The organism is Mediterraneibacter sp. NSJ-151 (assembly GCF_022487435.1).
In the GTDB taxonomy this organism is placed as follows: Bacteria; Bacillota; Clostridia; order Lachnospirales; family Lachnospiraceae; genus Schaedlerella; species Schaedlerella hominis.
Map to the genome: position 1 here is coordinate 173,015 of NZ_JAKVPP010000006.1, position 57,671 is coordinate 230,685.

The window sequence follows — 57,671 nt, forward strand, 5'->3', positions numbered from 1 at the left end:
TCTGGATAAATATAACAACATCTTCATGATGGCAGACTCAGGAGCCCGTGGTTCTGATAAACAGATCAAACAGCTTGCAGGTATGCGTGGATTGATGGCTGATACAACAGGTCGTACAATCGAGTTGCCTATCAAATCAAACTTCCGTGAAGGTCTGGACGTATTGGAGTACTTCATGTCAGCACATGGAGCTCGAAAAGGTATGTCAGATACAGCTCTTCGTACAGCCGATTCAGGTTACCTTACAAGACGTCTTGTTGACGTATCACAGGAATTGATTATTCATGACAGCGACTGTGTAGAAGGAACAGGAAAAGAAATTCCAGGAATGTATGTAAAAGCATTTATGGATGGTAATGAAGAAATCGAAAGCTTGCAGGAACGTATCACAGGACGTTTCTCTTGCGAAGATATCAAAGATAAAGATGGCAATGTCATCGTTAAGAAGAATCATATGATTACACCACTTCGTGCTGAAAAAGTTATGAAGAAGGGTGTAGACAGAAATGGAAAACCACTTGAAGAAGTGAAGATCCGTACAATCCTTACATGTAAGTGTAAGAATGGTGTTTGTACGAAGTGTTACGGTGCAAACATGGCAACAGGAGAAGCAGTTCAGGTAGGTGAGGCAGTTGGTATTATCGCTGCTCAGTCAATCGGAGAGCCAGGTACACAGCTTACTATGCGTACATTCCATAGTGGTGGTGTAGCCGGAGACGATATCACACAGGGTCTTCCTCGTGTCGAGGAGCTTTTTGAGGCAAGAAAACCTAAGGGTCTTGCTATCATCACAGAATTTGCAGGTGTTGCAAACATTAGTGATACAAAGAAAAAACGTGAAGTTATTGTAACAAATGATGAGACAGGTGAATCAAAAGCATACTTGATTCCTTACGGTTCTCGTATAAAAGTACAGGATGGACAGGTACTTGAAGCCGGTGACGAACTGACAGAAGGTAGCGTAAATCCACATGATATCCTGAAGATTAAAGGTTTACGTGCCGCTCAGGATTATCTCCTTCGCGAAGTACAGCGAGTATATCGTCTGCAGGGTGTAGAAATCAATGATAAGCATATCGAGGTTATTGTACGTCAGATGTTGAAGAAGATTCGCATCGAGGAAAATGGAGATACTTCATTCCTTCCGGGAAGTATGGTAAATGTGCTTGAATTTGAGGATGTAAACGAGAAGATGATAGCAGAAGGAAAAGAAGCTGCAACAGGAGAACAGATTATGCTTGGTATTACAAAAGCATCTCTTGCAACAGATTCATTTATGTCAGCAGCATCATTCCAGGAGACAACAAAAGTTTTAACAGAAGCTGCTATCAAAGGAAAAGTTGACCACCTTGTAGGTCTGAAGGAAAATGTTATCATTGGTAAACATATTCCGGCAGGTACAGGTATGGAAAAATATCGTGAAGTACATTTGAATACAGATATAAAAGTGGATGAAGACATTGACTTTGATGAGGATTTGGATTTTGAAGACGAGCTTCCGGTAGAGGACAATGCTGTTGAAGAAGTAACAGAAGCAGAAGCTGATGTGACAACAGAAGAAGATTCTGAAGAATAAGATTTCGTAATTTATGAATCATAAAAGAGGTTTTGTGAAAGTTGAGAAGACGGACACAGAACCTCTTTTTTGCGAAAAATTGTATGATTTGTAGAATTTGCATAAAAGAAGAAAGTTATATTTCTATTCATTATTCATCGGATATTTGCATAATATGAATTATAATTATGCTAAAAATTCATTAGATATGCATAAAAAAATTTAGGCGTAGAACGAAAAAGTGTAAAAAATGCGTATTACAGGAAATAACTTTGTAGAAAGTGTACAAATTGTGTAAGCATTTGCAAGATTAAAAAGAAATACTTGCAATAAAAAGTGTAAAAAGGTATAATTATAAAAGCTGAAAAATTTACGGTATTGTGGATTTTTCACGACGACGTACAGAATATATATAGGAAAAAGGGTATGTCGATAGGGATTATTTATTTTTCAGGGAGGATGAAACAATGGAAAACATGATGTTTCTTGTTCCGGTAGCAGCAGTACTTGCACTGTTGTTTGCAGCTTACCTTGCAGCAAAAGTAAGCAAGGAAGATGTCGGAACAGACAGAATGAAAGAGATTGCAGACGCAATCGCTGAAGGCGCTCGTGCCTTCTTGATGGCTGAGTACAAGATCCTGGTTATCTTCGTAGCCGTATTATTTGTATTAATCGGATTTGGAATCAGCTGGGTAACAGCAGTATGCTTCGTTGTCGGAGCACTGTTCTCAACAATCGCTGGATACTGTGGTATGACTGTTGCTACAAAAGCTAACGTAAGAACAGCTAATGCAGCAAGAACAAGTGGAATGAACAAGGCACTTTCAATCGCTTTCTCTGGTGGAGCTGTTATGGGTATGTGCGTAGCAGGTCTTGGAGCACTTGGTGTAAGTATTGTTTATATTGTAACAAAAAATGTTGATGTATTGTCAGGATTCAGTTTAGGAGCTTCTTCAATTGCTCTGTTTGCTCGTGTAGGTGGTGGTATCTATACAAAAGCAGCAGACGTTGGTGCTGACCTTGTAGGTAAAGTTGAAGCTGGTATCCCAGAAGATGACCCACGTAACCCAGCAGTTATCGCTGATAACGTAGGTGACAACGTAGGTGACGTTGCAGGTATGGGTGCTGACTTGTTTGAGTCTTATGTAGGATCACTTGTTTCTGCACTGACTCTCGGAGCAGTAACAGCAACTGTTTCTGGTGTATTATTCCCACTTGCAATTGCAGCTTGTGGTCTGATCGCTTCTATTCTCGGAACATTCTTCGTTAAAGGTGGAGAGAATGCGAATCCACAGAAAGCACTTACAAAAGGTGATTATGCTTCAGCTATCATCGTTGTAATCGCTTCTGTTGTATTAAGTAAAGTATTATTTGATGGTTTTGAAGCAGCAATCGCTGTTATTGCAGGTCTGATTGTTGGTGTTATTATCGGTAACGTTACAGAGTATTATACATCTGCAGATTACAATCCGGTTAAAAAGATTGGTGAGCAGTCTGAAACAGGTGCAGCTACAACAATCATTAGTGGTCTTGCAGTAGGTATGCAGTCAACAGCTATTCCACTGCTTTTAATCTGTGTAGCAATTTTCATTTCATACAAAGTAGACGGATTATATGGTATTGCACTTGCAGCAGTAGGTATGCTTTCAACTACAGGTATCACAGTTGCAGTTGATGCTTATGGTCCAATCGCAGATAATGCAGGTGGTATCGCAGAGATGTCAGGACTGGATGATTCTGTTCGTGAGATTACAGATAAACTTGATTCAGTTGGTAACACAACAGCAGCTATGGGTAAAGGATTCGCTATCGGATCTGCAGCTCTTACAGCTTTAGCTTTGTTCGTATCTTATGCACAGGCAGTACAGCTTGATTCAATCGACTTACTTAGCTATAAAGTAATCATCGGTATCTTTATCGGTGGTATGCTGACATTCCTTTTCTCAGCATTTACTATGGAGTCTGTATCTAAGGCTGCATACAAGATGATCGAGGAAGTTAGACGTCAGTTCCGTGAGAAACCAGGTATCATGAAGGGTGAAGATAAACCAGATTATACATCATGTGTATCTATCTCTACATCAGCAGCTCTTCACGAAATGCTTCTTCCAGGATTGATGGCAGTTATCGTTCCATTGTTAGTTGGTATCGTTCTTGGTGTTGAGTCCCTTGGAGGACTTCTTGCAGGAGCTCTTGTAACAGGTGTTCTGATGGCTATCTTTATGTCAAATGCCGGTGGTGCATGGGACAATGCTAAGAAATACATCGAAGAAGGACATCATGGCGGAAAAGGTAGTGAGGCTCACAAAGCAGCAGTCGTTGGTGATACAGTAGGTGATCCATTCAAAGATACATCAGGTCCATCTATTAACATCCTGATCAAACTTATGACAGTAGTATCACTTGTATTTGCACCACTCTTCCTTTCAATCGGCGGACTTCTGTAATATTAAATACAAGAGTAATATAAAATAAGAAAGGCTGTATATCTGTTTTGGATATGCAGTCTTTTTTTCACATTGATTGGAAAATCAAAATAAAAAAGTGGATAAAAAAAGAAATCCGAATGCATTATGTGAATAACATCCGGATTTCTTTTTGCTGTTAGAGATACAAGATTCTATCTTGTAAAAAGTAAATGTTTTGTTGCTTTTTTAATCAGCAACAGTTTATAGAAAAGAGATATTAAATCTCTTCGCCATTGTTGTATTTGCGAAGTACATTCTGAATTCTTTCGTTTGGACTCAGAATATTGCTTAAAGAACCATCATGGTTTAATGTGTCGATGATCAAAGCAATATATTTGCTCATGTCACAGTTAATATAATAAGGTTTTGACAATAACTCAGGTGTCTGATAAATCAGGTTTGTTGTCAAGATACCATGGATGATTCCTTTTTCATATGCTTCATCGAATTTAGCCAGTCCATTTGTGAAAAGACCAAATGTTGCAGCAGCATAGATGCGGTTAGCTTTTCTACGTTTCAGTTCAGTAGCAACTTCGATGATACTGTCTCCGGAAGAAATCATGTCATCAATGATGATTACATCTTTTCCTTCTACAGAAGAACCAAGGAATTCGTGGGCAACGATAGGATTACGTCCGTCTACGATTTTGGTATAATCTCTTCTCTTGTAGAACATACCCATATCAAGACCAAGTACGTTGGCAAGATAAACGGCACGATTTGTACCACCTTCATCCGGGCTGATTGCCATCATGTGTTCGCTGTCGATTTTAAGATCTTTTACTGTGCGCAGAAGACCTTTGATAAACTGGTATGTTGGTGAAACTGTTTCAAATCCGCTAAGTGGGATTGCATTCTGTACACGTGGATCATGTGCATCAAATGTAATGATGTTGTCAACGCCCATACGTACAAGCTCCTGAAGTGCAAGAGCACAGTCAAGAGACTCACGTCCTGTTCTTTTGTGCTGACGGCTTTCGTATAAGAAAGGCATGATTACGTTGATACGACGACCCTTTCCACCAACAGCAGCGATAACACGTTTCAGGTTCTGATAATGATCATCAGGAGACATGTGGTTAATGTTTCCTGTCAATGAATAAGTTAAGCTGTAATTACATACATCTACCATTAGATAAAGGTCTTTACCACGTACAGATTCGTTGATAATACCTTTTGCTTCTCCGGAACCAAAACGAGGTACTTTGGCATCGATGATAAATGAATCTTTTTCATATCCTGTAAATGCAACATCATCTTTGTACTGATGAGCACTTTCTTTTCTCCATTTTACGAGGTAGTCATTGACTTTGTTGCCAAGAGCTTCACATCCTGTAACAGGAATGATTCCTAAGGCTCCTACTGGAATATTTTCTAAATTGAGTTCACTTCTGTGCAGCATTATTTGCCCTCCCTATTAGCACGTATTTTTTTAATTATTCTAATATCATCGCCGAATAATCTCAGCAAGATATAGTTACTGGTGATTCGTGAAAAAGAACGTTCTGTGTAAAGGTCTGCCAACGAATCCAGTGAAAGGTTCGTTGAGACAACGGTCGATTTCATATTTAAAAGTCTTTCATTAATGCAGGTAAAGAACTGAGAAGCCGTAAATGCATTGGCAAGCTCGGTTCCTAAATCATCTACGATCAGTAAATCGCAATCGTAAACATATTGTTGCATTTGCTTTGATTCATAATCATTATGATCAAATGTTCCCTGAGCCAGAATGTTGAATAAATTTGGCGCCGAATAATAGAGAACAGAGTATCCGGCATCGATTAAATCTCTGGCGATGCAATTGGAAAGAAAAGTCTTTCCGACACCGACATCTCCGTAAAGAAAAATATTGTCGGATGTATGTCCAAAATTTTGAACAAAATTTTTACAAGTCTGATAAGCGTGCTCCATAATAGCACGAGATGTTTTCCCTGTTTTTGGATCCACCTGTCGGTCAGAATAATAATCAAGACAAAATGTATCAAAATTCTCGGATTCCAGAATGCCCTTCAAGTTAGATTGTTCATAAAGCAGTTTTGTGATAGCACGTTTAAAGCAACGGCACTTTACATTTCCAATATAACCGGTATCCTTACAGTCAGGACATTCATATACCGGTTCAAGGTAATCAGCAGGAAAACCGGCAGAGGTAAGCAGCTGTTGTTTGCTGCTTCGCAGAATGTTAAGCTCCTCTTTTAAAGAATCTAAAGCACTCTCATCACCATCGAGCAAGCGTCTGCCGTATTGGACTGACATAATTGAAATTGATTCATCCAGTGATTTGAATTCCGGTAATTTCTTATATACATCTTCATAATGTTGCGTGAGAATGTCATGGCTTTTAAGCTGCTTTTGCTCATATTCACGCATGATTGTCTGGTATTGTGAATTCGTTAGTCCCACGATACTACTCCTTCTAATTACTGTTTAATAATTGTTCTTCTAATGAATCCATATCATAAGCACGTCGCTCAAAATTATTCAGGTTTTTTGTGATTGGCTTAGATTTTGATACGTTTCTTCGTGCCTGTTTTTCTTTTTGGAACACGGTATCCAATGCAGTAATGTCATTTAAGTGGTGTACATTGTTCTGCTGCCAATGTTCTAAAATTGTATCTGTATATTCAAAACTTGGCTGATGCGTAGCGGAAATTGTACGTCGGCAGGCCTCTTGAACAATATCAAGAGAAAATCCCATCTCATCAGTCCATTTTTTAATATAGACAAGCTCAGAGTCGGCTGGCCCACGGTTTTTGATGCCGAATGCATTTAATACAGTATAGCAGTTTTTGTTATAATTAGCAGAATTACGCCGTGCCTGTTCTACACTTGTAATACCTTCATCAGCCCACGATAAAGCAACCTTTTGGATGTAATGGATACTTTTATGTCCGCTTTCTACACAAGATTCAATCAGGTACTCGATCAGTCTGGCTGACATACCTAAATCTTTATAGAAATATGTAATTGCTTCGACATCTGTATGAGATAAAGTTTTTCCAAGATACTGTTCTGCGATGAATAAAAGTGATCTTAACTCTTTCTTTTCCATCGAAGAATCAGAAGCGTGTTTATTTTTGTGCGACACAGTATCTTTAGGTGCTGTTGCAGGCTCTTGTTTAGGTACTTTAGCTTTCACAGGAGTCTCATCACTATCAGCTGTGATGGAAACTTCCTTGGATGCAGTTGCAATCGAAGAAATGCTTTCTTTACTGATATTGTTTGACGGAGATTGTCCTGCCTGCAGGAGTTCAATTCCGGAAACGCTATGTTCACAATCGTACTCGATACTTAGCAGTTCGTTACTTTCCCAATAACGGAAGGCACGCAAAATATCATTCTCCGTATTATTCAAACAATCCGCAATGCCGGAAATGGTAAGGCTCATAGAAGAATCCTCCATATGCCTCAGCAAAAAAAGATAAACTTTTACAAACTCACCATTTGCAGTAGCCATATAATTGTCAATAAAATAATTAGAGACAAGAGTGGCATTGCTTTGAAAATGATTGGATAATTTTATTGTATTCATCATTTTAATAAATCTTCTCCGATATTTACAACATCTCCGGCTCCCATTGTGATCAAGAGATCACCCGCAGAGCAGTGCTCTTTTAAGAAATCTTCAATCTCTGCAAAACTTGGGAAGTAGTAAGCGTCTGTACCAAGCTTTTTCACTTCTTCTGCAAGAGCCTTGGAAGAAACACCAAGTGTGTCTGTCTCACGCGCAGCATAAATATCAGCAAGTACCAGATGGTCTGCGTGGGAAAGTGCTTCTGCAAATTCATTGAAAAATGCTTTTGTGCGTGTGTAAGTATGAGGCTGGAATACACACCACAGTTCGTTGTGAGGGTAATGCGTTGCAGCCTTTAAAGTTGCTTTAATCTCCGTTGGATGATGTGCATAGTCATCAACAATTGTAATGCCGTCCAGAGTGCCCTTATATTCAAAACGACGGTCTGTTCCGGAGAACGAGAGCAGTCCTTTTTCAATAACAGGCATTGAAATGTTCAGAAGCTTTGCAGTTGCGATCGCAGCTAAAGCATTTGAAACATTATGGTCTCCGGTTACAGAAAGCTGGATATGGTCTGTGACATGTCCTTTCTCTACAAGGTCGAATGCAACACAGCCTTTTTCGTTGTAGCTGACATTCTGAAAACTATAATCTGCATCAGCGGAAGAACCATAAGTAATCACATTACAAGATAATCCGGCAAAAATTTCTTCATAATTCTGAATATCATGGTTGATGATTAAAGTTCCATCTTCCGGCAAAAGAGCTGCAAACTGATGGAAAGAATGACGAATATCTTCCAGGTCCTTGAAGAAGTCCAAATGATCTTCTTCAATGTTCAGAATAATCCCGATTGTCGGGAAGAAATGAAGAAAACTATTCGTGTACTCACAGGCTTCTGTGATAAATGTTTCGGATTTTCCTACACGGATATTCCCTCCGATAGCCTGGAGAATACCGCCTACAGAAATCGTAGGATCAACATCTCCTTCCAGTAAAATGTGAGAAATCATAGATGTCGTTGTAGTTTTGCCGTGTGTACCTGATACAGCAATAGATGTATCATAGTTTTTCATTAACTGGCCAAGTAATTCTGCACGAGTCAGCATAGGAATCTTGCGGGCAACAGCTTCCATTAATTCTGGGTTAGCTTTGTTGATCGCAGCAGTGTAAACAACACACTGAATACCATCGATAATATTCTCCGCCTTCTGACCGTAGAAAATGTGCGCACCATGTTCTTCGAGCTGGCGGGTAAGCGGAGACTCTTTTGAATCAGAACCAGTAACAGTAAATCCTTCTTCCAGTAAAATCTCTGCGAGACCGCTCATACTGATACCGCCAATTCCGATGAAATGGATGTGAATTGGTTTTTCAAAATCGATCTTATACATAAATTAGGTACCTTCTTTTACTTTTTTTCAAAAAGAGTCATAAAAAGACTCTATCCATTATATTATACTATATATGGAGAAAATTTAAAGAAGTTCTTTTTAGTAAAAATAAATAAAAAGAGTTAAATTTCCTTTATGAATTTGTAAAAAATGTGCACATGAAATGAAAAGTATGATATAATAAGTGCATCTAACTAGAAATGAGGTGACTACATGATTAAAAAGGAAATGATTGCCATGCTCCTTGCGGGTGGACAAGGCAGTCGATTGGGGGTTCTTACAGCGAAAGTAGCAAAACCAGCAGTTGCTTTTGGCGGCAAGTACCGAATTATTGATTTCCCGTTAAGTAACTGTATTAATTCGGGTGTAGACACAGTGGGTGTGTTGACACAGTATCAGCCATTACGCTTGAATACACATATTGGTATTGGTATTCCTTGGGATTTGGATCGAAATGTAGGAGGGGTATCAATTTTACCGCCGTATGAAAAGAGTACAAACAGTGAGTGGTACACTGGTACTGCAAACGCGATATATCAGAACCTGGAGTACATGGAGTCTTATAATCCGGACTATGTATTGATTCTTTCAGGTGATCATATATACAAGATGGACTATGAGGTTATGTTGGATTATCACAAGGCGAATAAGGCAGATGTGACAATTGCAGCAATGCCGGTTCCGATGGAAGAGGCAAGCCGTTTCGGTATTGTAGTGACAGATGATGACGGAAGAATCAAAGAATTTGAAGAAAAGCCGGAGCATCCAAGCAGCAATCTTGCATCTATGGGTATTTACATATTCAGTTGGCCGGTGTTAAGAGATGCTTTGGTCAAATTATCAGAGCAGCCGAATTGTGATTTTGGTAAACATATCATTCCATATTGTCATGAAAAAGGAGACAGGCTTTTTGCTTATGAATATAATGGATACTGGAAAGATGTCGGTACATTAAGTTCATATTGGGAAGCAAATATGGAGTTGATCGATATTATTCCTGAATTTAATCTTTACGAAGAATTCTGGAAGATTTATACAAATAGTTCTAACATTCCGCCGCAGTATATTTCAAATGAAGCTGTTGTGGATCGTTGTATTATTAGTAATGGAACAGAGGTATATGGCGAGGTACATAATTCTGTGCTGGGAGCCGGAGTAACAATCGGAAAAGGCAGCGTGGTTCGTGACTCTATTATTATGAGAGATGTTATGATTGGTGAGAATTGTGTGATCGAGAAAGCCATTATAGCTGAAGATACTGAAATCGGTAATAATGTAGTCATTGGCGTTGGAAGTGAAGTTCCAAACAAAGTAAAACCAAATATTTATAGTGGCGGGCTTGCCACGATCGGAGAAAAATCAAAGATTCCGTCAAATGTTCAGATCGGAAAGAATACCGCCGTTAGTGGTGTGACATCCATAGAAGATTACAGTGATGGAGTGCTTGCAAGTGGAGAGACATTAATAAAGGCAGGTGAGCGAGTATGAGAGCAGTAGGAATTATTCTGGCAGGTGGAAACAGCAGAAAGATGCAGGAGCTGACAGAAAAACGTGCAGTGGCTGCTATGCCGATCGCGACCAGTTATCGTGCGATTGATTTTGCATTGAGTAATATGACAAATTCAAAAATACAGAAAGTTGCCGTATTGACACAGTATAATGCAAGATCATTGAATGAACATTTGAATTCATCAAAATGGTGGAATTTCGGAAGGAAACAAGGTGGATTGTATGTGTTTACGCCGACGATTACATCGGATAATGGATATTGGTATCGTGGAACAGCAGATGCAATTTATCAGAATCTTGATTTCCTGAAAAAATGTCATGAACCATATGTTGTGATTACATCAGGAGATGCAGTGTACAAATTGGACTATAACAAAGTGTTGGAATATCATATTGCAAAGAAAGCTGATATCACAGTAGTTGTCAAAGAACTAGATGACAATGAAGATGCAACACGTTATGGTACAGTACGGATGAATGAATCTGCAAGAATCGAAGAATTTGAAGAGAAGCCGATGATTGCTCATTCACAGACAGTTTCTACAGGAATTTATGTGATGAGAAGAAGACAGCTTATCGACTTGATCGAACGTTGTGCAGAAGAAGAACGTCATGATTTTGTAAATGATATTTTGATTCGTTACAAAAATCTGAAAAAGATTTATGGATATAAAATTAGCAGCTACTGGAGCAATATTTCAACAGTGGATGCATACTACAAGACAAATATGGACTTCTTAAAACCGGAAGTCAGAGACTATTTCTTTAAACAGTTACCGGAGATATATTCTAAGGTAAGTGATTTGCCTCCGGCAAAGTATAATCCTGGAGCAGTAGTTAAAAATAGCCTTGTAGGAAGTGGTAGTATCATCAACGGTACGATTGAGAATTCAGTTATTTTTAAGAAAGTTTATGTTGGAAATAATTGTGTGATCAAGAATTCAATTATATTAAATGATGTATATCTTGGAGATAATACTTATATTGAAAATTGTATTGTTGAAAGCAGAGATACAATACGTGCAAATACCAGACATATAGGTGAGAATGGTGTCAAGGTAGTTGTTGAGAAAAATGAAAGATATGCCTTATAAAGAAAAGTGTTAATAGAATCATGCAGACGAGAAAGGAGACTAGAATATGCAGATCACAGATGTGCGCGTTCGTAAAGTCGCAAAAGAGGGAAAATTAAAGGCAGTTGTATCCATTACATTTGATGATGAATTTGTTGTACATGACATCAAGGTAATTGAAGGCGAAAAAGGTTTATTTATTGCGATGCCAAGCAAAAAAGCAATGGATGGGGAATATCGTGATATAGCACATCCAATTAACTCAGGTACTCGTGACAGAATTCAGAGTACAATTTTAGAAAAATACAAACAGGCTTTGGAAGAAGAACCAGAGGCAACAGTAGAAATCTAACCTTGTTGAACAAATAAAGACGACATGCAGCACATAGTAAGAATGCGTTGCATGTCGTTTTCGTTTGTGGAGTAATCTGAAAGAAATGCAGAACTAAAGATTTACAGCATAACAGGTTTCGGGCAAAAGAAACTCCAATTGTTTATGAGTACGAGGATGTTTTAAAGTAAGCCGGCAGGCAAATAATTGTAATCCATGAAAATCGGATGAAGGGTCTTCTGCGGTTCCGTATTTGCGGTCACCGACAATGGGGCAACCAAGATGTGACATCTGCACGCGGATCTGATGGTGTCGGCCTGTTTTAAGCGTGATTTCAGCAAGTGTAAAAGCATCTTTTTGTTGTAATACCTTATAATGTAATTCTGCTTTTTTTGCTCCAGGAGTGTCAGGCTCACAAACGGAAGAAGTGTTTGTGCGTCCGTCTTTTACAAGATAATCTATGCAGTCGCCTTCGTTTGAAGGGAGGCAGCCGGAAAGCCAGGTGCGATAATATTTCCCAAATCCTTCTGACTGAAGCTGGTGATTTAATTCTTTTGCTGCAAAAGGTGTTTTCGCAAAGACAAGCAGTCCAGTGACAGGCTGGTCTAAACGATGAATAACGGCAAGGTAAGGAGGCTGTTTGCTCTTTGTGTTGTGAGCAATGTGATTTTTTAAGATGCTTACCATATCCGGTGAACCGATACGTTTACTTTGTGTCGCGATTCCGGCAGGTTTAATACATACGATTAATTCGGAATCTTCATATATAATTTCTGGCTTCATAATATCTATCCCCTGTTCTTGACTTTTGGCAATATTCTGTCTAAACTGATTATCATATAAAAGAATCATCAGGTCAAGAGAGAGTATAATCCTTTTGAGAAGGAGTAGATGGAAAAATGAAAAATCAAGATTGGGAAAGGTTTGGGGAAGATATAAAAAGAAGTGTGCAGGATGCCGTGGATTCAGGAGATTTCAGTAGATTGAACCAGACAATAACGAATACGGTAAATGGAGCTGCAGATGCATTTGCGGACACAATGCGTAATGTGGGTGATCGGGTAAATCAGAATCGCAGACCACGTTACGGAGAAACTTTTTATGGAATGCCTCAATACGAAAAAAAGACACAACAAAAAAGAGCGAACAGTCAGAATGGGCAAGTAAATAATAGATATTCAACAGGAGGTTTCGTGACTCCGACAAAGCCTATGCTATATAGAAGTACCAGTGCAGCAAAAGTTGGTGCGATTGTGATGAGTGTATGCGGATACATGATGTCGGGATTTAATTTCCTTGTCTGTATTTCAGCGGTTATAGCACTGGTGGTGGGAGTATCTAATAAGGCAGGAGTACTTGCGGTAGCAATCATATTTGGGATACTTGGGATAGCGACGACATTGATCGGCGTGGCAGGTACGAAAAAAATAGGCGGAATCAAACGTTTCCGACAGTACTTACAGACAATGGGTGGAAAAGAATATTGTGATATACGTAAATTGGCAGAGTATGTTGGGAAAAATGAAAAATATGTTTTGAAAGATATAAAGAATATGATACGGAGAGGCTGGTTTATTCAAGGACACTTGGATACCCAGGAAAAATGTCTTATTTCAAGTCATGATGCGTATCGTCAATATACTGATATGATGGAACAGCAACAAGAACAAAAGGATACGTTAGAAAGACAGCAAAAAGCGGCGGAGGAAGAGCGTAAAAAGAAAGAAGAAAAAGGACTTACGCCGGAAGTACAGGAGATTGTTGAGGCGGGAGAAGAGTATATACGCAAAATTCATGAAAGTAATGATGCGATTCCGGGAGAAGAAATTTCAGCAAAGATTTCCAGAATGGAGATGCTGGTTGATAAAATATTTGACCGTGTAGAGGAGAATCCGGAAACAGTAGGAGATTTACATCGTTTGATGAATTATTATCTTCCAACAACGGTGAAGCTTTTAGAAGCATATGAAGAACTGGACAGACAGCCAATTCAAGGAGATAATATTTTATCTTCAAAAGATGAAATCGAAAAAACGCTGGATACATTGAATATTGCGTTTGAAAAACTGTTGGATGCAATGTTTCAGGATACGGCGTGGGATGTTGCCAGTGACATTTCTGTGTTGAAGACGATGCTTGCACAGGAAGGACTGACAGAGGACGGACTTAAAAAATAAAAAAATGGTTGCGAAAAGAAAAGAGGAAATGTTATGGAAAATAATTTTAAAGATTTTGATACAACGCCTACATTGACATTAGATCCATTTCAAACAGCAGAAGAGAAACAAGAACCGGCTGTGGTAGAAGAAAAGAAAGAAGAAGTTATAGCGGAAGAAAATGTTTTGTCAGAAGAAGAAAGGCAGATGGCGGAGAAATTTGCAGAGCAGATTGATCTTACAAATTCTAATATGATTCTGCAGTATGGAGCAGGCACACAAAAGAAGATGGCGGATTTTTCGGAAAGTGCACTGGAAAATGTGAGAACAAAGGATCTTGGCGAAGTGGGTAATTTGTTGAGCGGTGTAGTAAAGGAACTGAAATCTTTTGATGAAGAGGAAGAAAAAGGCTTTCTGGGAATATTTAAGAAAAGCTCAAACAAAATCACAGCAATGAAAACAAAGTATGCCAAGGCAGAGACGAATGTAAATCAAATATGTAAAGTGCTGGAATCACATCAGGTTCAGCTTATGAAAGATGTTGCACTTCTGGATAAGATGTATGAATTGAATCTTACTTATTATAAAGAATTAACTATGTACATTGTAGCCGGAAAGAAAAAATTAAATGAAGTCAGAAACGGAGAACTTCAGGATTTGTTGCAGAAAGCACAGACAACAGGACTTGCAGAAGATGCACAGGCAGCGAAAGATTTAGATTCTATGTGTAATCGCTTTGAAAAGAAATTACATGATCTTGAGCTGACTCGCCAGATTTCGATGCAGACAGCACCACAGATCAGACTGGTACAGGGAAATGATACGTTGATGGTAGAAAAAATCCAGTCTACGATTGTGAACACAATTCCGTTATGGAAGAGTCAGATGGTACTTGGGCTGGGCGTAGAACATTCTGCACAGGCGGCTGCAGCACAGCGTGAAGTGACAAATATGACAAATGAACTGTTGAAGAAAAATGCAGAAAAATTAAAGATGGCAACGATAGATACAGTGAAAGAGTCAGAAAGAGGAATCGTTGATATCGAGACATTAAAACAGACAAACGAATCCTTGATCTCTACATTAGATGAGGTGATGCATATTCAGCAGGAAGGCCGTGAAAAACGAAAAGCAGCGGAGCAGGAGATGCAGAAACTGGAGTTGGATTTGAAACAAAAATTGTTGCAGATCCAGAAGTGATAAGCGGCGGAAATGCAGTTACTGTTCACTCCCGTGTCAATCACTACGCTGATTGACACGGAGGATGCACGTTTTACCTTGAACGGCATCTCGCCCATCGCCAAAGGCGATTTAAAATGGCGAGATGCGTTTGCCTATCTTGACATTTTTGGGTAATTCGGGTAAAATTGCAACGATATGTGATATGAGCGTTGAACAGGGTTAGTATATGTTGGAAACGGCACAGAGAGGGAATCATTTGCTGGGAGATTTCTGCGGAGATAATATAGAACCTGCCTGGGAGCTTCTGTATGAAAGTACAGCGTGAGTCAGCGTTAATGACAGATAAAGAGAATCACAACAGTGGTTAATTAGGGTGGTACCGCCGAGAACTTCGGTCCCTTTTCGTTTGGAAGGGAATGGAAGTTCCCGGCGTTTTTTATTTCCGAAGGCAGGTGCATTTTTAGAAATGAAAAATGTATTCCGATAAAAATAAAATAAAAAGAAAGGGAAGCAGCAATGGCAAAAGAAAAGAAATTAGTACAGTCAATTACAGCAAGAGATGAGGATTTTGCACAGTGGTACACAGATGTTGTACGCGAAGCAAAGTTATGTGATTATTCAGGAGTAAAAGGATGTCTGAATTATCTTCCGAATGGCTATGCAATATGGGAAAATATCCAGGCAAATCTTGATAAGAGATTTAAAGAAACAGGAGTGCAGAATGTATATCTTCCTGTTTTGATTCCAGAGTCATTACTTCAGAAAGAGAAAGATCATATTGAAGGTTTCGCACCGGAAGTTGCATGGGTAACAAAAGGTGGCGAAGAGCCTCTTCAGGAGAGATTCTGTATCAGACCTACATCAGAAACATTATTCTGTGATGTATGGAGCAAGACAGTGCAGTCTTATCGTGATCTTCCAAAGGTTTGGAATCAGTGGTGCTCTGTATTGCGTTGGGAAAAGACAACAAGACCATTCCTTCGTTCAAGAGAATTTTTATGGCAGGAAGGTCATACGATCCATGCAACATATGAAGAAGCAGAAGAACGTACATTAATGATGCGTGATGTATACAAAGATTTTGTAGAAAATGATCTTGCTATTCCACTTGTTACAGGAAAGAAAACACCAAGCGAGAAATTTGCAGGAGCAGAAGATACTTATACAATTGAAGCACTGATGCATGACGGAAAAGCTCTGCAGTCAGGTACAAGCCATTTCTTTGGAAATGCATTTGCAGATGCTTATGGAATCAGTTACTCAGATAAAGAGAACAAGCTTCACAGTGTATATGAGACATCATGGGGACTGTCTACACGTATTATTGGAGCAATCATTATGGTACATGGTGATGACAGTGGTCTGGTACTTCCACCACACATCGCACCGGTTCAGACAAGAGTAGTTCCGATTGCCCAGCATAAAGAAGGTGTCTTAGACAAAGCAAATGAATTACTTGCAGCATTAAAGGCAGCAGGATATCGTGCAGAGATTGATGATTCAGAGAAGAGCCCTGGATGGAAGTTCAGTGAGCAGGAGATGCTTGGAATCCCTACACGTATTGAAATCGGACCAAAAGATATCGAAAACGGACAGGTTGTCATTGTACGTCGTGATACAAGAGAAAAGATTGTGGTTGCTTTAGATGAAATCGAAACAAGATTGTCAGAAATTCTTGAGGACATTCAGAAAGCACTTTTTGAGAAAGCAAAAGCATTTAGAGATTCACATATTCACACAGCAACAAACATGGATGAGATGAAAGACATCGCTGAAAACCAGATTGGATTTATCCGTGCAATGTGGTGTGGAGATGATGCTTGTGAAGAAGCAATCAAAGACCAGACAGGCGGGGTGACATCAAGATGTATTCCAGAAGAACAGGAAGAAATTTCTAATGTATGTGTATGTTGCGGAAAACCTGCTAAACATATGGTATATTGGGGAAAAGCATATTAAGATTTACTGCATCCTCCGTGTCAATCACCTTGTTGGTTGGCACGGAGGATGTACATTTTAAAATAATGCTGAAAACCCCTTGACTTTTCGCTGAAAACATACTAAACTAACAAGCGTGCACACGAGCATACTATGTTTTTGTGCGCTAAATTACAAAAGATAATATGAATTTATTATCTGCAACCCCTCATTCTCATAAGAGATGAGGCAACGAAATCATAGGAGGTGAAAAAGAATGCCAACATTTAACCAGTTAGTTAGAAAAGGACGTCAGACTTCTGAAAAGAAATCTACAGCACCAGCTCTTCAGAAAGGATACAACTCACTGAAGAAACGTGCAACTGATGTATCTGCACCACAGAAAAGAGGTGTTTGTACAGCAGTTAAGACAGCTACACCTAAAAAACCTAACTCAGCTCTTAGAAAGATCGCCAGAGTTCGTCTTTCTAACGGAATCGAAGTAACAAGCTATATCCCAGGAGAAGGACACAACCTTCAGGAACATAGTGTTGTTCTTATCCGTGGAGGAAGAGTTAAGGACCTGCCAGGTACAAGATACCACATCGTTCGTGGAACACTTGATACAGCAGGAGTTGCTAAGAGAAGACAGGCTCGTTCTAAATACGGCGCTAAGAGACCAAAAGACGCTAAATAATAGAACGCCTTAGCAAAGATTGTAACTAAACAGTTAAATCGTATCACAAACAGAACTATGATTAATCGTAGGTTGCGGATTTTATAGAGTCCGGCGGCCACGAGCACATGCAATGCGATTTCCATAGAGAGACACATGTGAGTACCGATGAATTAATCCCGGCGTAATGCCGAAAATCATGATTAAGGAGGGAAGGACCGTGCCACGTAAAGGACATACTCAGAAAAGAGATGTATTAGCGGATCCAATATACAACAATAAAGTTGTTACCAAACTTATCAACAACATCATGCTTGATGGTAAGAAAGGTGTAGCACAGAAGATTGTATACGGAGCATTTGAGAGAGTTGAAGAGAAGGCTGAGAAGCCAGCAATCGAAGTATTCGAAGAGGCAATGAACAACATCATGCCAGTACTTGAGGTAAAAGCAAGACGTATCGGTGGAGCTACTTACCAGGTACCTATCGAAGTTAGAGCTGACAGAAGACAGGCTCTTGCACTTCGCTGGATCACATTGTATTCACGTCAGAGAGGCGAGAAGACAATGGAAGAAAGACTTGCAAATGAAATCCTGGATGCAGCTAATAACACAGGAGCATCTGTGAAGAAGAAAGAAGATATGCATAAAATGGCAGAGGCTAATAAAGCATTTGCTCATTATAGATTCTAATAGGAGGCTACAATGGCTGGAAGAGAATATCCATTAGAGAGAACTAGAAACATTGGTATCATGGCTCATATCGATGCCGGTAAGACTACACTGACAGAGCGTATTCTTTACTATACTGGTGTTAACTATAAAATTGGTGATACTCATGAAGGTACTGCTACTATGGACTGGATGGAACAGGAGCAGGAAAGAGGTATCACAATTACTTCAGCCGCTACAACATGTCATTGGACATTGGAAGATCACACAAAGCCAAAGGCTGGTGCTCTGGAACATCGTATCAATATCATTGATACTCCGGGACACGTTGACTTCACTGTAGAGGTTGAACGTTCACTTCGTGTACTTGATGGTGCTGTAGGTGTTTTCTGTGCTAAAGGTGGTGTAGAGCCACAGTCAGAAAACGTATGGCGTCAGGCAGACACATACAATGTACCAAGAATGGCGTTCATCAATAAGATGGACATTCTTGGAGCTGATTTCTACAATGCTGTAGAACAGATTAAAACAAGACTTGGTAAAAATGCAATTTGTCTTCAGTTGCCAATTGGTAAAGAAGATGAATTCAAAGGAATCATTGATTTGATGGAAATGGAAGCTTATATCTACAATGATGAGAAGGGCGAAGATATTTCTATTACAGAGATTCCAGAAGAAATGAAAGATGAAGCAGAACTGTACCACACAGAGTTGGTAGAGAAAATCTGCGAGCTTGATGATGATCTTATGATGATGTATCTGGAAGGTGAAGAACCATCTATTGATGATCTGAAAAAAGTTCTTCGTAAAGCTACATGCGAGTGTACAGCAGTTCCAGTATGCTGCGGTACAGCATATAGAAACAAAGGTGTTCAGAAACTTCTGGATGCTATTATCGAATATATGCCAGCTCCAACAGACATTCCTCCAATCGAGGGTGTTGATGAGGATGGTAACGAAGTTGTAAGACATTCTTCAGATGAAGAACCATTCTCAGCTTTGGCATTCAAGATTATGACAGACCCATTCGTAGGTAAGCTTGCTTATTTCCGTGTGTATTCCGGATCTATGAACTCAGGTTCATACGTATTGAATGCAACAAAGAATAAGAAGGAACGTGTTGGACGTATCCTTCAGATGCATGCTAATAAGAGACAGGAACTTGACAAAGTATATGCAGGTGATATCGCAGCTGCTATCGGATTTAAATTCACTACAACAGGTGATACAATCTGTGACGAGCAGCATCCTGTAATTCTTGAGTCTATGGAATTCCCAGAGCCTGTTATCGAGCTTGCTATCGAGCCTAAGACAAAAGCTTCCCAGGGTAAACTTGGTGAATCTCTTGCTAAACTGGCTGAAGAAGATCCTACTTTCCGTGCTCATACAGATCAGGAAACAGGACAGACAATCATCGCTGGTATGGGTGAGCTCCACTTAGAGATTATCGTTGATCGTCTTCTTCGTGAGTTCAAGGTAGAAGCTAACGTAGGTGCACCACAGGTTGCTTACAAAGAGTCTATCACAAAAGCTTCAGATATCGACAGCAAGTATGCTAAACAGTCTGGTGGACGTGGACAGTACGGACACTGTAAAGTTAAATTCGAGCCAATGGATGTCAACGGTGAGGAGACATACAAGTTTGAGTCTACAGTAGTTGGTGGATCAATTCCTAAGGAATACATCCCAGCTGTAGGTGAAGGTATCGAAGAAGCTATGAAATCTGGTATCTTGGGAGGATTCCCGGTAGTTGGAGTTCATGCTACAGTATATGATGGTTCATACCATGAGGTCGATTCAAGTGAAATGGCATTCCACATTGCAGGATCTCTTGCATTCAAGGATGCTATGAAACAGGGAGCACCAGTTCTTCTGGAACCTATCATGAAGGTTGAAGTAACAATGCCAGAAGAATACATGGGAGATGTTATCGGTGATATGAACTCTCGTCGTGGACGTATCGAAGGTATGGATGATCTTGGCGGCGGTAAGATCGTTCGTGGATATGTTCCATTGTCAGAAATGTTTGGATACTCTACAGACCTTCGTTCTAAAACACAGGGACGTGGTAACTACTCAATGTTCTTCGAGAGCTATGAGCCAGTACCAAAGTCTGTACAGGAAAAAGTATTATCAAACAAAAACGCATAAATTGTTATAAAAACGCTTGAAAATCGGCCGGCTTTGAAATATAATCAAAGTTAGCCGAGTATAAAAGCGGATATAATAAGTAAATGCCTGAATTCAGGTTATATTTTCAAGGAGGACATTCAAAATGGCTAAAGCTAAATTTGAAAGAAACAAACCACATTGTAATATTGGTACAATCGGTCACGTTGACCACGGTAAAACAACTCTGACAGCTGCTATCACAAAAGTTCTGTCTGAAAGAGTTGAAGGTAACGCAGCTGTTGATTTCGAGAACATCGATAAAGCTCCAGAAGAAAGAGAGCGTGGTATCACAATTTCTACAGCTCACGTTGAGTATGAGACAGCAAAACGTCACTATGCACACGTTGACTGCCCAGGACATGCTGACTACGTTAAAAACATGATCACTGGTGCTGCTCAGATGGATGGAGCTATCCTTGTAGTAGCTGCTACAGATGGTGTTATGGCTCAGACAAAAGAGCATATCCTTCTTTCTCGTCAGGTTAACGTACCATACATCGTTGTTTTCTTGAACAAATGTGATATGGTTGATGACGAAGAGCTTATCGAATTAGTAGAGATGGAAGTTAACGAAGTACTTGAAGAGTATGAATTCACAGATTGCCCAATCATCAAAGGTTCAGCTCTGAAAGCTCTTGAAGATCCAATGGGACCATGGGGAGACAAGATCATGGAACTTATGGATACTGTAGATGAGTACATTCCAGATCCAGAGCGTGATACAGACAAACCATTCCTTATGCCAATAGAGGACGTATTCTCTATCACAGGACGTGGTACAGTTGCTACAGGTAGAGTAGAGCGTGGTACACTTCACGTTTCTGATGAAGTAGAAATCATCGGTATCCACGAGGACGTTAAGAAAACTGTTGTAACAGGTATCGAGATGTTCCGTAAACTTCTTGATGAGGCTCAGGCTGGAGATAACATTGGAGCACTTCTTCGTGGTATTCAGAGAACAGAAATCGAAAGAGGACAGGTTCTTATCAAACCAGGTACAGTAACATGCCACAAGAAATTTACATGCCAGGTTTACGTATTAACAAAAGATGAAGGTGGACGTCATACTCCATTCTTCAACAACTATCGTCCACAGTTCTACTTCAGAACAACAGACGTAACAGGTGTTTGCGAGCTTCCAGAAGGAATCGAAATGTGCATGCCTGGAGATAACGTAGAGATGACAGTTGAACTGATTCATCCAGTAGCTATGGAAGAAGGACTTCGTTTCGCTATCCGTGAAGGTGGACGTACAGTAGGTTCTGGTACAGTAGCTAAAATTATTGAGTAATCATAATCTGATTTAGATTTAATATTCGATATCAAATCCCTAGAAACTTTATGTTTCTAGGGATTTTTTATATATTAGGAAAGTGCTCTTTCCTAATATATAAAAACGCTCCGCGAGGATGTGCACTGCGGTGTATAAGGAAGATGTCGCAAGCGACCGCCGCAGGCACCAGAATGTGCCAAGGCACATTCTTTAGTCTTTTTAGATAGAAATTGTTATGATATAATAAAAAGAAGAATGACTACAATTCAGAATGGAGGAAGAAATCATGCTTAATTATCAGAGAACAATTCCAACAAAACTTTATTTTGGTAAAGGTCAGATAAGCCACTTAGAAGAGGCATTAAAATCATTTGGTAAGAATGTGCTATTGACATATGGCGGAGGCTCTATCAAGAAAATAGGACTATATGATGAAGTGATGAAGATTTTGAATGAAGGTGGGTTTCATGTTACAGAGTTAAGTGGCATTGATCCAAACCCACGTATAGAATCAGTTACAGAAGGCGTAAGAATATGCCGTGAGAAAGATATCGATGTGATACTCGCAGTCGGTGGCGGAAGCACTCTTGATTGTTCGAAGGCAATTGCTGTCGGAACATATTATGAGGGTGACGACATGTGGGAGATGGTTGTGAATGCAGAAGGAATTGCTGAAAAAGCAGTTCCCCTTGTAACGATTCTGACATTAAGTGCTACAGGCTCGGAATATGATGGAGGCGGAGTTATCTCCAATATGAATACGAATCAAAAATTAGGAAGATCATATACTTATCCGGCTGTGTCAATCTGTGATCCAACGTATACTTTTTCAGTTTCTCCGTATCAGACAGCAGCAGGTTCGGCTGATATTATGAGCCATATTATGGAAGATTATTTTTCGAGAACAGATGACAGCGATTTGTCAGATGGTATTGCGGAAACAATTCTTCGTTCAGTGATGAAAAATTGCCCAATTGCAATAAAAGAGCCGGATAATTACAGTGCAAGAGCGAATTTGATGACAAATTCTTCCATCGCATGTTCAGGAATACCAGCTTACGGCAAACAGGAGACGGGGTGGCCTTGTCATGCTATGGAACATGAATTGTCAGCATTTTATGATATTACTCATGGAGTAGGACTTGCCATTCTGACACCAAGATGGATGCGTCATATTCTTGCAAAGGACAGTACTGCTACAGGAAGATTTGTAAAATTTGCAAGAAACGTAATGGGCTTAGACGGCGAAGATGAAGCGAAGCTTGCATTAGCAGGTATTGATGCCCTGGAAGAATATTTTAAATCTACGGGCATTCCGATGACACTTACAGAGCTTGGAATAGATGAGGAGCATTTCGAAGTAATGGCAGATCATGCGAATGAAGGCGGATATTTAAAGGATGCATATGTGGCGTTGACAAATGAAGACATTATCCAGATTTACAAAGCATGTTTATAAGTGGATGTAGATGTGGTAAAAATTAAAAGTATACTAGGAGAGTAAAAAATGACGGTAACAGAGATTGCAAAGCTTGCCGGTGTGTCAAAAGCTTGTGTGTCAAGATATTTTAATCATGGATATGTAAGTGAAGAGAAGAGAAAAAAAATAAAAGAAGTTATTGAGCAGACAGGATATGTTCCTAGTAAAAAAATGCAGTCGCAGCTACAAACAGTGAAACCAACAATCGGAGTAATTATTCCAAAGATAAATTCGGAGAGTATATCGCGGGTTATTGCCGGAATATCCCAGGTTTTAAATCGTGAAGGATATCGTATGTTGCTCGCAGATACAGAAAATAGTATAGAGAAAGAAATCCAGTATTTGCAGTCATTTAAGCAGGATAATCTGGCAGGAATCATATTTAGTGCTACGATTATTACAAAACAGCATCTTGAATTGTTACAATCGTTGACAGTTCCGATTGTTATTTTGAGCCAGAATGTGCCGGAGTTTTCGTGTGTGTATCATGATGATTATGGGGCTGCGGCTGCGATGACAGAAAAGCTGATCGGGCTTAAAAGAAAGAACTATGGAGCAGTTTTGGTTACTTCCGAAGATAAAGCGGCAGGAGATGCGAGATGCAATGGATTTATGGATACGATGAAGAAAAATCATATTCAGCTCAATGATAAAGCAATTACGTATTCTGACTTTTCGTTGGAGTCAGGATATGATGCTGCAGAAAAACTCTTTTCACAGGCTCCGGATACAGAGGCTGTTTTCTGTGCAACAGATACGATTGCAATTGGAGTAATACAATATTTAAAAGGAATTGGAAAGCGGATACCGGAAGATGTTGCAGTTACTGGAATCGGGCATTCGCGTATGACAGAAATTATATCACCAACAGTGACAACAGCACATTTATTCTATAAATCTACAGGGAGCGAAGGCGCTGATATGTTGATAAAAATAATTGACAGTGGAATAGATATGAAAAATAAATTGAAAATGGGATTTGAAGTGATACAGCAAGAGTCGTGTTGATGTGAAACAAAGAAAGATGAAATATAAGCTAAATATGAAACAGCGTTTCATATTTAGCTTTTTTCGTACAATTTTAAAAAGTGCGATTGATTGTTAAAAATCAAGAAGAACTGTGAAAATATAGTAATACATCTGTCATAAAAATATGAATTTGGCATTATGCATAATTTTCAATGTGAAAAATTATGAAATAATTCTAATTGAAAATATGAAACAATGTGGTACAATATGAAATGGATATGAAACAAATATAAAAATATATAAAACATGAAGGAGGTATTCAGGTGGATTACAGAAAAGCAGCATCAGAGGTTATTCGTTTGATTGGTGGAAAAGATAACATTGTATCAGCAGCACATTGTGCAACAAGATTACGCATGGTAATTGCCGACAACAGCAAAGTTTCAAAAGAAGCACTGGAAGAAGTAGAGGGAGTGAAGGGTGTTTTTGAAGCGTCCGGACAGTTGCAGATCATTTTCGGGACAGGAGTAGTAAATAAGGTTTACGATGAATTTATTGCAATCGCCGGAATTTCAGCAGCAACAAAAGAAGATGTTAAGAAAGATGCGGCAAGCAAAGGAAATCCTTTCCAGCGTTTTATCAAGACACTCGGAGATATTTTTGTTCCAATCATTCCAGCGATCGTAGCATCAGGTTTTTTGATGGGAATTATGGAATCATTAAATTTCCTGATTAATAATGGATATATTTCTATGTCAAATGAAAGCAGTCTTTTTGTTTTGGCAAATATGTTCTCAAATACAGCTTATGTATTTCTGCCTGTATTGATTGGATTTTCGGCAGCAAAAGTATTTGGCGGGAATTCATTTTTAGGTGCTGTTATCGGTATGATCATGGTTCATCCGAATTTGCAGAATGCATGGACAATGACAGGCGGAGTAGAACAGTATCTGGATGTATTTGGTCTTTGGAAAGTTCCGCTTGTTGGTTATCAGGGACATGTTATTTCAGTAATCATTGCAGTTTTTGTTATGGCAACAATTGAAAAATGGCTGCATAAACGAGTACCGGCAATGTTTGATCTGTTTGTTACACCGCTTGTATCTGTTTTTGTGACAGGATTTTTGACAATGACAGTGATCGGACCTGTTTTCAACTTTGTGGAATCAAGCATTATCAACGGAATTCAGGCATTGATCACAATTCCTTTTGGAATCGGTTCATTTGTAATGGGAACATTATATGCACCGACAGTTGTAACAGGTATTCATCATATGTATACAATTATTGACCTGGGACAAATCAAAGAATTTGGCTGTACATACTGGCTTCCACTTGCATCAGCAGCAAACATAGCACAGGGTGCCGCAGCGTTGGCAGTCGCATTAAAAACAAAAGACCAGAAATTGAAAGCAATGGCATTGCCATCTTCTTTATCAGCATTTATGGGAATCACAGAACCAGCTATCTTCGGTGTAAATATGAGATTTTTCAAACCATTTATCTGCGCTTGTATCGGTGGTGGATGTGGAGCGATGTTTGCATCAATTACATCTCTTGGAGCAACAGGAACTGGCGTGACAGGTATTTTTGGAATCCTTCTTTGTCTGAATACACCTGTTAAATATATTTTAATGTTCTTAATTGCAGCAGGTGTCGCATTTGTTCTTACATGGATCTTCGGATACGAGAATAAAAAAGAGGACGATAAAAAAGTAGAAAAGGATACTTTGAAAGAAACAGTGGTAAATAGCGCAAATGATGATAAAAAAGTACTTTCTCCGGTAGAAGGAAAAGTTGTTGGATTATCTGAAACAGGAGATGAAACATTTGCTTCTGAAGTATTAGGAAAAGGAATTGCAATTGAGCCGGTAAAAGGTGAAGTATATGCACCATTCGATGCGACAGTCAGCACACTTATGGGGCATGCAGTTGGTCTTGAAGGAAAAAATGGAGTGGAATTATTGATTCATATTGGGGTTGATACAGTCCAGTTGAATGGAAAATATTATACATCGCATTGCAGTGAAGGTCAGGAAGTAAAAGCGGGTGATTTGCTTATGGAGTTTGATATGAAAGCAATCAAAGAAGCGGGATTTAAAACAATCACACCGGTTATTGTTACAAATACAGATGATTTTGCAGATATAAAGGTGGAACATGAAGGGGAGATTCTCGTGGGAGAGACGCTTCTTGATATAACAAAATAAAAGAGGATTAAAACGTGAAAAAAGATTTATTATATCAGAAAATCAAAGTAGCCGAAGAACTTGCACTTTCCAAAATGAATAACGATAAATTCAGACAAGGGTATCATTTGATGCCTTTGTCTGGATGGATGAATGACCCGAATGGTCTATGTTTTTATAAAGGAAATTATCATGTGTTTTTTCAACATAGTCCATTAGACGCTAATCGAGGCGATATTTTCTGGGGGCATTATACAAGTAAAGATTTATTGAACTGGAAAAAGCATCCGACATTTTTATATCCGGTAGATTCATGGGATATAAATGGAGTATATTCAGGATCTGCACTTGCGGAAGAGGATGCACTGTATTTATATTACACAGGAAATGTAAAGCATCCGGGAGATTATGATTATATTTATGAAGGGCGTGGTCATAATGTAGGGCTTGCGATTACAAAAGATGGAATTTTGCCGGATAGTAATCAGTGCATTTTAGAAAATAAAGATTATCCGGATGATTTGAGCTGCCATGTCAGAGATCCAAAGGTCTGGAAAATGGATGGAAAATACTACATGGTACTTGGTGCAAGAACGCGGCAGGACAAAGGTGAGTTATTGATTTTTGAATCAACGGATAAATATAATTGGAAGCATATCAATGTAATTAAAACAGAAAACGATATGGGATATATGTGGGAGTGCCCGGACATTTTTTGCGTAGATGGACAATGGATCGTGATGACGTCTCCACAAGGGATGCAGCCTCATGATGATATTGGTCAAAATGTGTATTCTTGTGGATATTTTCCTTTAAAAGGTGATTTTAGAGGAGAATATGAATTGGGAGAATATCATGAAGCGGATATGGGATTTGATTATTATGCACCGCAGACTTTCGAAGCACCGGACGGACGGCGCATTGTGATTGGCTGGATGGGAATGCCGGATGCAGATTATATCAATCCTACAACTGAAAATATGTGGCAGCATTGCATGAGTCTTCCAAGAGAATTACATTGGGAAAACAATAGGCTGATGGCAAGACCTGTTGAGGAATTGAAAGCACTTAGGAAAAATGAATTTAATTTTGTATGTGAAAAGCAAGTTGGGTTAAAGTCAGAAAAATACAGTGAGTTTATTTTTGAAAATCAAGGTGCTGCGTTGGAAATTCAAATCGGTAAAGGTGTTTGTATTAGTTGGAGAGATGGCGTGGTTAAACTGGTAATGGACGAAAAAACAGGTGCCGGACGTACAGAACGCTTTATAAATCTTCCATCGCTGAATAAAATACAGATTTTTATTGATGCATCTTCGATAGAAGTGTTTTATAATGAAGGTGAGTATGTTATGAGTACACGTTTTTATCCTGAGCAGCCGGAAGAGATACAAGTATATGGCTGTGGTAATGGTGTGCTGTATGAACTTGAACCAATGAAAATTCAGTGGAAGGAATGATTGAATATGAAAAAGTATGATGTAACAGCACTTGGAGAATTATTGATTGATTTTACGGAAAACGGAGTGAGTGGTCAGGGTAACCCTCTTTTTGAAGCTAATCCGGGTGGGGCACCATGCAATGTTCTGGCTATGTTGACAAAGCTTGGGCATAAAACAGCATTTATTGGGAAAGTCGGAGATGACTTCTTTGGAGAGCAGTTAAAAGAAGCAATTGAGGAAGTAGGAATTGATTCAACAGGATTGTGTATGGACAAAGAAATTCATACAACACTTGCGATGGTACATACTTATCCGGACGGTGACAGAGATTTTTCTTTCTACCGTAATCCAGGCGCTGATATGATGTTGAAAGAGTCTGAAGTAAAAGAAGAACTGATCAAAGAGTCGAAATTGTTTCATTTTGGAACCTTGTCAATGACACATGAGGATGTGCGAAAGGCAACAAAAAAAGCCATTCAGATAGCAGAAGATGCAGGAAATATCATTTCTTTTGATCCAAACCTGCGTGAGCCTTTGTGGAATTCGTTGGATGAGGCGAAAGAACAGATTTTATATGGACTTTCTCATTGTCATATTTTAAAGATTTCTGATAATGAAATTCAATGGCTGACAGGTCAGGAAGATTATACAGATGGAGCGAAGTGGATTTTAGAAAGATACCAGATTCCATTGATTCTTGTATCGATGGGAAAAGAAGGAAGCCGTGCTTATTATGGCGGGAAAATGGTTGAAGTAAAACCATTTATCCAGAAAAATACAATTGAAACAACGGGGGCAGGAGATACGTTCTGTGGCTGTGTATTGCATTATATTTGTGAGCATGGACTGGAAAACCTGACAGAAGAAAATTTATTTGAAATGTTGCAGTTTGCAAACGCGGCAGCTTCAATCATTACAACAAGAAAAGGTGCACTTCGTGTGATGCCGGAAGAAAAAGAAATTGCCGGATTATTAGGATAATGGTTTTGACATTTCTAAAGAGACGTATTATTTTTCGTGTCTTAAAGGAGTTAGATAAATGACAAAATTTACAGAAATGATTCGGGATTTATTTGAAGAGACAGAGCAGAAACAATTGGCAACGTTTGACGAATCCATAACCAACCCGGATAATGTAGTGATATACGAACAAATACAATATGGTGCAGAAAAGCAATGGAATACATTAGATATATACAGACCAAAGGACAGTGTAGGTGAATGCCTTCCAATATTGGTGAATGTCCACGGAGGAGCCTGGATGCAGAGTTCAAAAGAGCGATACAAATATTATTGCTGGAAACTTGTGCAGAAAGGCTTTGCTGTGGTTAATATCAATTATAGACTTGTTCCGCATGCGTATTTTCCGGCACCTGTTGAAGATTTAAATACTGTAATGACCTGGATTTTGGAGCATGCAAAAGAATATAATATGGATCCGTCTCATATTTATGGAACAGGTGATTCAGCTGGCGCCCAGATATTAGGGCAATATGCCGCAATCAGTTCTAATGAGAAGTATGCCGGGCAATTTACATTTCAGATACCGAAAAAAAATGTGTTTGAGGCAATTGTATTAAATTGCGGAGTATACCAGGTAAATTACGAATGCAGACGATCTGACCTTGTTCGAATGATTGCATTTGAATATTTGAATTTAGAAAATAAAAATCCAGAGCAGATAACAGAAGAGGAATACCACTCGTTGTATGAACAGAAAATAGATTTGTTTGAATTTGGCAAATATGTTACATCACAGTTTCCGGATACTTTGCTTGTGACATCTGAGACAGACTTTGTGAAAATGCATAGTCTTGAATTGATGCGCTATTTAATGGAACAAAATGTTAATGCCAGATTGTATATGTGTGTTTCAAAAGAACATGAATTAAATCACGTGTTCAACATCAATTTGAAGCTTCAAGAAGCAGAGCGGTGCAACAATGAGGAAATGGAGTTTTTGATATGTCATACAAAGCAAAATTAATCATAGCGGATGCAGAACACATACTTCAATACGAGAAAAAGATACTCTCTCAGATAGCACCTCAATATGTGAAAAAATACCGGGAGCATAAGATTGAGGAAGACAAAAAACAAGAATTAATGGCAGGATATCTGTTGAAAATGTACTTAAATATTGAGCATGAAGAACAGCTTATCATAAATGAAAATGGAAAACCATTTCTTAAAGCCGGGGAGCCTTTTTTCAATCTGTCACACAGTGGTAACTATGTGGTACTTGCAATTGCGGATTGTGAGATAGGTGTAGATATAGAACATATTATGCAGTGCCATGAAGCAACCGTAAAGAAAGTATACTCACCTCGAATGCAGGAAGAATTAACTGATTTATCGGGAGAAGAAAAAAATGAGAAATTCTCACAGCTATGGACGGAATTTGAAGCAAGATTAAAGTTAAAAGGAATCGGATTTGAAGAAGGCTGGAAAGAGCTTCGAGATATGAATTGTTATATAGATACCAGAAGAGTGGAGAATTATTTTATTAGTGTCGCAACGGAAGAAGAAATATTTCTTGAGGTAATATTTAAATCGATATAGACTATTAAAGGGGAAATAAGTAAATGCAAATTTCCCCTTTTTTCTTCTTATATTTTTTATAGTGTTAATTAACAATATCCGCTGTTGAAAATCCTCTTTAAGACTATTCTAATAATATGGGAACAATTTCAACCGATTCTCACCGGAACGATCCGGTTTCTTTAAAGTGACTTCACCGGTAGCGGCCCATTCAACACCGCGTACAAGCATTGTAATGAAGTTAAATCGATCCAGAGCCTCCCAATGACCGATTGATGTGACGAATACACGCCCTTTTCCGTATGTATTTGTCCAGATAACAGGAGTATATTCATTGACTCCAGGCATATTCTCAAGCTTGCCGTCCGGAATCTCAACAGGATGATGAGCAGGTGGAAAACCTGGAATACGATAATTTTCTACGTCATCATAAACAGATGCCAGAACGTGCACATCAGCTTCAGGATGAATGATAAGCTGTGTAAACAGATCATCGAATACATTCATCCATTTATTATCAATTCCTTTGGTGATTGGATGATTTTCATCCATCGTTTCTACATAAAAGTCATCTTTCGGGCAGCGTCTGCAGCCTTTGTCCATAGAACAGTATCCTCCAAGGAGTTTTCGCCATTCATCAGGCCAGTCAGAATCTACCCAGATTGAGGAATGATAGAATACGATACCTTTTCCTTTGGCAACAAAATCATAGATGGTAGACTCTGTCTGTTCACCGAAGCGGCGGGCGTGGTCGGTCGGCCATGTTTTACCATCATAATCAACAAACAGAACATCATAGGGCTCTAAAAAAGCCGGAGTGATATTGCGGAATTCTTCTACGATAGCAACGTGGAATCGTCCGGTGGCTTCCATAAGATCGCGTAGGCGCTGTGTGATTTTACGTCCTTGATGCTCGGCTGTAAGCAGGCCGGTTACTAATAATACGTTTAATTTATCCATAAGTACATCTCCTTATAACTGGTAAAATGATTGCTGCCACCCTATATTGTTTCATATCATATAGGGAACAATATAGGGTGGCAGCAGTTGTTTTAGATTATTTATTACTCATCAAGTTCAAAGAAAAGTGTTGTATATCTTCCCATATCGTGAAAAACAGGACGTACCCTTACAGGAAGTTTATCTGTGATTTCCCTAGCCTTCTTTTTGTTGATGCCAAGAATAACGGCATTGATGGAAGGACCTTCGTCTAATTTTACTTCACCACAAACATACTTTAATCCTTGATCTTCAAGTTCAAGTCTTGCATTTAAAGCACCTGTAAATACAAAAGTAATTAATTCGCCTTTTCCGGACAATTCAGTCCATTCTGTCTCGTGATAACCACAAGAATTACATGCATGATGAGGTGGAAATTCAATCGCACCACATTCTTTGCATTTCTTTGCATAAATTTTTCCGTCTTTTAAACCATTCCAGAACTTTTCTACAACATGTTCCGGATTCCAGAATTCTTCTGTGCTGATTCTATTCAAATCCATGATAATCCTCCTTTAGAAATTGGCTCTCAAAATCGTTGCACGGACATTCTGTGCACCGCCGAAACCTCTTAAGAATGTATGCTTAGGCATTTTTTTGACCTGACGTTCTCCGGCTTCACCGCGCATCTGAGTTACAGCTTCAAATACGTCGGCCATTCCGGATGCACCAAATGCATGACCATAAGAAGTGCGGCCTCCATTTGTATTCATCGGTTTGTCACCATCAAATGCAAGACGTCCGTCTAACGCATATTTCCATCCTTCACCTTTTGGTAGATATCCAATCTCTTCTGCAGCAAGAAATGCAGATGATCCGATAAAATCATTTACGAATACTAAATCCATGTCATCAGCAGTAAGTCCGGTCATTTCAAATACCTGACGGGCAGCCTCAGCAGTGGCTTTTTTCTCAAGATGTGGAACGATAGCATCCAGTACAGAAGCACCTGTTCCTAAAACTTCGATTGGTTTATCCGAGAATTTGTGTGCGATTTCAGTAGGAACTACGATACAGCAGGCAGCCCCATCAGCTACACAAGAATCACTGGATGTTCTTAAGTATTGAGTCATTTTTGGATTGTGAGGGGATTTCATATACTCCCATACATCATCATATCCTGCATCTTTAGCAAGCTTATCATAAGGTGTTCTGCGGATGGCTCTAGGGCAAAGTTCAGCAGCACGGCGGAAATGATATGCCTGATGATTCAAAACATCATCAATCTGTTCAGCAGACAGATGGTTTTCTTTTGCATAGAAATTAATCCAGTCATCGTGATTCATACCAGGACCGCCACCGAGATATCTTCCGTATGCACGGTCAAAGATAGAATCCAAATCCGGGAAAAGAACTTCTGTGGTAAGTGCTGTACGCATGTGGTCAGGAGTATTTCCGTCAGGCATGCCTGTTCCTTGATCGCAACAGCCTGTAAGGACAACATCATACGCACCACTGGCTACAGCAAACACAGCTTCTTCCAGCGCAATGTATCCGGTGCAGCAGCCTTCTGAGTGGGAGAGAGAACCTTTTCCTCTCATGCCGAACCAGTCAGCAACCTGAAGATTTGGGGTAATACAGTTATTTAGCACATGTGGATTTGCAGAACCATGGAAGAAATACTGCACATCACGTGGCTCAACGTGAGCATCTTTCATTGCATCCAAAGCAGCGTATCCAAATAATTCTCCGTTGGTAAGTCCTTTATATTGAGGATTTGTAACTCCGTTAAAAAATGGTGTTGCACCAACTCCGACAATGGAAACACTTCTCATATTTTTACCTAGTTTTACATTGTGTACCATAATGCCACCTCTTACATCTCTTCCATAACGAAGTCTGCCAGATCGCCGATTGTTTTATACTTTCCGAATCTTGCAACAGGAATCATTACATCAAAATCATTTTCAATGGATGCACTCATAGCTACACGCTGTGTAGAAGCTACACCTAATTCCTCTGCGATATCTGTGTTTTCATTGATTTTGTCTGCATCTGCATGAAAAGCCATTGCAGCATATTCAATTAATTTTGAAATTACTTCTTCTCTTGTCATATTTCGTCCCTCCAAAGATTTAATAGTTTATAAATTTATTTTATAACTGAAAATAGGAGAGATACTAGAACACTATTTTGGAAAGTGTATAAAAATATTATTCGTTATCTTCAGGAATGTTCATTTTAATATCGAAATCCGGTCTGGTAGATTGAAAATAATGAAGATAATTAGCACCGACACGCATCGTATTTAAGAGATTGAGAATATCAGTTGTCGAAAGAACATCCGCCTCATCCTCTTCTTCCAGCCAGTAACGGGCTGCAAGGAAATGCATCTCAATCAGGAGATTTGTGAAATAACGGCGAAGGGTGTCATCAGGCAATCCATCATCATCCATCATTTGATTAATATGTTCAGATAGGATGTTTTTCAATTTCTTCATAAAATAAACATCCGAATGTTTTGGGTCAAGCATGACGGCAATTTCCTTTTTGTTTTTCTTACAGAATTTAAACCAGGCAGTCATAAGCTGCGGTGGAGCATAATCAAAGCTGTCTTCAAATTTTCCTGTGGAACAAGAAGAGGAAGGCTGTGACTTTGAAGCGGCATTATAAAAGCGATTGACGTCATCTAAAAGAGTGTTTTCAATTTGCTCCATTAAATCATAGATGTCGGAATAATATTGATAAAAAGTACCACGAGTAATATTTGCCTGAGCACAAAGCTCTTTGACTGTTATTTTATCCCAGCATTTTGATGGGATTAGCTTTAGATATGTATCGATAATGTTCTGTTTTGTCTGTTCTGATTTTGGCTTTTTGGTAATTATGTCTGCCATAAGCCGCCTCCTTTACAAATTGATTTTTTACAGAAATAAATATGTAAATATTATATCTCAATCGCATTTTTTTAGCAAGGAATGAGAAAGTACGTGGAAAAGTACATTCCTTGTCTTGACATTTTTAAAGCAAACATTCAGAATAGTAGAAGTATAGGAAATATGTAACTAAAATAAGAGAAAATGAGGAGCTAAAGATTATGAGAATTGGAATTGGTAATGATCATTCTGCGCTGGAGCTGAAAGCAGAGATTATTGAGTTCTTAAAAGAGAAAGGTCACGAAGTTGTTGATTATGGAACAAAAACTTCGGAAAGCTGTGATTACCCTGTTTATGGAGAAATCGTTGGAAGAGCGGTTGTTTCAAAAGAGGTTGATTGTGGTATTTTAATCTGTGGAACAGGACTTGGTATTTCACTGGCAGCAAATAAAGTAAAAGGTGTACGTGCAGCTGTATGTAGTGAACCATATACAGCAAAGATGTCACGACTTCACAATGATTGTAATATTCTTGCGTTTGGGGCAAGAGTAGTCGGCGCTGAGCTGGCAAAAATGATTGTTGAGACATGGCTGGATACAGATTTCGAAGGTGGAAGACACCAGAGAAGAGTCGATCTGATCATGGATATCGAAGAAAAGAACGAGTAATTTTACGGCCAGAGTTACGCGGGATTAAAAAACAGAGAAAATTAAGAAAGACTTCATGTATGATGATATGCTGCTTGTCAGGCGGACAAAGCAAATATCATATACATGAGGTCTTTTGTAATTATAAGATGGTATTTAATATATCTTCAAGAACATCTTCTACACAGTCTGTAACATAAGTTGCGTGGTAAGAGACACCGGGAGCACAGTTGGACATTGCATAGCTTGTACCGACATACTGAAGCATCTCAATATCGTTGTACTGGTCACCGAAAGCAATACATTCTTCCGGTTTGATATGAAGTACATCCAAAAGCTTAGAAAGGGCAGTGCCTTTATTTGTGCCAGGAGCAATAAAATCAATCCAGATATTACCGGAAGTGACAACCTTTATCTCAGAACCAAACATATCTTGAAGATATTTGAGATATTTATCAATAATATGAGGCCCATCTATCATATTACAGATTGCGATTTTTAAGATAGGTCCGTCTACGGAGCGAATATCGTCAACGATTGTTGTCGTATTATGCATTACATTTACGATATGATTTACAAAATCAGGATGTACATCTTCAATAAAGCAAGAATCTTCACGGGAAACAACAATATCAAAATTGGCTTCTTTCTTTATTTCGTTCAAGATTCTTGAGCAAAGCTCCGGGTCGATTGTGGAGCGGGAAATAACCTCACCGTTATGAATGCATACGGAACCATTCTCTGCGATATAAGAAATATCATCTTTTAAAGCATGAAATACACGGCGTTCATTGTCATATTGACGTCCACTGGCAGCTACAAAGTGGATTCCTTTCTGAGTAAGTTGTGAAATCAAATCAATGGCGCGTGGTGTCAATTCCTGTGCTTCATTTTGTAATAATGTGCCGTCTAAATCACTGGCGATTAATTTTATCATAAATAATTCCTCCGAATTGTAGATTTTTACTTGTGAACAGTAACATTTTACTTCATTTTATATTTTTTGTACACAACATTTTGGGTTGTATCTCGGAAAGAAAAAGAATATAATAAAACATGAACTTGAAAGAGAACCTTAAGAGAAAGATTATAAATGGGGTATTAATTATGGGAAAATATTTCGGAACAGATGGATTTCGTGGAGAAGCAAATGTTGTATTAACAGTAGAGCATGCATTTAAGGTAGGACGCTTCCTGGGATGGTATTTTGGACAGGAGCATCAGGCTCGTATTGTTATTGGTAAGGATACAAGAAGAAGTAGTTATATGTTTGAATATGCACTGGCAGCAGGACTGACTGCGTCAGGTGCAGATGCTTATCTGCTTCACGTAACAACAACACCAAGTGTTTCTTATGTAGTAAGAACAGAAGATTTTGACTGTGGTATTATGATTTCAGCAAGTCATAATCCGTATTATGATAATGGAATCAAAGTAATCAATGGTCAGGGACATAAGCTGGAAGCAGAAGTAGAAGCGAAGATAGAGGCTTATATTGATGGAGAAAGCGGTGAAGTTCCACTTGCAACAAAAGAGAATATTGGACGTACTGTAGATTATGCAGCAGGAAGAAATCGTTACGTAGGACATTTAATTTCAATTGCAACACGTTCATTCAAAGATAAAAAAATTGGATTAGACTGTGCAAACGGAAGTTCATCTGCGATTGCAAAGAGCGTATTTGATGCATTGGGCGCTAAGACATATGTTATCAGTAACGAGCCGAATGGTGTGAATATCAATACAAACTGCGGATCTACACACATCGAACAGATGCAGGCATTTGTAAAAGAAAAACAGCTGGATGTAGGATTTGCTTATGATGGAGATGCAGATCGTTGTATCGCAGTAGATGATAAGGGTAATGTTGTAGATGGAGATTTAATTCTCTATATATGTGGAAAATATTTGAAAGAACAGGGAAAACTGGTTGGAGATACAATTGTTACAACAGTTATGTCTAACTTGGGTCTGTACAAAGCTTGCGATAAGATTGGTATGAAATATGAGCAGACAGCAGTTGGAGATAAATATGTATATGAAAATATGCTTCAGAACGGATTTATCCTTGGAGGAGAGCAGTCAGGACATATTATCTTCAGCAAACATGCGAGAACAGGTGATGGTATATTGACATCTCTTATGATTATGGAAGTAATTATGGAGAAAAAACAGAAATTATCTCAGCTTTGTGAGGAAGTGAAGATTTATCCACAGTTATTACAGAATGTACGAGTGGTAGATAAGAAGACAGCAACAGAAAATCCAAAAGTACAGGCAGCTGTTGAGAAAGTAGCAGAGGAACTTGGAAGTGACGGAAGAATTTTGGTTCGTGAGAGTGGAACAGAGCCAGTGATCCGTGTTATGGTTGAAGCTGCAACAGATGAGATTTGCCAGAAATATGTAGCACAGGTTGTTGATGTGATCAAAGCAGAGGGACTGGAAGCATAGGCTTGAAGGCTTCATATGTGTTCAATAAAAGGATGGTGTTTACCTAAAAGTGTGGTGAACACCATCCTTTCTTTTATGTGGTCACAATCCAGGTCTGATAACCAGACCGGCGAAGTCTCTGTTCCATTGCGACAGCCTGATCCAGAGTTTCAAAATCGCCGACACGTATCCGGTAGAAACCATCTTTTTCTTCAATTTCTGCAGGAAAGTCCATTTCCAATAACTCGTTTAACATGCGTTCTGCATATGCCGGATTTCGATAAGATGCAACCTGTACATGAAATCTTTGTGGTTTAGCAGAGGCATTGAGCTGATTGAGTGTATCTAAGATACCAGATGCGATTGCCTGTGCAATGTCAGAGAAATTTTCATCAAATAATTGATTGTCAGTTTTTGAATTGATGAATCCAACTTCTACAAGCACCGCCGGCATTTTTGTGCGTTTCAGTACGACCAGATTTGGACGTGCCTTGACTCCGAGATTAACAAATCCCACCATTTCTAATTGCTCATTGATATTTTCAGCCATTTGTAATTTGATTCCAGAGAGACTGTAGACAAGAGACTCGATGCCGGATACGACATTGTCGGTAGGAAAAGAATTGCGATGGATAGAGATGAAAAAATCTACTCCTGCATTGTTGGCTTTCATCGCTTTCTCATATGGTGTTTCGTAAATATCGGTTGTTCTGGTATATTCTACATCGATGCCGTCATTTTGAAGAATTTCTCCGATTGCAAGAACGAGCTGCAGGGTATCGTCTTTTTCCTGACGGCCGTTATATACAGCACCAGGGTCACGACCGCCATGACCGGCATCCAGCATAATTGAATAAGGCATAAAGATACCTCATGTGGGAAGTTTCTATTTATAGTATGCAAGGCATAGAAAAAGGTTCGCAAAATGAAAAAAGCAGTCATTTGCAAGACTGCTTTAAAACATATATTTTATTGTGTTGTATGGGAATTTAATTGATTGTCAATATCTCGTCCAGTATACATTACTCTAAGAATTGTTACAACCTTTTTATCACTATCCGGAATATAAAGTACCACATAATTATCTACAGGTAATATATGAAGTCCACGAGTTTTCCATGATTCTTTTTCATATTGTCGATAACGCTGTGGCATCGTATCCAGACTTAATATTTGTTCTTCTAGATGATCAAGTTGTCTGCTTGCATTTTCCGGCGATTGTAATTCAAAAGCAATATATTCAAAAATTCCTCTCAAATCACTGTCAGCCTGTTCGGATACTTGAACTTCATATATCATAAGTTATAATCCTTGCGAATGTCAGCAAAGGCTTTCTTCACATTTTTTGTCCGTCCGACCTGCATATCCGCATATCCTTTCTCTAATTCTTCAGTGAACTCTGCTTCTGATAATGTATTGATGTTAACAGGTCTTGTAGACGGTATTTTTACTTCAAAAGGAAGTCCGCGTTGCAAGATAATTTGTTTATAAAACATATTGATAGCACTGGAAGCAGGGATACCAAGTGTAGACAGGATGCTTTCTGCTTTTTCTTTGACGTCTGGTTCGATTCTTGCATACAAATTTGCTGATTTTGTAGCCATATAAAACATCTCCTTTCGCGAGTAGAATTTTAATTTATCTATATTATATGAAAATGTACACACAATAGCAATACATAATTTATATAGAATGTATTTTGACTTCATAATATTTGCTAAATCAATTCAATTTTCCTGTTGAGAACAAACATAAGAGTAACCCAATTGCTCCGATTACAATAAACAATAATCCAATTCCCGCAGATTTTTTGCGTTTTTCCATAAGAGCCTGCTGAGCCTCATCCATAGATTGTACCGGATAACGTCTCCTTCCAATCAGATACAACAATAATCCACTGGAATTATTTCCATTTGCTGACAATAGTCCTAAGAGTTTCGGATGCTTTAATCCTCTTGCGGTGGCATCCATGACCGTTAGTTTATAAAGTTGATATGTCGTTTCAATACCGCCGACTACTGCGGCTGCACCAAATATAACAGATAAAACGATATTCCATTCCATAATAAAATCCTCCTAAATATGTTTGATAATTTGATAAAGTAATGTTGCTGAACTGATAATAGCGATACAGAATACAAGTATTAAATAGTAGCTATTATTCGGCAGGAACATATTTAAAGTGATAAGAAGTATCACGACAACAATATTAAGACTGATTGCGCCGATTAACTTTTTGTTACTCTTTACAACATTTGTGCTTTCTTCCAGATGTTCGATCATTTTGCTATCCCCTTTCAATAAATCATCAAGACTGATACAGTAAAGGTTGCTCAATTCAATAACACTAATGATATCAGGATATGATTTTTCATTTTCCCAGTTTGAAATAGTCTGGCGGGATACGTTGATTTTTTCTGCAACGACTTCCTGTGTGAGCCCGGAATGAACACGAGCGTCCTTTAGTTTTTGTCCGATTTCCATATTTGTTGTTCTCCTTTCGGGAATATCTTTTCATAGCTTCAAATAAATGTCTATCAAATGTCTTTTACATCTGTGATTTTGCATGTCAAAATTGTTTTACATGCTTTAGGGCATAGAAAAAGGTTCGCAATCAAATTACGAACCTTCTTAATTATATGGAATATATTTTATTCTAATTAGATTCTGTATTAGTATCATCTACTGAATCAGATGTCTCGTTCTCTTCTGTGGAAGTATCATGAACAATCTCCGGCAAGTAGACATGTACCAACTCTACTCGGTTTTTGTCCAGTTTCTCTACTACCATACGAATACCGTCTTCGGTAGTGAACTCATCGCCGACTTCCGGTAATCGATCCAGATGCTCAATCATAAATCCACCGAGGGAATCAAAGTCTTCGGATTCCAATTCCTGATGTCTGACATCCAGTTTCAGACGATCGTTCAAATCAACGAGACTGACAGAACCTTCAATGATATACTCTAAATCGTTTATCTTACGAATGAAATCTTCTTCGTTCTCATCGTATTCGTCATGAATCTCGCCGACAATCTCTTCCAAAATATCTTCCAGTGTGATAATACCTGCAGTTTCGCCATATTCGTCTAAAACAATCGCAATATTAATGGATGCATCACGCATCTCAACGAGTAATTCAGAAATATTCTTATATTCATAAGTGAAATAAGCTTCTCTCAAAATATCGCGGACTTTGAAATGTTCTCTGTCGTCAAAGAGCAACAAATCCTTCATGTTAATCGTACCGATCACGTTGTCTGTTGTATCTTCATAAACAGGAAGGCGGGTAAACTTATCCTCTTTATAAATGTCAATTAATTCAGCGTATGTATTGTTCACATCGGCAAATGTTACGTGAACACGAGGAACCATAACATCTTTTGCTTTCGCATCACCTAAGTCGAACACATTATATATCATTTCCTTCTCTTCTGATTCAATGACACCATCTTCGTGGCTGACATCTACGATTGTACGAAGTTCGTCTTCTGTCATTGCCTGATTGGCTTCATCCGGATTGATTCGTAATAATACGAGAATACCGCGTGAAAATAAGTTCACAATAAAAATGAACGGTGTCAGGATTGTCATTAAAAGGTGAATGACCCTGATATAAGAGAGAGAAAACTTAACAGCACGAAGTGTTGCCATACTCTTAGGAGTAATCTCTCCAAATACAAGAATCAATACTGTCAGTACAGCTGTGACAATACTGACCATGTATCCACCGAAACTGTAAGCCAATGTAGTAGCCAGAGAAGAGGCAGAAATATTAACAATATTGTTGCCAATCAAGATTGCACTGAGCATCTTTGTCTTCTGGTTTTCAATAACATCCAGAACCAATGCTGCCCGCTTATCTCCGTCATCTGCCATAGAGCGCATAGTAATCTTGCTGACAGTTGTTAATGCCGTCTCAGCAGAGGAGAAAAATCCTGATAAAAATAATAAAATAATAAGTACTATAAATTGTATCGCGTCACTCGAGTCCAATGTTTTAATCAACTCCTTTGAAATCTATTTTTAAATACGAGTACACGAATCTAATATACATCATTTCTATGAGTTTTGCAACACCTGTAGGCTTTGTATAGTTGAATTTCAGCACAAAGTATTGTATTATGTAAACTGTTTAGAGCTCCTCATAGAGCGAAAAATGAGAGGAAGATAATTAGATGAATATATATGAAGAATTATGTAAGATTGTTTCTGAAGATCAGATTTTAAAAGACGAGCCGATGGATAAGCACACAACATTTCGAGCCGGCGGCAAGGCGGATTATTTAGTGATGCCTTCAAATGAAGAACAGGTACGGGATTTGGTGTTGTTATTGAAAAAGGAAAATGTTCCTTATTATGTGATGGGCAATGGAAGTAACCTGCTTGTCAGAGATAAGGGATTTAAAGGTGTGATCATTCAAATCGCACGCAAGATGAATCAGATCCGCGTAGAAGGCGAGACGATTTATGCACAGGCAGGAGCTTTACTTTCAAAAATTGCAGCACAGGCATTGGGAGAAGGACTGACTGGTTTTGAATTTGCATCAGGTATTCCGGGAACCTTAGGTGGTGCAGTGATGATGAATGCGGGTGCATATGGTGGAGAGATGAAGCAGGTTATTGTGAATGCATGTGTGTTAACTTCAGCAGGTGAGATTGCTGTAATTCCGGTAGATTTGATGGAACTGGGATATCGTACCAGTGTATTTGCAAAGAATCAGGATATTGTATTGAGTGCACAGCTGAAACTGGAATATGGAAATGAAGCTGTTATCCGTGAGTACATGGATGAACTAAAAGAACAGAGAGTGAGCAAACAGCCGTTAGAATATCCAAGTGCAGGTAGCACATTTAAAAGACCGGAAGGATATTTCGCAGGAAAATTAATTCAAGATGCAGGACTTAGAGGTTTTCAGGTTAGTGGAGCCCAGGTGTCAGAAAAGCATTGTGGATTTGTAATCAATAAAGATCATGCAACAGCGACAGATATCTTGTCATTGATGGAGCAGGTGTCTGATAAAGTAGAGGCAAAATTTGGCGTACGATTGGAACCGGAAGTAAAGATTATTGGTGAAAAATAAAAGAGGTATGAAGATGAAATTAGTAATTGTGACGGGTATGTCAGGAGCAGGAAAATCAATTGCATTGAAGATTCTGGAAGATTTGGGCTATTTTTGTGTCGATAATCTTCCGATACAGCTGATGCCAAAATTTGCAGAGATTTTGACAACTCCAAATTCAGAATTGAAGCAGGTAGCACTTGGGATTGACGTGCGAAGCGGACAGGCTTTGGATGGATTAGAAGAACAGCTGAATGCGATGGATAAGGCCGGGATCGATTACGAGATACTGTTTTTGGATGCACAGGACGATGTCCTTGTGAAGCGTTATAAAGAGACAAGAAGACAGCATCCGCTTGGAGGAGCCGGTCATATAGATGTCGGGATTGCAAAAGAGCGTGAGAAGATTTCGTTCTTAAAGATGCGTGCAACCTATATATTAGATACAAGTAAGATGCTTACAAGAGAGTTGAAAAAAGAGCTGGAGCAGATTTTTGTAGATGGCAAAAATTTTAAAAATCTATATATTACGGTAATGTCATTCGGATTCAAATATGGAATCCCACAGGATGCGGATTTGGTTTTTGATGTACGTTTTTTACCGAATCCATATTATATCAGTGGATTGAAAGAAAAAACAGGAAATGACAGAGAAGTGCAGGAATATGTGATGAACAGTCCGCGGGCAGAAGAATTTTTAAAAAAGTTTACAGATTTGATTCAATTTTTGCTGCCAAATTATATATTAGAAGGAAAAAACCAGTTGGTCATTGCAATTGGATGTACAGGAGGAAAGCATCGTTCTGTTACTGTGGCAAATGCATTGTATCAGGTTGTGAAGCAGGATGAAAATTATGGTGTTCGTATTGAACACCGAGATATTGAGAAAGATGCTATTACAAAGGCAAAATAGAGGTATAACATGTCATTTTCGGGAAATGTAAAAGAAGAACTGTCAGAACACTGGAGCAGTGCAAGACACTGTCAGATTGCAGAACTGGCAGCAATTCTTGGACTATGTGGCTCGATCATTATTAATAGTAGAAATGAATATCGGGTAAAAGTACACACAGAAAACAAAGCGGTTGCAAGAAAAGTCTTTACATTGATTAAAAAAACATTTAATATAGAGTCTGATATATCAATAAGGAGAAACATTCAAAAGCAAAGCGTATCGTATTCGGTTGTTGTAAAACAGCACCAGGATGCACTTCGAGTATTACAGGCGGTTAAGTTGATAGATGAACATTTGGATGGATTTGAAGAGGTCCGGATTGTGAATCCTATCGTAGTACAACAGACCTGCTGTAAGAGAGCATTTATTCGGGGAGCATTCTTGGCAGCGGGTTCCATGAGTGATCCTAAGAAAGCATACCATTTTGAAATTGTGTGTGCTGCAGAATCAATGGCAGAACAGATACGGGAATTAATGAGCAGCTTTTCAATGGATGCAAAGATCGTCCAGAGAAAGAAATCATATGTCGTATATCTCAAAGAAGGCTCACAAATCGTTGATATATTGAATATTATGGAAGCGCACGTTTCGTTGATGGAACTTGAGAATGTACGAATTTTGAAAGAAATGCGCAATACAGTAAACCGAAAGGTGAACTGCGAGACGGCAAATTTGAATAAAACCGTATCAGCAGCGGTTAAGCAGTTGGAGGATATTACATATCTAAGAGATACGATTGGATTAGAAAAGCTGTCAGAGGGATTAGAGGAAGTGGCATTAGCCAGACTTTCGCACCCAGATGCATCATTAAAAGAATTAGGAGCTCTTTTGTCGCCGCCGGTTGGGAAGTCAGGAGTGAATCACAGACTTAGAAAACTGGGAGATTTGGCAGAAAAGGTTAGAAAAGAGCAAGGAGGAGTATTATGATTGAAACACCAGTTATCGTGAAACATGAAAAAGGCTTAGATGCAAGACCTATTGCTTTGCTTGTACAGGAAGCAAGTCAGTACGCAAGCAAGATCTTTATTCTGGTTGATAATAAGAAGATTAATGCAAAGAGCATCATGGGTATGATGAGCTTGAATTTATCGGATGGTGAAGAAGTAACTGTTTTGACAGATGGGGAAGATGAAGTGAAGGCAGCAGAGGGAATTAAAACATTTCTTGCAGAAGTAAAATAGAAGGCATCTTTTGTTCGGATAACAGATGTGAACAATAGTGAAGTATTCACGAAAACAAATAGAATATAAAAAGAGGTTGTGTGTAAAGCACAGCCTCTTTTATCACCTGCAGAAATTCTGATAAGAATATGTCAGCTTCGCTGATCAGAATCACGGGCCAAGTCTCACGGATGTTCGACTTGAACAGATTTCAGCAGGATGTTTTGGCAACTTAAAAAGTGGAAAGGAGCGGATGAATATGAAGAAACTATTATTTATTTACAATCCAAACGCAGGAACCGGTATGTTAAAACCCAAATTGGCAGATGTCCTTGATATATTTACCAAGGCAGGTTATGAAGTTACAGTGTACCCGACACAGCGTTATCACGATGGACTTGCTAAGACTTTATCTTATACAGGCGATTATGATCTGGTAGTGTGCAGCGGAGGAGATGGAACATTAGATGAAGTCGTGACCGGTATGGCACAGAGAGATAAGAAAGTACCGATCGGATATATTCCGGCCGGAACGACAAATGATTTTGCAAGTAGCCTGCATATTTCAAAGGATATGCTTGGAGCAGCCGACACAGCGGTAAATGGAGTGCCATTTCCATGTGATATCGGTCATTTTAATGATGATTATTTCGTATATATTGCAGCTTTTGGGCTATTTACGGATGTATCATACGAGACAGATCAAAATATGAAGAACGTTCTGGGACATCTGGCATATGTACTGGAAGGAACAAAGCGTATTTTCAATATTCCTTCTTACCATATTAAAGTGACACATGACGGAGAGACAATCGAAGATAATTTTGTGTATGGAATGGTGACAAACTCCAGATCAGTAGGTGGTTTTAGAAGTATTATCGGGAGAAATGTAGCGTTTGATGATGGTGTGTTTGAAGTGACATTGATTAAAACACCGAAGAATCCGATTGAGTTGAACGAAATCGTAGCGGCATTGCTGGTAAAACAGATTAATTCGGATCATATGTATTCTTTCCGTTCCGGTCATGTTAAGTTTGAATCGGAAGAAGAAATTCCATGGACTTTGGATGGAGAATATGGTGGAAGACATGATGAAGTTATTGTGGAAAATCTGAAACAAGAATTGGAAATTATGGTAAAACCGACTTCAATCGGTCATTTGGAACGAAAAAAAGAGTTGGTCCGCCAGGAAGAAGAAAGCGAAGAACAGTCGTAAATTTACAGGATGATAGCTTCTTCATATTGAAAAAATAAAAAATATAAAAAAATGAAAAAAACACTTGCATTATGTGAAATAGTGTGATAAAGTATATCTTGCTTGCGGGTGAGAAATAAACAAGCAGGCAAGATAATTAAATAAGGCTCCGTGGTCAAGCGGTCAAGACGCTAGCCTCTCACGCTGGAATCAGGGGTTCGATTCCCCTCGGAGTCACTAAAGAGTGGGTTGTTACTCAAAGCAGGCAAAACCGGATTTTTAGACATAGAATATGAGTTCTATTCTGAAAATCTGGTTTTTTCTATTTCTGCGAAATATAGATTTGGGGATTCAAGTCGAACGTCTGTGAGACTTGGCGCGTAGGGATAGAATATGAAGGACTGTATCTGAGGAAAACAAGCTCTGCAATTAAGATTTTTAAAGTATAAGGAGGAATGGGTTATGAAGATTATCAGAACCAAGGATTACGAAGAAATGAGTCGAAAAGCAGCGAATTTAATTTCCGCACAGATTCTGCTGAAGCCTGACTGTGTATTAGGGCTTGCAACAGGATCTACTCCAATTGGTATTTATGATCAATTAGTTGAGTGGTATAAGAAAGATGATTTAGATTTCTCCACAGTTAAGACAGTGAACTTGGATGAATACAAAGGCCTGACAAGAGACAATGAGCAGAGTTATTACTATTTCATGCATCATCATTTGTTTGACAGAGTAAACATTGACGAAGAGAATACACATGTACCGAACGGAAAAGTTGAGAATGGTGATGAAGAATGTCTTCGTTATGAAGCATTGATCGAATCTATGGGGGGCGTCGATCTTCAGTTACTTGGATTAGGAAGAAACGGACATATCGGATTTAATGAGCCTGCAGCAGATTTTCCAAAGATCACACATTGTGTAGATTTGACAGAAAGCACAATCGAAGCAAATAAGCGTTTCTTTGCTTCAGCAGATGAAGTGCCAAGACAGGCTTACACAATGGGAATTGGGACAATTATGAAAGCGGACAAGATTCTTGTTGTGGCAAATGGAGAAGACAAAGCTGATGCAGTTGCAGCGATGGTACAAGGTAAAATCAATCCGGAGGTGCCGGCATCTATACTCCAGCTTCATAATAATGTAATACTTGTAGCTGATGAAGCAGCACTTTCTAAATTAAAATAAAACAACGAACAGTGTTAAAAAAATAACAAATTGTTAAAAATAAGATGGATTTCGGACATTTTATTGTGAGAATTAGAGATTGTCTTTTTTTACATGATGGGCTATAATGGTTACAGATTTAAAAGAAATAGTACTTGCTGTAATCGGGCAAGCCTTAAGAAGTGGAGGAAAGAAATATGTTAGTATCAGCAACAGAGATGCTTCAGAAAGCAAAAGCAGGACATTATGCAGTAGGACAGTTTAATATCAACAACTTGGAATGGACAAAAGCAATCCTGACAACAGCAGAGGAATGCAAATCACCAGTTATCCTTGGTGTATCTGAAGGTGCTGGAAAGTATATGACAGGTTACAAGACAGTTGTTGGAATGGTTAAAGGTATGATGGAAGAACTTGGAACTACAGTTCCTGTAGCATTACACCTTGATCATGGTAGCTATGAAGGATGTCTGAAGTGTGTAGAGGCTGGATTCTCATCAATCATGTTTGACGGATCACACTATCCAATCGATGAGAACGTTGCTAAAACAACAGAGTTAGTTAAAATTGCTCATGACAATGGTATGTCTATCGAAGCAGAAGTAGGATCTATCGGTGGAGAAGAAGACGGAGTTATCGGTAGAGGTGAATGTGCAGATCCAGAAGAATGTAAGAGAGTAGCAGATCTTGGTATCGACTTCCTTGCAGCAGGTATTGGTAATATTCATGGTAAATACCCAGCAAACTGGGAAGGACTTAGCTTTGAAACTCTGGATGCAATCCAGCAGAAAACAGGTGATATGCCACTCGTACTTCACGGAGGAACAGGAATTCCGGACGATATGATTAAGAAAGCAATCAGCCTTGGAGTAGCTAAGATTAACGTTAATACAGAGTGTCAGCTTTCATTTGCAGCTGCTACACGTGAATACATCGAAGCAGGAAAAGATCTGGAAGGAAAAGGATTCGACCCAAGAAAACTTCTCAAACCAGGTGCAGACGCAATTGCTGCTACAGTAAAAGAAAAGATGGAACTGTTCGGATCAGTTGGAAAAGCTGAGTAATTTTAGTTCCTGAGTATATGAGATGATTTCTCGTAAATAAAGAAAAAACATCGGTCCCGGCAAATGTCGGTACCGATGTTTTTTTATATAATCTTGATATTATCATAATTCTGATAAACTTTAGATAAATTGGAATCTGTCAAAATGATACAGTCTGTAAAATCAGCAAATGTAACAGAAGAAACAACTCCAAATTTTGAACTATCACAAAGAATATAAGATTCTTTGCAATGAGCGAAGGCAGATTCTTTTACCTTTGCTTCTTGAACATCCGGAGTTGTGCAGCCCTGTTGGATTGTCAGTCCGTTGCTGCCAAAAAATCCTTTTGTAAAATGAAATTTCTGTATTGCTTCACAAGTGTCAGCTCCAATTAATGCTTCCGTATGCATCTTTACCATTCCACCCGGAAGATAAACTTCGAACCCACGATTGCAGAGTTTTCGTGCATGGGCAATCGCATTTGTTACAAACACGGCTTTAGAAGCCGAAATATATTCGATAATATATCCGGTCGATGTGCCGGCATCAAGATATACAACATCTTTGTCAGTGATTAGTGAGGCAGCATATTGTGCAATTGTAATTTTAGAATCACGGTTTAGAATTTCGCGTTCAGAGACGGAAATATCCTTCGTGATTTCCTTTGAGGATGCAAGTGCACCACCATGTACCTTTACTAATAATTGTTTTTTATCCAATTCTGTAAGATCTCTTCGAATTGTAGATTCAGATGCATCAAAAAGTTCCATTAATTCTTGTACGGTTGCTTTTCCATTTTCATTTACAAGCTTTAAAATCGCATTTTTTCTTTCATCAATCAGCATAATCCTTCGCCTCCTTCGTTTCGAATGAATGATAATGACGGATTTTGATTCTTATTTCATTATAGAAGAATCAAAAATGAATGTCAAACAAAGGGAGATGAGCATTTTGCACGAAAACAAGGATTGAATTTTGTCTATATTTACATGAATGAATATGACCGAAACTGATTGACAATGACTGAAAACGAGAATATAATCAAAGCATAAATCAAATCTCGTCAAAAACATTTAAAAAACGTCATAAGAAGGCAGGAGGGAATAATGAATGGTTTATATAGTAACATTTAACCCATCACTTGATTACATTGTGAATGTTTCTGATTTCAAATTAGGTCAGGTGAACAGAACAGAAAAAGAAGTGATGTTTCCGGGGGGAAAGGGAATTAACGTATCCATCGTTTTAAAGAATCTTGGAATGGAAAGTACAATCCTGGGATTTACAGCAGGATTTACCGGTGAAGAGATTCAGAGAAGAGTCAAAGAAATGGGATGCGTAGAAAAACTGATTCCTATCGCAAATGGCTATTCAAGGATCAATCTAAAACTTCGTTCCAACGAAGAGAGTGAGATCAATGGTATGGGACCGGAAATCGGAAAAGAAGATATCGACAAGCTTTATCAAATGTTAGATACATTAAAAGCAGGAGATGTACTTGTTCTTGCAGGAAGTATTCCGGCATCTATGCCATCTACAATGTACAGCGACATTATGGAATATCTTCAGAATAAAGAAGTTATGATCGCAGTAGATGCAACAAAAGATTTGTTGGTAAATGTACTGCCATTTCATCCATTTGTAATCAAACCGAATAATTATGAGCTCGGAGAGATTTTCAATGTAACATTGAAAGATAAGAAAGATGTCATTGTTTATGCCAAAAAGTTACAGGAACAGGGGGCAAGAAATGTTCTGGTGTCTATGGCAGGTGACGGAGCGGTGCTGGTTGCAGAAGATGGTTCTGTATATGAAAGCGAAGCTCCAAAAGGAAAGGTTGTCAATTCTGTAGGAGCAGGGGATTCAATGGTAGCAGGCTTTTTGTATGGATATCTGACGACACAAAATTATGAGATAGCATTTAAAAATGGTGTTGCAACAGGAAGTGCGAGTGCATTTTCAGAAAATCTTGCAACAAAAGAAGAAGTGGAAGCAATTTTAAACACATTATAAAAAATGGGAGGTTTCAGTTATGAGGATTCGGGATTTACTTGCACCGGAAAGCATTTGTCTGAATGGAGCCGCAGCAGACAAAAAAGATGTACTAAATCAGATGGTCGATCTGATGGCAAAAAGCGGAAAGGTATCTGATAAGGAAAATTATCTGGCAGCTGTATTTGCAAGAGAAGAGGAAGGGACAACAGGAGTAGGAGACGGAATTGCAATTCCTCATGGAAGATGTACAGGAGTAAATAAGCCGGGACTTGCAGCTATGGTACTGCCACAAGGAGTTGAGTATGAGGCTCTGGATGATGAGCCGGTTAATCTGATCTTTCTTATTGCTGCACCGGAAGGGGCTGGAAATGTACACATCACAATTTTGAGCAAGTTGTCGATGATGCTGATGGATGACACATTTACAGAATCTCTTCGCAAAGCAAAATCAGTAGAAGAGTTTCTTAATATCATAGATGCAGCAGAGACGGAAAAGGATGATGCAGATGCTGCAAAGGAAAAAGCGGCAGCCCAGACGGATCTTGCAGCAGATAAAGAGAAAGACAATCAGAAATTAATTCTTGCGGTAACAGCATGTCCAACCGGAATTGCCCACACATATATGGCAGCTGAGAGCATTGAGAAGGCAGCAAAGAAAAAAGGATACCTTGTAAAAGTAGAGACAAGAGGATCCGGTGGAGCTAAAAATGTTCTGACAGAAGAAGAAATCGAAGCCGCAGACGGAATTATTGTAGCAGCAGATACAAATGTTCCGATGGATAGATTTGATGGAAAAGCATTGATTGAATGTCAGGTTTCACATGGAATCAATAAGGCTGATGAGTTAATTGATACAATTGTTTCAGGACAGGCAGAAATTTATAAGGCGGCTGCACCTGCAAAAAAATCAAACGCACAGTCAATGAGCGGCGGTGTGGGTCATACAATTTACAAACATTTGATGAATGGTGTATCTCATATGCTTCCATTCGTTGTAGGTGGAGGTATCCTGATCGCGATTGCGTTTTTGATTGATGGGTTATGTGTAGACTTAAATGCTTTGAGTGCGGCAGAGAGAGCAAACTTTGGTACAATCACACCAATCGCAGCAACATTTAAAACAATTGGTGGCGTTGCATTTGGATTTATGCTCCCAATCCTTGCAGGATTTATCGCAATGAGTATTGCTGACAGACCGGGACTTGTGGCAGGTTTTGTAGGCGGAGCAATCGCAGCAAACGGAACATCGGGATTTCTGGGAGCGTTGGCAGCAGGTTTCCTTGCAGGATTTATTGTAAATCTGATTAAAAAAGTATGTGAAAAATTACCGGATTCACTGGAAGGTATCAAACCGGTATTACTCTACCCTGTATTTGGCGTACTATTGATGGGATTGAGTATGACATTTATTATTGAACCAATCGTTGGAGTTATTAACACTGGATTGAACAATGGTCTGGGAAGCTTAAGTGGAATGAATGCAGTTCTTCTTGGAGCAATCCTCGGAGGAATGATGTCAATCGATATGGGTGGTCCATTCAACAAGGCAGCTTATGTATTCGGTACAGCATCTATCGCAGCAGGAAACTATAACATTATGGCAGCAGTTATGGTAGGAGGAATGGTTGCACCATGTGCGATCGCTCTTGCAACACTCTTATTTAAAAATAAATTTACAGTGGAAGAACGTAAATCCGGACCTACAAACTTTGTTATGGGCTTGTCATTTATTACAGAAGGAGCAATCCCATTTGCTGCATCAGATCCGTTGCATGTACTTCCATCTTGTATTGTCGGGTCTGCACTTGCAGGTGCTTTGTCTATGGCATTTAACTGTACACTGATGGCACCTCATGGTGGAATCTTTGTATTCCCTGTTGTAGGTAATCCGATCATGTATGTGGTTGCACTTGTGGCAGGAACTATTGTAGGAGCAATTTTACTTGGTATATTGAAAAAAACAGTAGAAAATGAGTAGAATCGTAAAAATGTACAGAGTTTTCGTGAAAATAAGCATGATATAAGAAAAAATGAATGAAATTTCATTATGAGTAAAATTAATGCTTGCCTTTTAAAAAGGTTTGAGTTATATTGAAAGCAGGAAATGAAACAGGGGCGTTCCAAGGATACTTGGAGTGCCTCTTTTTTTTCTGGACATAAATTATTTTGGGAAAAGGAGAAGAACAATGAGCACAGAATTAATTAATGTGGCTGACATTTTTGGAGAAAACGTATTTAACGATACGGTTATGCAGGAACGTTTACCAAAAAAGATTTATAAAAACTTAAAGAAAACAATTGAAGAGGGAAAAGAGCTGGATCTTGAGACAGCAGATGTCATTGCTCATGAGATGAAAGAATGGGCAATCGAAAAAGGAGCAACACATTACACACACTGGTTTTTACCATTGACAGGTGTTACAGCAGAGAAGCATGATTCATTTATTTCTGCTCCACTTCCAAGTGGAAAAGTATTGATGAGTTTTTCAGGAAAAGAACTGATCAAAGGTGAGCCGGATGCATCTTCATTCCCATCAGGCGGACTTCGTGCTACATTTGAGGCAAGAGGATATACAGCATGGGATTGTACTTCACCTGCATTTGTCAGACAGGATGCAGCGGGAGCTACACTTTGTATTCCTACAGCATTCTGTTCTTATACAGGAGAGGCTCTTGATCAGAAGACTCCACTTCTTAGATCAATGGAAGCTATCAATACACAGGCACTCAGACTTCTCCGTTTATTTGGAAATACAACATCAAAAAAGGTAACTCCATCTGTTGGTGTTGAACAGGAATATTTCCTGGTTGATGCAGAGAAATTTATGCAGAGAAAAGATTTAATTTATACAGGACGTACATTGTTTGGAGCTATGCCTCCAAAAGGACAGGAGTTGGACGATCACTATTTCGGAACAATCCGTCAGAGAATTGCATCTTTCATGAGAGATGTTAACATTGAGCTGTGGAAAGTCGGTGTATCTGCAAAGACACAGCACAATGAGGTTGCACCTGCACAGCACGAGCTTGCTCCGATTTATGCAGAAGCGAATATCGCAGTAGATCACAACCAGATCATCATGCAGACATTGAAGAGAGTTGCATGTCAGCATGGTATGAAGTGTCTGCTTCATGAGAAACCGTTTGCGGGAGTCAATGGTTCAGGTAAACATGATAACTGGTCTATCACGACAGATGATGGAATCAATATGTTAGAGCCAGGTAAGACACCTCACGAAAATACACAGTTTTTACTTGTACTTGCATGTATTTTAAAGGCAGTATACAAACATGCAGATTTGCTTCGTCAGTCAGCAGCTGATCCGGGAAATGACCACAGACTTGGAGCAAATGAGGCACCACCGGCAATTATCTCTGTATTCCTTGGAGAACAGCTTGAGGATGTAAGACAGCAGCTGATCAGCACAGGTACAGCTACACACAGTTTGAAAGGTGGAAAATTGGAAACTGGTGTTGCAACACTTCCAGATCTTTCTAAAGATGCAACAGACAGAAACAGAACATCACCATTTGCATTTACAGGAAATAAATTTGAATTCCGTATGGTTGGCTCTCGTGACTCTGTCGCAAATCCAAACATCGTACTGAACACAATCGTTGCAGAAGCATTTGCGGATGCTTGTGACGTTCTTGAGAAGGCAGATGATTTTGAACTTGCAGTACATGACCTGATCAAAGAATACATGGTCGAAAGTGATAAAGTTGTATTTAACGGAAATGGTTATTCTGATGAGTGGGTAGCAGAAGCAGAGAGACGTGGACTTCCAAATATTAAGTCTATGGTAGAGTCTATTCCTGCAATTACAACAGATAAAGCAGTTGCATTGTTCGAGAGATTTAGTGTGTTTACAAAAGCCGAGCTTGAATCACGTGCAGAGATTGAGTATGAAGCATATGCGAAAGCAGTCAATATCGAGGCTCGCACAATGATCGATATGGCAAGTAAACAGTTTATCCCGGCTGTTATGAAATATACAAAACAGCTTGCGGATACAGTGATCGCTGTAAAAGAAGCAGGAGTGGACGCAGAAGTTCAGGCAGAAGCACTTACAGAAGTTTCAGTACTTTTAAAAGAAACAAAAGAAGCACTTGCTACATTAAAGAAAGTAACAGAAGAAGCAGCAGAAAAAGAAGAAGGAGAAGTTCAGGCAACATACTATCATTCAGAAGTTGTTCCTGCAATGGAAGCACTTCGTGTGCCGGTTGACAAGCTGGAAATGATCGTGGACAAAGAAGCTTGGCCAATGCCTTCTTATGGAGATTTGATCTTCGAGGTTTAATACATAAAAAATATATAAGGCCAGAAGTTCTGATAACAAAGAGAAGCGGATTCCGAAATGGAGTTCGCTTTTTCTGTTGCATTATAAACTGACAAAACAACTAAGATTCTGTTATAATGATAAACAGTGATAATTAAACGGAGGAAATGGTATGGAAATGTATCAGGAATTATTAAAAGAGACGGAGGAAAATGGAAGTGCAGCACTGATAACTACATTGGGAGAGTCATTAGAAAAGAATGTGTTTCGAAAAGAAGAGGCATCTGAGATTATCCAAAATGCGGTCGAGGAAGCGAAAATGGAAGGGGAACCGCGTCTTGTAGAAGCCGGCGATAAAAAGTATTTTGTAGAATCATTTTGCCGTGAAGAGCGCCTGATTATTCTTGGAGGGGGACATGTAGGACTGGCACTGGCAGAGTTTGCTGCAAGAACCGGTTTTCAGGTATGTGTGGTGGACGACAGACCATCATTTGCAAACACAGTGCGTTTCCCATGGGCAGCAGAAGTATTGTGTGAGGGATTTGCAAGTGCAATTGAAAAGCTTCAGATAAATGAATATGACTACATTACAATTCTTACAAGAGGACACAGACATGATGGGGACTGTCTGCGTGCATTGTATAAACAGAAAAAAAGTGCATATCTTGGTATGATTGGTTCCAGAAGACGAGTAAAACAGTTGAAAGAACAGCTTCACGAAGAAGAGAACATTTCACAGGAATGGTTAGATTTTATTCATTCCCCGATTGGATTGAGCATTGGAGCAGTCAGCCCGGAAGAAATTGCGATTGCAATTTTAGCAGAAATTATTCAGGTGAAGCGTACAGAACAGAGAACAGATAAGGTAATGTCGTCTGATGTGGATATGAGAGTGATGGAACGGTTGGCTAACCCGGATGAAAAAAGAAAAGAACAAGGGAAGGCCGTTGTGACAATTATTGAGACAAAAGGTTCTACACCGAGAAAATCAGGAGCAAAGATGATCGTATATGAAGATGGTACAATTGAAGGTACCATTGGAGGTGGATGTGCAGAAGCAGGTATATCACAGACAGCAAGACAGATTATTCAAAAAGGCGGTTATCTGATCCAGCATATAGATATGACAGGAGCAGTAGCGGAAGATGAAGGAATGGTTTGTGGCGGTGTTATGAAAGTGTTAATTGAGAAGGCATAAAAGACAGCAGTGACAGGATGGAGGAAGTTATAGAAGATGCAGTCAGCAGCAGAATTAAAACAATTATTAGACAGAATTGATCACAGAGGATATCCGGCATATAAAGATACAAAAGGACAATATCAGTTCCAAGGATATGTCTTTTCCATTGATCATGTGCAGGGAGACCCATTTGCATCCCCATCAAAGGTGAGTGTACAGGTGAAGGGGAGTACAGCAGGATTTCCGGAAGAATTATATAAAGGCAGACACCAGAGGGCAGCACTGCAAGATGAGATGACGCGTCAGTTTTATCGTGCAATTCAAAAGTATGCTTTTCGGGCAAAAGGCTCTGGGAAAAGCGGATTGATATCCGTGAGTAAATGTGGTCAGGAAGTGTTGGAACGTACTGCGTGTGAAATAAATCCGAAAAGCGGAGATGTTAAGCTTCGTTTTGAAGTGGGATTTCCGGCAAATGGACGCACGATCAATGCACGAGAAATGGAAAAGATTGTATATGAATTTCTTCCGGAGTGTGTAGAACAGAGCTTGTTTTATAAAAATTGTGATAAGAAACGTGTTCGTTCTATAATTGATCTTGCAGAGGATCAGCAATATATCAGAGACGAATTAGAAAAGAATGATTTGATTGCATTTGTGGCAAATGGAGCAATCCTTCCGAGAGAATCCGGTGTTTCGGATAAACCGATGAAGGGGGCAGTAAGATTTCAGTCGCCAAAGGAAATGGAAGTTACAATGAAATTGCCACACAAAGGAGAAATCTCCGGGATGGGAATCCGGCGAGGTATTACATTGATCGTCGGTGGTGGCTATCACGGAAAATCAACGTTATTAAAAGCATTGGAACTGGGTGTGTATAACCATATCCAGGGGGACGGAAGAGAGTATGTGATCACGAAAGACGATGCAATGAAGATTCGGGCAGAAGATGGAAGAAGCATCAAAAAAACGGATATTTCGATGTTTATTAATGACCTTCCAAATGGAAAGGATACGAGAGGATTTTACACAGAAGATGCAAGCGGAAGTACGTCGCAGGCGGCAAATGTTATTGAAAGCATGGAAGCCGGGGCAAGTGTGATGCTGATTGATGAAGATACAAGTGCGACTAATTTCATGATTCGTGACGAATTGATGCAAAGAGTCATTCATCGGGATATGGAGCCGATCACTCCATTTATCGACCGAATTTTAGAACTGTATCAGATATATGGCATTTCTACGGTGATAGTAGCAGGTAGTTCAGGTGCATATTTTCATATTGCGGATACGATCATCCAGATGGATCGTTATGAGCCAAAAGAGATTACAAAGCTGGCAAAAGAGACAGCGAAAGATTTTCCGGCGATGAGCGGGATGGAAAATCCGGCGGAAAAACCGGTTTTCATAAGATGTCCAAGACAAGGCAGAGGATTTAAACCGAATGACAGAATCAAAATGAAAACGATGGGAAAAGAGATGGTTCAACTTAATCGGGAGAACATTGATCTTAGATATGTGGAACAATTGGCAGATACCGAGCAGGTCAGTGCATTAGGATACTGTGTGAGATATGCGGAGAAACATTTATTCCAGGGAAAAGATACCATACAAAATGTAGTGGATAAATTGGAAGAAAAGATTTGCAAGGAAGGTCTCTCAAGTCTTTGTGAGAGTAATGCAAGTGTGGCAAATCTTGCAATGCCAAGAAGACAGGAAATATTTGCATGTCTGAATCGATATCGGGGGTTAAATCTATGAGATTTTTTCATTTATCTGACCTGCATATTGGAAAGCAGCTTCATTCATATAATCTGAAGCAGGATCAGGAGCATATTTTGCAGGAAGTAGTATCTTATGCAGAAAAAATAAGACCGGATGCAATGGTATTTGCCGGTGATATTTATGATAAATCGGTGCCGTCTGCGGAAGCTGTGAGGATATTTGATGAGTTTCTTACAAAGCTTTCGAGTCTGGAACCGGCGATTCCGATTTTGATAATCGCAGGAAATCATGATTCTGCACAGAGGCTGAATTATGCCAGTCAGATATTGAAACGGCAGAACATTTATATAGCCGGAAATGTATCGGAAACAGAGGATGAATATTTAAAAAAACTGACTTTGCAGGATGAAGAAGGCAAGGTGAATTTTTATTTTCTTCCGTTTTTGAAGCCGGGATATGTCAGAGGTGTGTTCGATGAAGAGATTCCGGAGAGTTATGAAGCGGCGG

The 57,671-nt window shown here is 39.1% G+C and carries 52 protein-coding genes, 1 tRNA gene and 1 other annotated feature (2 of these 54 running past the window's edge); of the genes, 35 read left to right on the forward strand and 18 right to left on the reverse strand.

Annotated elements, in window-relative coordinates; translation table 11 throughout:
- Together rpoC and LQE94_RS08160 are read left to right on the forward strand one after the other, a co-directional pair.
- A protein-coding gene (gene rpoC, locus LQE94_RS08155; RefSeq protein WP_240577411.1) for a DNA-directed RNA polymerase subunit beta' crosses the window boundary here: on the forward strand, positions 1-1,576 show its end. It extends 2,108 nt beyond the left edge of the window; the window shows 1,576 of its 3,684 coding nt (coding positions 2,109-3,684); its start codon lies beyond the left edge, outside the window; it ends in the stop codon at positions 1,574-1,576.
- A 446-nt stretch (positions 1,577-2,022) separates the two neighbouring features.
- Positions 2,023-4,002 (forward strand): sodium-translocating pyrophosphatase, encoded by a 1,980-nt coding sequence (locus tag LQE94_RS08160; protein WP_118724742.1) that lies wholly within the window; start codon positions 2,023-2,025, stop codon positions 4,000-4,002.
- A 238-nt stretch (positions 4,003-4,240) separates the two neighbouring features.
- Here the strand turns inward: LQE94_RS08160 and LQE94_RS08165 are convergent, their stop codons facing one another.
- From LQE94_RS08165 to murC, 4 genes are read right to left on the reverse strand one after another with little or no spacing between them, the layout of a single operon-like run.
- Positions 4,241-5,425: a ribose-phosphate pyrophosphokinase gene (locus LQE94_RS08165; protein ID WP_118724745.1), complete on the reverse strand. Its 1,185-nt coding sequence runs from the start codon at positions 5,423-5,425 to the stop codon at positions 4,241-4,243.
- Positions 5,425-6,426: an ATP-binding protein gene (locus LQE94_RS08170; protein WP_118737633.1), complete on the reverse strand. Its 1,002-nt coding sequence runs from the start codon at positions 6,424-6,426 to the stop codon at positions 5,425-5,427. Before LQE94_RS08170 ends, LQE94_RS08165 begins: the two co-directional genes overlap by 1 nt.
- Positions 6,427-6,439: 13 nt before the next feature.
- Complete coding sequence (locus LQE94_RS08175) at positions 6,440-7,555, reverse strand: DnaD domain protein (protein WP_240577438.1); 1,116 nt, start codon at positions 7,553-7,555, stop codon at positions 6,440-6,442.
- Positions 7,555-8,931 (reverse strand): UDP-N-acetylmuramate--L-alanine ligase, encoded by a 1,377-nt coding sequence (murC, locus tag LQE94_RS08180; protein WP_240577412.1) that lies wholly within the window; start codon positions 8,929-8,931, stop codon positions 7,555-7,557. Before murC ends, LQE94_RS08175 begins: the two co-directional genes overlap by 1 nt.
- A 213-nt stretch (positions 8,932-9,144) precedes the next feature.
- Between murC and LQE94_RS08185 the strand changes: the two genes are divergently transcribed.
- From LQE94_RS08185 to spoVG, 3 genes are read left to right on the forward strand one after another with little or no spacing between them, the layout of a single operon-like run.
- Positions 9,145-10,419, forward strand: coding sequence for a glucose-1-phosphate adenylyltransferase (locus LQE94_RS08185; RefSeq protein ID WP_118724748.1), 1,275 nt, complete (start codon positions 9,145-9,147; stop codon positions 10,417-10,419).
- A complete protein-coding gene (glgD, locus tag LQE94_RS08190) occupies positions 10,416-11,534 on the forward strand; it encodes a glucose-1-phosphate adenylyltransferase subunit GlgD (protein ID WP_118724749.1) in 1,119 nt (372 codons plus the stop codon). Before LQE94_RS08185 ends, glgD begins: the two co-directional genes overlap by 4 nt.
- A 46-nt stretch (positions 11,535-11,580) precedes the next feature.
- On the forward strand, positions 11,581-11,865 hold the full coding sequence (spoVG, locus tag LQE94_RS08195) for a septation regulator SpoVG (RefSeq protein WP_240577413.1): 285 nt from the start codon (positions 11,581-11,583) through the stop codon (positions 11,863-11,865).
- Positions 11,866-11,958: 93 nt separating this feature from the next.
- Here the strand turns inward: spoVG and LQE94_RS08200 are convergent, their stop codons facing one another.
- Positions 11,959-12,627: an RluA family pseudouridine synthase gene (locus LQE94_RS08200; RefSeq protein WP_240577414.1), complete on the reverse strand. Its 669-nt coding sequence runs from the start codon at positions 12,625-12,627 to the stop codon at positions 11,959-11,961.
- Positions 12,628-12,743: 116 nt separating this feature from the next.
- Between LQE94_RS08200 and LQE94_RS08205 the strand changes: the two genes are divergently transcribed.
- The 14 genes from LQE94_RS08205 (at position 12,744) to LQE94_RS08270 (ending at position 30,529) form a co-directional block, all read left to right on the forward strand.
- The gene (locus tag LQE94_RS08205) at positions 12,744-14,021 is read left to right on the forward strand and encodes a 5-bromo-4-chloroindolyl phosphate hydrolysis family protein (RefSeq protein ID WP_240577415.1); all 1,278 of its coding nucleotides are present in this window, start codon (positions 12,744-12,746) and stop codon (positions 14,019-14,021) included.
- A 33-nt stretch (positions 14,022-14,054) separates the two neighbouring features.
- Positions 14,055-15,200, forward strand: coding sequence for a toxic anion resistance protein (locus LQE94_RS08210; RefSeq protein WP_118724751.1), 1,146 nt, complete (start codon positions 14,055-14,057; stop codon positions 15,198-15,200).
- Positions 15,201-15,382: 182 nt separating this feature from the next.
- Positions 15,383-15,585: a binding site (T-box leader), on the forward strand.
- 113 nt (positions 15,586-15,698) lie between these two features.
- Positions 15,699-17,141: a proline--tRNA ligase gene (gene proS, locus LQE94_RS08215; RefSeq protein ID WP_022074830.1), complete on the forward strand. Its 1,443-nt coding sequence runs from the start codon at positions 15,699-15,701 to the stop codon at positions 17,139-17,141.
- 235 nt (positions 17,142-17,376) lie between these two features.
- A complete protein-coding gene (gene rpsL / locus LQE94_RS08220; RefSeq protein WP_117990228.1) occupies positions 17,377-17,796 on the forward strand; it encodes a 30S ribosomal protein S12 in 420 nt (139 codons plus the stop codon).
- A gap of 199 nt (positions 17,797-17,995) precedes the next feature.
- Positions 17,996-18,466 carry a 30S ribosomal protein S7 gene (rpsG, locus tag LQE94_RS08225; protein ID WP_207667541.1) on the forward strand — a complete coding sequence of 157 codons (471 nt, stop codon included), beginning with the start codon at positions 17,996-17,998 and terminating at the stop codon, positions 18,464-18,466.
- Positions 18,467-18,478: 12 nt separating this feature from the next.
- Positions 18,479-20,596 carry an elongation factor G gene (gene fusA, locus LQE94_RS08230; RefSeq protein ID WP_240577416.1) on the forward strand — a complete coding sequence of 706 codons (2,118 nt, stop codon included), beginning with the start codon at positions 18,479-18,481 and terminating at the stop codon, positions 20,594-20,596.
- 124 nt (positions 20,597-20,720) lie between these two features.
- On the forward strand, positions 20,721-21,908 hold the full coding sequence (gene tuf / locus LQE94_RS08235; protein WP_240577417.1) for an elongation factor Tu: 1,188 nt from the start codon (positions 20,721-20,723) through the stop codon (positions 21,906-21,908).
- A 268-nt stretch (positions 21,909-22,176) separates the two neighbouring features.
- Complete coding sequence (locus tag LQE94_RS08240; RefSeq protein WP_022074524.1) at positions 22,177-23,349, forward strand: iron-containing alcohol dehydrogenase; 1,173 nt, start codon at positions 22,177-22,179, stop codon at positions 23,347-23,349.
- A gap of 48 nt (positions 23,350-23,397) precedes the next feature.
- Positions 23,398-24,378, forward strand: a complete 981-nt coding sequence (locus tag LQE94_RS08245) for a LacI family DNA-binding transcriptional regulator (protein WP_240577418.1) — start codon at positions 23,398-23,400, stop codon at positions 24,376-24,378.
- A 284-nt stretch (positions 24,379-24,662) separates the two neighbouring features.
- On the forward strand, positions 24,663-26,549 hold the full coding sequence (locus LQE94_RS08250) for a sucrose-specific PTS transporter subunit IIBC (RefSeq protein ID WP_240577419.1): 1,887 nt from the start codon (positions 24,663-24,665) through the stop codon (positions 26,547-26,549).
- A 14-nt stretch (positions 26,550-26,563) separates the two neighbouring features.
- The gene (locus LQE94_RS08255) at positions 26,564-27,985 is read left to right on the forward strand and encodes a glycoside hydrolase family 32 protein (RefSeq protein WP_240577420.1); all 1,422 of its coding nucleotides are present in this window, start codon (positions 26,564-26,566) and stop codon (positions 27,983-27,985) included.
- Between the two features lie 6 nt (positions 27,986-27,991).
- Entirely contained in the window at positions 27,992-28,948 is a 957-nt protein-coding gene (locus LQE94_RS08260) for a carbohydrate kinase family protein (protein ID WP_240577421.1), read from the forward strand.
- A gap of 58 nt (positions 28,949-29,006) precedes the next feature.
- Positions 29,007-29,954 (forward strand): alpha/beta hydrolase, encoded by a 948-nt coding sequence (locus LQE94_RS08265; RefSeq protein ID WP_118724753.1) that lies wholly within the window; start codon positions 29,007-29,009, stop codon positions 29,952-29,954.
- On the forward strand, positions 29,933-30,529 hold the full coding sequence (locus LQE94_RS08270; protein WP_118688313.1) for a 4'-phosphopantetheinyl transferase family protein: 597 nt from the start codon (positions 29,933-29,935) through the stop codon (positions 30,527-30,529). Before LQE94_RS08265 ends, LQE94_RS08270 begins: the two co-directional genes overlap by 22 nt.
- A 108-nt stretch (positions 30,530-30,637) precedes the next feature.
- Here LQE94_RS08270 and LQE94_RS08275 read toward each other — a convergent pair whose 3' ends face one another.
- From LQE94_RS08275 to LQE94_RS08295, 5 genes are all read right to left on the reverse strand, one after another.
- Entirely contained in the window at positions 30,638-31,468 is an 831-nt protein-coding gene (locus LQE94_RS08275; protein WP_121055796.1) for a ThuA domain-containing protein, read from the reverse strand.
- A 104-nt stretch (positions 31,469-31,572) separates the two neighbouring features.
- Positions 31,573-32,010: a Zn-ribbon domain-containing OB-fold protein gene (locus LQE94_RS08280; protein ID WP_117990236.1), complete on the reverse strand. Its 438-nt coding sequence runs from the start codon at positions 32,008-32,010 to the stop codon at positions 31,573-31,575.
- 12 nt (positions 32,011-32,022) lie between these two features.
- Positions 32,023-33,312, reverse strand: a complete 1,290-nt coding sequence (locus tag LQE94_RS08285; protein ID WP_022074515.1) for a thiolase family protein — start codon at positions 33,310-33,312, stop codon at positions 32,023-32,025.
- 11 nt (positions 33,313-33,323) lie between these two features.
- Positions 33,324-33,563, reverse strand: a complete 240-nt coding sequence (locus LQE94_RS08290) for an acyl carrier protein (protein ID WP_022074514.1) — start codon at positions 33,561-33,563, stop codon at positions 33,324-33,326.
- Positions 33,564-33,660: 97 nt separating this feature from the next.
- Complete coding sequence (locus LQE94_RS08295; protein WP_118737643.1) at positions 33,661-34,344, reverse strand: TetR/AcrR family transcriptional regulator; 684 nt, start codon at positions 34,342-34,344, stop codon at positions 33,661-33,663.
- Positions 34,345-34,544: 200 nt separating this feature from the next.
- Between LQE94_RS08295 and rpiB the strand changes: the two genes are divergently transcribed.
- Positions 34,545-34,991 (forward strand): ribose 5-phosphate isomerase B, encoded by a 447-nt coding sequence (gene rpiB / locus LQE94_RS08300; RefSeq protein ID WP_022074512.1) that lies wholly within the window; start codon positions 34,545-34,547, stop codon positions 34,989-34,991.
- Positions 34,992-35,112: 121 nt separating this feature from the next.
- On the opposite strand, the gene LQE94_RS08305 is transcribed toward rpiB, so the two are convergent.
- The gene (locus tag LQE94_RS08305) at positions 35,113-35,907 is read right to left on the reverse strand and encodes a Cof-type HAD-IIB family hydrolase (RefSeq protein WP_022074511.1); all 795 of its coding nucleotides are present in this window, start codon (positions 35,905-35,907) and stop codon (positions 35,113-35,115) included.
- Positions 35,908-36,077: 170 nt separating this feature from the next.
- Here LQE94_RS08305 and glmM point away from each other — a divergent pair, with 170 nt between their 5' ends.
- Positions 36,078-37,421, forward strand: coding sequence for a phosphoglucosamine mutase (gene glmM / locus LQE94_RS08310; protein WP_240577422.1), 1,344 nt, complete (start codon positions 36,078-36,080; stop codon positions 37,419-37,421).
- A gap of 73 nt (positions 37,422-37,494) precedes the next feature.
- Here glmM and LQE94_RS08315 read toward each other — a convergent pair whose 3' ends face one another.
- The 6 genes from LQE94_RS08315 to LQE94_RS08340 form a co-directional block, all read right to left on the reverse strand.
- Positions 37,495-38,262 (reverse strand): N-acetylmuramoyl-L-alanine amidase, encoded by a 768-nt coding sequence (locus tag LQE94_RS08315; RefSeq protein ID WP_240577423.1) that lies wholly within the window; start codon positions 38,260-38,262, stop codon positions 37,495-37,497.
- A 107-nt stretch (positions 38,263-38,369) separates the two neighbouring features.
- A complete protein-coding gene (locus LQE94_RS08320) occupies positions 38,370-38,699 on the reverse strand; it encodes a type II toxin-antitoxin system RelE/ParE family toxin (protein ID WP_240577424.1) in 330 nt (109 codons plus the stop codon).
- Positions 38,696-39,004, reverse strand: a complete 309-nt coding sequence (locus LQE94_RS08325) for a type II toxin-antitoxin system RelB/DinJ family antitoxin (protein ID WP_240577425.1) — start codon at positions 39,002-39,004, stop codon at positions 38,696-38,698. Before LQE94_RS08325 ends, LQE94_RS08320 begins: the two co-directional genes overlap by 4 nt.
- A 118-nt stretch (positions 39,005-39,122) precedes the next feature.
- Positions 39,123-39,464 carry a hypothetical protein gene (locus tag LQE94_RS08330; protein ID WP_022074507.1) on the reverse strand — a complete coding sequence of 114 codons (342 nt, stop codon included), beginning with the start codon at positions 39,462-39,464 and terminating at the stop codon, positions 39,123-39,125.
- A gap of 12 nt (positions 39,465-39,476) precedes the next feature.
- Positions 39,477-39,884 carry a helix-turn-helix domain-containing protein gene (locus tag LQE94_RS08335; RefSeq protein WP_022074506.1) on the reverse strand — a complete coding sequence of 136 codons (408 nt, stop codon included), beginning with the start codon at positions 39,882-39,884 and terminating at the stop codon, positions 39,477-39,479.
- Between the two features lie 172 nt (positions 39,885-40,056).
- Positions 40,057-41,397, reverse strand: a complete 1,341-nt coding sequence (locus LQE94_RS08340) for an HlyC/CorC family transporter (RefSeq protein ID WP_240577426.1) — start codon at positions 41,395-41,397, stop codon at positions 40,057-40,059.
- A 182-nt stretch (positions 41,398-41,579) separates the two neighbouring features.
- Here LQE94_RS08340 and murB point away from each other — a divergent pair, with 182 nt between their 5' ends.
- The 8 genes from murB to fba all read left to right on the forward strand — a co-directional run bounded on the left by murB (position 41,580) and on the right by fba (position 48,008).
- On the forward strand, positions 41,580-42,485 hold the full coding sequence (gene murB, locus LQE94_RS08345; protein WP_240577427.1) for a UDP-N-acetylmuramate dehydrogenase: 906 nt from the start codon (positions 41,580-41,582) through the stop codon (positions 42,483-42,485).
- 13 nt (positions 42,486-42,498) lie between these two features.
- Entirely contained in the window at positions 42,499-43,377 is an 879-nt protein-coding gene (rapZ, locus tag LQE94_RS08350; RefSeq protein WP_022074503.1) for an RNase adapter RapZ, read from the forward strand.
- A gap of 9 nt (positions 43,378-43,386) precedes the next feature.
- Positions 43,387-44,346, forward strand: a complete 960-nt coding sequence (gene whiA, locus LQE94_RS08355) for a DNA-binding protein WhiA (RefSeq protein ID WP_240577428.1) — start codon at positions 43,387-43,389, stop codon at positions 44,344-44,346.
- On the forward strand, positions 44,343-44,600 hold the full coding sequence (locus LQE94_RS08360) for an HPr family phosphocarrier protein (protein WP_118738243.1): 258 nt from the start codon (positions 44,343-44,345) through the stop codon (positions 44,598-44,600). Before whiA ends, LQE94_RS08360 begins: the two co-directional genes overlap by 4 nt.
- A gap of 238 nt (positions 44,601-44,838) precedes the next feature.
- On the forward strand, positions 44,839-45,795 hold the full coding sequence (locus LQE94_RS08365; protein WP_186864479.1) for a diacylglycerol/lipid kinase family protein: 957 nt from the start codon (positions 44,839-44,841) through the stop codon (positions 45,793-45,795).
- Positions 45,796-45,939: 144 nt separating this feature from the next.
- Positions 45,940-46,011, forward strand: a tRNA-Glu gene (locus LQE94_RS08370).
- Between the two features lie 225 nt (positions 46,012-46,236).
- Positions 46,237-46,965: a glucosamine-6-phosphate deaminase gene (gene nagB / locus LQE94_RS08375; protein WP_240577429.1), complete on the forward strand. Its 729-nt coding sequence runs from the start codon at positions 46,237-46,239 to the stop codon at positions 46,963-46,965.
- A gap of 176 nt (positions 46,966-47,141) precedes the next feature.
- Entirely contained in the window at positions 47,142-48,008 is an 867-nt protein-coding gene (gene fba, locus LQE94_RS08380) for a class II fructose-1,6-bisphosphate aldolase (protein WP_240577430.1), read from the forward strand.
- 83 nt (positions 48,009-48,091) lie between these two features.
- Here the strand turns inward: fba and LQE94_RS08385 are convergent, their stop codons facing one another.
- Complete coding sequence (locus LQE94_RS08385; protein WP_240577431.1) at positions 48,092-48,832, reverse strand: DeoR/GlpR family DNA-binding transcription regulator; 741 nt, start codon at positions 48,830-48,832, stop codon at positions 48,092-48,094.
- 265 nt (positions 48,833-49,097) lie between these two features.
- Between LQE94_RS08385 and pfkB the strand changes: the two genes are divergently transcribed.
- The 6 genes from pfkB to LQE94_RS08415 form a co-directional block, all read left to right on the forward strand.
- Complete coding sequence (gene pfkB, locus LQE94_RS08390; protein WP_240577432.1) at positions 49,098-50,000, forward strand: 1-phosphofructokinase; 903 nt, start codon at positions 49,098-49,100, stop codon at positions 49,998-50,000.
- Between the two features lie 19 nt (positions 50,001-50,019).
- Positions 50,020-51,960, forward strand: coding sequence for a PTS fructose transporter subunit IIABC (locus tag LQE94_RS08395; protein WP_118738237.1), 1,941 nt, complete (start codon positions 50,020-50,022; stop codon positions 51,958-51,960).
- Positions 51,961-52,168: 208 nt separating this feature from the next.
- Positions 52,169-54,283, forward strand: coding sequence for a glutamine synthetase III family protein (locus tag LQE94_RS08400; protein WP_186864482.1), 2,115 nt, complete (start codon positions 52,169-52,171; stop codon positions 54,281-54,283).
- A gap of 151 nt (positions 54,284-54,434) precedes the next feature.
- The gene (locus tag LQE94_RS08405) at positions 54,435-55,460 is read left to right on the forward strand and encodes an XdhC family protein (protein ID WP_118688300.1); all 1,026 of its coding nucleotides are present in this window, start codon (positions 54,435-54,437) and stop codon (positions 55,458-55,460) included.
- Between the two features lie 36 nt (positions 55,461-55,496).
- Complete coding sequence (locus LQE94_RS08410; protein ID WP_240577433.1) at positions 55,497-57,200, forward strand: ABC-ATPase domain-containing protein; 1,704 nt, start codon at positions 55,497-55,499, stop codon at positions 57,198-57,200.
- A protein-coding gene (locus tag LQE94_RS08415) for an exonuclease SbcCD subunit D (RefSeq protein WP_240577434.1) crosses the window boundary here: on the forward strand, positions 57,197-57,671 show its start. Its footprint extends 677 nt past the window's final position; 475 of the gene's 1,152 nt are visible here — the first part of the coding sequence; it begins with the start codon at positions 57,197-57,199; its stop codon lies off the right edge, out of view. Before LQE94_RS08410 ends, LQE94_RS08415 begins: the two co-directional genes overlap by 4 nt.

What these genes read in the sequence shown, in the direction of transcription:
- LQE94_RS08160 (WP_118724742.1), top strand. Translation starts at nt 2,023, where the DNA reads ATGGAAAACATGATGTTTCTTGTTCCGGTAGCAGCAGTACTTGCACTG.
- LQE94_RS08165 (WP_118724745.1), bottom strand. Translation starts at nt 5,425, where the DNA reads ATGCTGCACAGAAGTGAACTCAATTTAGAAAATATTCCAGTAGGAGCC.
- LQE94_RS08175 (WP_240577438.1), bottom strand. Translation starts at nt 7,555, where the DNA reads ATGAATACAATAAAATTATCCAATCATTTTCAAAGCAATGCCACTCTT.
- murC (WP_240577412.1), bottom strand. Translation starts at nt 8,931, where the DNA reads ATGTATAAGATCGATTTTGAAAAACCAATTCACATCCATTTCATCGGA.
- LQE94_RS08185 (WP_118724748.1), top strand. Translation starts at nt 9,145, where the DNA reads ATGATTAAAAAGGAAATGATTGCCATGCTCCTTGCGGGTGGACAAGGC.
- glgD (WP_118724749.1), top strand. Translation starts at nt 10,416, where the DNA reads ATGAGAGCAGTAGGAATTATTCTGGCAGGTGGAAACAGCAGAAAGATG.
- spoVG (WP_240577413.1), top strand. Translation starts at nt 11,581, where the DNA reads ATGCAGATCACAGATGTGCGCGTTCGTAAAGTCGCAAAAGAGGGAAAA.
- LQE94_RS08200 (WP_240577414.1), bottom strand. Translation starts at nt 12,627, where the DNA reads ATGAAGCCAGAAATTATATATGAAGATTCCGAATTAATCGTATGTATT.
- LQE94_RS08205 (WP_240577415.1), top strand. Translation starts at nt 12,744, where the DNA reads ATGAAAAATCAAGATTGGGAAAGGTTTGGGGAAGATATAAAAAGAAGT.
- LQE94_RS08210 (WP_118724751.1), top strand. Translation starts at nt 14,055, where the DNA reads ATGGAAAATAATTTTAAAGATTTTGATACAACGCCTACATTGACATTA.
- proS (WP_022074830.1), top strand. Translation starts at nt 15,699, where the DNA reads ATGGCAAAAGAAAAGAAATTAGTACAGTCAATTACAGCAAGAGATGAG.
- rpsL (WP_117990228.1), top strand. Translation starts at nt 17,377, where the DNA reads ATGCCAACATTTAACCAGTTAGTTAGAAAAGGACGTCAGACTTCTGAA.
- fusA (WP_240577416.1), top strand. Translation starts at nt 18,479, where the DNA reads ATGGCTGGAAGAGAATATCCATTAGAGAGAACTAGAAACATTGGTATC.
- tuf (WP_240577417.1), top strand. Translation starts at nt 20,721, where the DNA reads ATGGCTAAAGCTAAATTTGAAAGAAACAAACCACATTGTAATATTGGT.
- LQE94_RS08240 (WP_022074524.1), top strand. Translation starts at nt 22,177, where the DNA reads ATGCTTAATTATCAGAGAACAATTCCAACAAAACTTTATTTTGGTAAA.
- LQE94_RS08245 (WP_240577418.1), top strand. Translation starts at nt 23,398, where the DNA reads ATGACGGTAACAGAGATTGCAAAGCTTGCCGGTGTGTCAAAAGCTTGT.
- LQE94_RS08260 (WP_240577421.1), top strand. Translation starts at nt 27,992, where the DNA reads ATGAAAAAGTATGATGTAACAGCACTTGGAGAATTATTGATTGATTTT.
- LQE94_RS08265 (WP_118724753.1), top strand. Translation starts at nt 29,007, where the DNA reads ATGACAAAATTTACAGAAATGATTCGGGATTTATTTGAAGAGACAGAG.
- LQE94_RS08270 (WP_118688313.1), top strand. Translation starts at nt 29,933, where the DNA reads ATGTCATACAAAGCAAAATTAATCATAGCGGATGCAGAACACATACTT.
- LQE94_RS08275 (WP_121055796.1), bottom strand. Translation starts at nt 31,468, where the DNA reads ATGGATAAATTAAACGTATTATTAGTAACCGGCCTGCTTACAGCCGAG.
- LQE94_RS08280 (WP_117990236.1), bottom strand. Translation starts at nt 32,010, where the DNA reads ATGGATTTGAATAGAATCAGCACAGAAGAATTCTGGAATCCGGAACAT.
- LQE94_RS08285 (WP_022074515.1), bottom strand. Translation starts at nt 33,312, where the DNA reads ATGGTACACAATGTAAAACTAGGTAAAAATATGAGAAGTGTTTCCATT.
- LQE94_RS08290 (WP_022074514.1), bottom strand. Translation starts at nt 33,563, where the DNA reads ATGACAAGAGAAGAAGTAATTTCAAAATTAATTGAATATGCTGCAATG.
- LQE94_RS08295 (WP_118737643.1), bottom strand. Translation starts at nt 34,344, where the DNA reads ATGGCAGACATAATTACCAAAAAGCCAAAATCAGAACAGACAAAACAG.
- rpiB (WP_022074512.1), top strand. Translation starts at nt 34,545, where the DNA reads ATGAGAATTGGAATTGGTAATGATCATTCTGCGCTGGAGCTGAAAGCA.
- LQE94_RS08305 (WP_022074511.1), bottom strand. Translation starts at nt 35,907, where the DNA reads ATGATAAAATTAATCGCCAGTGATTTAGACGGCACATTATTACAAAAT.
- glmM (WP_240577422.1), top strand. Translation starts at nt 36,078, where the DNA reads ATGGGAAAATATTTCGGAACAGATGGATTTCGTGGAGAAGCAAATGTT.
- LQE94_RS08315 (WP_240577423.1), bottom strand. Translation starts at nt 38,262, where the DNA reads ATGCCTTATTCAATTATGCTGGATGCCGGTCATGGCGGTCGTGACCCT.
- LQE94_RS08320 (WP_240577424.1), bottom strand. Translation starts at nt 38,699, where the DNA reads ATGATATATGAAGTTCAAGTATCCGAACAGGCTGACAGTGATTTGAGA.
- LQE94_RS08325 (WP_240577425.1), bottom strand. Translation starts at nt 39,004, where the DNA reads ATGGCTACAAAATCAGCAAATTTGTATGCAAGAATCGAACCAGACGTC.
- LQE94_RS08330 (WP_022074507.1), bottom strand. Translation starts at nt 39,464, where the DNA reads ATGGAATGGAATATCGTTTTATCTGTTATATTTGGTGCAGCCGCAGTA.
- LQE94_RS08335 (WP_022074506.1), bottom strand. Translation starts at nt 39,884, where the DNA reads ATGGAAATCGGACAAAAACTAAAGGACGCTCGTGTTCATTCCGGGCTC.
- murB (WP_240577427.1), top strand. Translation starts at nt 41,580, where the DNA reads ATGAATATATATGAAGAATTATGTAAGATTGTTTCTGAAGATCAGATT.
- rapZ (WP_022074503.1), top strand. Translation starts at nt 42,499, where the DNA reads ATGAAATTAGTAATTGTGACGGGTATGTCAGGAGCAGGAAAATCAATT.
- whiA (WP_240577428.1), top strand. Translation starts at nt 43,387, where the DNA reads ATGTCATTTTCGGGAAATGTAAAAGAAGAACTGTCAGAACACTGGAGC.
- LQE94_RS08360 (WP_118738243.1), top strand. Translation starts at nt 44,343, where the DNA reads ATGATTGAAACACCAGTTATCGTGAAACATGAAAAAGGCTTAGATGCA.
- LQE94_RS08365 (WP_186864479.1), top strand. Translation starts at nt 44,839, where the DNA reads ATGAAGAAACTATTATTTATTTACAATCCAAACGCAGGAACCGGTATG.
- nagB (WP_240577429.1), top strand. Translation starts at nt 46,237, where the DNA reads ATGAAGATTATCAGAACCAAGGATTACGAAGAAATGAGTCGAAAAGCA.
- fba (WP_240577430.1), top strand. Translation starts at nt 47,142, where the DNA reads ATGTTAGTATCAGCAACAGAGATGCTTCAGAAAGCAAAAGCAGGACAT.
- LQE94_RS08385 (WP_240577431.1), bottom strand. Translation starts at nt 48,832, where the DNA reads ATGCTGATTGATGAAAGAAAAAATGCGATTTTAAAGCTTGTAAATGAA.
- pfkB (WP_240577432.1), top strand. Translation starts at nt 49,098, where the DNA reads ATGGTTTATATAGTAACATTTAACCCATCACTTGATTACATTGTGAAT.
- LQE94_RS08395 (WP_118738237.1), top strand. Translation starts at nt 50,020, where the DNA reads ATGAGGATTCGGGATTTACTTGCACCGGAAAGCATTTGTCTGAATGGA.
- LQE94_RS08400 (WP_186864482.1), top strand. Translation starts at nt 52,169, where the DNA reads ATGAGCACAGAATTAATTAATGTGGCTGACATTTTTGGAGAAAACGTA.
- LQE94_RS08405 (WP_118688300.1), top strand. Translation starts at nt 54,435, where the DNA reads ATGGAAATGTATCAGGAATTATTAAAAGAGACGGAGGAAAATGGAAGT.
- LQE94_RS08410 (WP_240577433.1), top strand. Translation starts at nt 55,497, where the DNA reads ATGCAGTCAGCAGCAGAATTAAAACAATTATTAGACAGAATTGATCAC.